The following is a 56,082-nucleotide window of genomic DNA, read 5'->3' as shown; positions in this document are numbered from 1 at the left end:
GGTGTCGATCAGTCCGGACATTCGTGCCCCTCGGTGCTGTGACAAGAAAAAGTCGTGCGCTGGCCCTGCCACCAATTCTGACGCATACCACCGACAACCGTGCCTCCCCGACCGAACACCGTGCGGCCGCGCCGCCGGGACGGTATTGACAGGCCACTGGTCCAGACCGCAACGTGATCGGCGGCACGGACGCCTCGAACGTCTCCTCCCCGCTTCCTCCCGCCGGAAAGGGCCTCCTCGATGAGCGACAGCAAGCTGGCCGGTCAGTTCTTCGACGCAGCGATCGGCCTGCTGGAACGGGTACGCGACGAGGAGTCCGGCAACATCGCGGCCGCCGGTGCCGCCATCGCCGACACCGTCGCCGCGGGCGGCCGGCTCTTCGCCTTCGGTGCCGGGCACTCCTCGCTCGCCGCCCAGGACGTCGTCTACCGGGCGGGCGGGCTCGCCCTGATGAACCTGCTGGCCGTGCCCGGGACGGTCGGGGTCGACGTGATGCCCGCGACGCTCGGCTCCGCGCTGGAGCGGGTCGGCGGACTGGCCGGTGCCGTGCTGGACTCCAGTCCCGCGCAGGCCGGCGACGTCCTCGTGATCATCTCGCTCTCCGGGCGCAACGCGCTGCCGGTGGAGATGGCACTGAACGCGCGGGCGCTCGGCCTCAAGGTCATCGGCGTGACCTCGGTGGCCTACGCCGACACCACCCGCTCCCGGCACAGCTCGGGCGGCTTCCTCCGGGACCACTGCGACATCGTCCTCGACAGCAAGATCGCCATCGGTGACGCGGAGCTGACCCTCGAAGGGATCGAGGCGCCGTTCGCCCCCGCCTCGACGGTCGTCACCAGCGCCCTGATGCAGGCCATGATGGCCGCCGCGGCCGAACAGCTCGTGGCGCGCGGCGTGGAGCCGCCGATGCTGCGCTCCGGGAACGTCGACGGCGGCCACGAGTGGAACGGCCGCGTCATGACGGAGTACCGCGACCGGATCTTCTACCGCCAGTAGGCTCCGCACCGCCCTCCGGCACGGCTCCCGCGGCCGACAGCGCCTGCCGGAGGTCGACCGCCGCCGCCACCCGCACCGCCACGCTCTCCGCGTACGCCTCGTCGGACCGTTCGAAGGCGGTGCGGTGGGCGGCTCTCAGGAACGTCACCACGCCCAGCGTGCGCCCCCTGCTCCGCAGCACCGCGCACAGCGCGTGCACGGCGTCACCCGGCCACTGCCGCTCCGCCGCCCACGCCTCCTCGCCGCTGCCCGCGCTGGCCCGCACCGACCCCGTGCGGTCCACGGCCCGGAGCGCCGGGTGCCCCGCCGCGTACCGCAACGGAACACCGCCGCCGGACACCGGCAGACACGGCCCCGGCCCACCGGACGGCGTCGCCGCCGCCCGCACCAGCCGCTCCCCCGCCGCCAGGTCGACCAGCACATGGTCCGCGAAGCCCGCGAGCGCGAAGTCCAGGTACGACGTCGCCGCCTCCATCGGGTCCTCGCACTCGCTGGCCGCCCGCGCCGCCCGGTGCAGCTGGTTCGACCGGAACCGTGTCCGGTCCGCCTCCGCCGCCGCCAGCCGCTCCGCCGTCACGTCGCGGAACAGCCAGCCCACCCCCAGCGGCACCGGCTCCTCGGCCAGCGGCGACGCCAGCCGTACGAAACCGCTGCGCCAGCACCGCCGCCGCTTCCCCTCCGCCGTCCGCAGCGTCACCCACTGCTCGGCGGGCGCCACGGGCGCGCCCTCGGCCAGCACGTGCTGCAACGCCCCCTCCAGGTCCTCGACGCCCTGCACGACCAGCTCGCCCAGCGGGCGCCCCAGCATCGTCGTACGGCCCACGCCCAGTGCCCGGGCCGCGTACGCGTTGACGACCGCCGGGCGCAGGTCCGCGTCGACGATCACCACGCCCCAGTACGCGTCCTCGAACAGTGCCTCGCTCAGCGCGACGGACCGCTCCAGACCGATCTGCGCGTGCACCTCGGTGAACGCGCAGTACACCCCGGCGGGCCCGCCGTCCGCGCCCCGGACCCCGGCCGCCTGGGTCCGCACGAGCACCCGCCCGCCGTCCTTGCGCAGCAGCGCGAACTCGTGGACCCGGCGCCCGGCCCCGTCCATGACCGCCATCAGCCGGGCCTGCACCTCCCCGGCGTCCGCCCGCCGCACCGCCCACCCGGCGAACCCGGCCCGCCCCACGGCCTCCTCGGCGGACCAGCCCAGGATCCGGACGGCCTCGCGGTTCCAGTGGGTGATCGTGCCCTTCGCGTCGAACGCGCAGAACGCGGCGTCCATCCCGTCGAGCAGCGCGGCCAGCAACTCGGCCCCGGCCCAGCCCCTCGGCCCCCCGCCCGGCCCCTCATCGGGCCCGAGCGCCTCGGTCGTTCCACTGCTCGTGGACGCACTCACCCCGTACCCCCCGCAGGACGCATCCGGTATTTCCGCACGTCAGACCATTGAACTCGAAGGTGACCCAGCACACACCGACTTCCCGGAAATCGGCTGCCGCAGCGCGCCTCATTTAATTCGCTTGTGCGGTGCGGGGGCGGTTCCTAGGCTGCTGCCAGCGAAGAAAGGAGGTGTTCCGGAAGTGATTTCTTCTCGGACTCGTGAGGTGGCTGCGGGCTGACGCCCGTTGTCGCGCTCTTTGCAGTGCAGGCCGGTCAGTCGGCCAATCCCAAGCAGTCACCGACCCGCAGGCTCGCCGGTAAGTCCGGCCGGCCCCTCCGTGAGGAGGGACCAGAGCCTGCGGGTTTCTGCGTGTGCGGGACTCTTTCCCGGGTGTTACGGGCAGAGGCGTTCCACGCGCCACTGCTCGCCCTCGCGGACGTACCGCAGCCGGTCGTGCAGGCGGTTCTCGTGGCCCTGCCAGAACTCGATCGTGTCGGGGACGACGCGGAAGCCGCCCCAGTGCGGGGGCGCGGGGACCTGTTCGCCCTCGGGGTAGCGGGCTTCCAGCTCCTCGTAGCGGGCGAGCAGTTCCTCGCGGGAGCCGATCACCGTCGACTGGGCGCTCGCCCAGGCACCGAGCTGGGAGCCGTGCGGGCGGCTGCGGAAGTAGGCGACGGTCTCGTCGCGGCCGATCCGCTCCGCCCGGCCGGTGACGATGACCTGGCGGGCCATCGGGTGCCAGGGGAAGAGCAGCGAGGCGTAGGGGTTGGCGGTCAGCTCGCGGCCCTTGCGGGACTCGTAGTTGGTGAAGAAGACGAAGCCGCGCCCGTCGTACTTCTTCAGCAGCACGGTGCGTGAGGACGGGCGGCCCTCGGGGGTGGCGGTGGAGACCACCATGGCGTTGGGCTCGTGGAGCAGGCCGCCGACGGCGACCTGCCGGAACCAGTGGGCGAACTGCTGCATGGGGTCGGCGGCCAGCGTGTCCTCGGTGAAGCCCTCGGAGCGGTACTGCTCGCGCATCGCGGCCGGATCGGTGGTGGAATCGGAGGAGGAGTCTGCGGTGGGCACGGGGTCATCCTGCCCCAGTGGCCGACGCGGCCCGACAGGGAGGGTGCGGAGGGGAATCGCCGGGACGGGTGCTGTGCCGGACGTCACGCTTCCCCGTGTCGGGGGAAACCCGACAGTATCTTGAGGCAGGCCGCCGAGGCCTCCGCAGAGCCGCCGACCGAGGGAGCCGCCATGTCCGACTTCGTACCGGGTCTAGAGGGAGTCGTCGCGTTCGAGACGGAGATCGCCGAACCGGACAAGGAAGGCGGTTCGCTCCGGTACCGGGGTGTCGACATCGAGGATCTCGTCGGTCATGTGTCCTTCGGGAACGTGTGGGGCCTGCTGGTGGACGGGGCGTTCAATCCGGGGCTGCCGCCCGCCGAGCCGTTCCCGATCCCGGTGCACTCCGGGGACGTCCGGGTCGACGTGCAGTCCGCGCTGGCGATGCTCGCCCCGGTGTGGGGGCTGCGTCCGCTGCTCGACATCGATGCGGAGACCGCCCGTGACAACCTGGCGCGGGCCGCCGTGATGGCGCTGTCGTACGTCGCCCAGTCGGCGCGCGGGCAGGGGGTGCCGATGGTGCCGCAGAGCGAGATCGACAAGGCCGGTTCGGTGGTCGAACGGTTCATGATCCGCTGGCGCGGGGAGCCGGACCCGAAGCATGTGAAGGCCGTGGACGCGTACTGGACGTCGGCCGCCGAGCACGGCATGAACGCCTCGACGTTCACCGCCCGGGTCATCGCCTCGACCGGCGCCGACGTGGCCGCCGCGCTGTCGGGGGCGGTGGGCGCGATGTCGGGGCCGCTGCACGGCGGTGCGCCGTCCCGGGTGCTGGGCATGATCGAGGAGATCGAGCGGACCGGCGACGCGACCGCGTACGTGAAGCAGGCCCTGGACCGGGGCGAGCGGCTGATGGGCTTCGGTCACCGGGTGTACCGGGCGGAGGACCCGCGGGCACGGGTGCTGCGGCGTACGGCCGAGGAGCTGGGGGCGCCGCGCTTCGAGGTGGCGCGGGCGCTGGAGAAGGCCGCGCTGGAGGAGCTGCACGCGCGGCGCCCGGACCGGGTGCTGGCGACGAACGTGGAGTTCTGGGCGGCGATCGTGCTGGACTTCGCCGAGGTCCCGGCACACATGTTCACGTCGATGTTCACCTGCGCCCGTACGGCGGGCTGGTCGGCGCACATCCTGGAGCAGAAGCGGACCGGGCGGCTGGTGCGTCCCTCGGCGCGGTACGTGGGTCCGGGTTCGCGCGACCCGCGCGAGATCGCGGGGTACGAGCAGCTGGCGGACCTGGGGAACTGAGGAGCGGGAGGTGCCCGGTGCCGGTCCGTCCGGGCCGGGCACCTCCGTGTTTCCTGGCTACTTGGTGCAGGTCAGGTCCTCGGCGGGCAGCTTTCCGGTGGCCAGGTAACGGTTGACCCGGTCGTCGACGCAGGCGTTGCCGTACTCGCCGTAGAGGCCGTGGCGCCTGGCTCCCTCCACGGTGACCAGCCGGGAAGCGGGGAGCTCGGCATGGAGTTTCAGGGTGCCGCGGTAACTGGTGCGCGGGTCGCCGGTGGCGGCCACGAGCAGCGCCGGGACGTCCTTGTCCACCCGGGTCGGCTGCTCGGCGGGCCGGTCCCAGAAGGCGCACGGCAGGATGTTGTCGGTCATGGGGGCGAAGAGCGGGTGGGCGGCGCGGTCGCGTTCGATGTCCTGCCAGTAGCTCTCGGGGTCGCGGGGTGCGGCCCGGTCGCCGCAGATGATCGCGGTCTGCACGCTGCCCGCCTGCGAGCCCTCGCCGGTCAGGATGAACCGGAGGGCCTCGGCGAACCCCGGTGACAGGCCGGCGGGGTGTCCCTTCGCCGCCTCGGAGAGCGCGGAGACGGTCTCGCCGAGTTCGGCCCGGGTCTCGTCGTGGTCGTCGGCGAGCGACATGAAGAGCAGCAGCGGTACGTGGGTGTGGTCGATCCGGAACGTGTCGGCCCCGGTGCCGAGGGTCAGCGGCTTCCGGGCGGCGGCCCGCGCGACGCGGTCGACGGTGGCGAGCACCTGCGTACGGGTGCGGCCCAGGCGGTAGGTGTCGTGGCGGGCGGCGGCCCAGTCGGCCCAGGCGACGAGCGCCTGTTCGTTCTCGCCCACCGTGTCGCGCAGCAGGAGGGGGCCGTAGTCGTCGGGGTTGATCACTCCGTCGAGGACCATCCGGTCGTAACGGCCGGGGAACATCTGGCTGTAGACGGTGCCCAGGTAACTGCCGTACGAGTAGCCGAGGTAGGAAATCTTCCGTTCGCCCAGCGCGCCCCGGATGACGTCCATGTCGCGGGCGGTGTTGCGGGTGGTGACGTACGGGAGGACATCGGCGTTGGTGGCCCGGCACTTGTCGGCCAGGCTCTTCTGGAAGGCGATCTGGCGGTCGAAGCCGGCCCGGTCGGGTCCGGCCGAGCGGAAGAACATGCCGGTGGGCCAGTCGCAGTCCAGTGGGGTGCTGCGGCCGACGAAGCGGGGGTCGAAGCCGATGATGTCGTAGCGCGCCCCGACTCCCTTCATCGCCTCGCGGATGTGCGGCGGGGACTCGACGGCGGTGCCGCCGGGGCCGCCGTTGTTGAGCAGGATCGCGCCGATGCGGTGGCGGGTGTCGGTGGCGCGGAGGCGGGAGAGGGCGACGGTGATGGTGCGGCCGGTGGGGTCGGCGTAGTCGAGCGGGACGGTGGCGTCCGCGCACTGGACCCCGGCCTTGTCGAGGTCGTGGCCCGTCGTGTCGTCGGGTCCGATGGCGCAGCTGCCCCAGGCGAGGTGCTGACGGTGGTAGCGGTCGAGGCCGGGGGCGGTGGCCTCGGGGGTGGTCCTCGGGGTGGTGCGGGGCGCGGTCACGGCGGTGGCGGGGGTCGCGGTGAGGCAGGCGGCGAGGGCGAGTGCGGCGGCCGAGGCGCGGCGCACGGTCCGGGCCGGGTTCGGGGTCGGGTTCGGAGGGGTCACGGGGTCTCCTGGTGCGGGTGGTCGTCGGGGCGGCCGGCCCCGCGCGGGTGGCAGAGGGCGGTGTCGACGGCGGCGAGGAATTCCTCCTCGGCGCGGTCGGTGTCGGGCACCTTGGTGAGGGCGAGGGCGACGCCGCTGCCGTCGGGGCCGATCGCGCCGAGCGCGCGGTGCCCGCCGGGTACGGTCCCGCCGTGGCCCCACCACCGGCCGCCGCAGCTCAGCGGGGAGGAGATCAGGCCGAGTCCGTAGCGGGCGCCGGGCCAGAGGCGTTGCGGGTCCGCCGGTACGGTGCGTTTCATCTCGGCGAGCCAGCGGGCGGGGAGCAGCCGTCCGCCGAACAGGCCGCGGTAGAAGCGGCCGAGGTCGGCGGGGGTGGAGACCAGGGCGCCGCCCGCGCCGCCGAAGGTCATGTTCCACTCGGTGCCGTCGCGCAGGGGTGCCCCGTCGGGCGCCGCCGCGACCGGGTCCGGGGCGGGGAAGTAGCTGTGGGAGTGCGGGCCCCGGATGCCGGTGCGGTCGCCGGGCCAGTAGGTGTCGCGCAGGCCGAGCGGGCGGACGATGCGGCGGTCCACCTCGGCCTCGACGCGGTGTCCGGTGACCTGTTCGACGATCAGCCCGGCGAGGACGTAGTTGGTGGTCGAGTAGGACCAGGTGGACTCGGGGTGCGGCAGGGTGAGCGCGAGGGCGACGAGCTCGCGGGGCTCGTAGTGGCGCAGCCGCCAATCGTCCCGTGGCTGCCCGGCGATGGCGTCGACGTGGTCGGGCAGTCCGCTGGTGTGCTGGAGCAGCTGCCGTACGGTGATCCGCCGGCCGTCGTGGCCGTTGCCCCGGATCAGTCCGGGGAGGTAGCGCTCGACGGGGGCGTCCAGTGCGATCCGGCCCTCGGCGGCGAGCTGGACGACGACGGTGGCGGTGAACGTCTTGGTGACGCTGCCGATCCGCAGCCGGTCCTCGGTGCGCATCGGCCGGCCGGTGTCCCGGTCGGCGACGCCGCGCGCCACGGACCACCGGCCGCAGTCCGGACCGGTGACCTCGGCGGCCACGCCCGGGACGCCGTCGCGGGCGACCAGGGTGCCGAGCCGGTCGGCCAGTGCTCCGCGGGCCGTGGCGCACGGGCCGGGTGGGGCGGCGCGGGACGGGGCGTTCGCGGCGGATGCCGGCAGGGAGGCGGCGGCCAGCAGGACCGTGGCCGCCGCCAGGAGGGCGGCGTGCCGGACCGTACGGGCGCAGGGTGCTCTGTTCGCTCTGCTCTGTCCGTGTCTCACGCGGAACGACGCTAACCGCGCCGCACCCGGCGATCACTGCGGCTACCACCCCAACTGGCCTGGTGCCAGCCCTACTTGCACGGCGTCAGTCCAGTTGGCCTTCCAGCAGGGCCGCCCACTGCGCCACGACCCTGCGGCGGCGGGCCGTGTCGTCGGTGAGGACGTTGGCCAGGCCCAGGCCGCGGGCCATGTCCAGGAGGCCCTGGACGGTTTCGCGTACGCCGGGTCTCGTCTCGTCGGCGGCGAGGAGTTCGACGGCGATGCGGTGGGTCTCGCGGCCGACGCGGGCTTCGAGTTCGGTGACGCGGGGGCGCAGCTGCGGTTCGTTGGAGGCGGCCACCCAGAGCTGGAGCGCGGCGCGGAAGAGCGGCCCGGTGTAGAGGTCGACGAGTGCGGCGACGACCTCCGTACGTCCCTGGACGGGCAGGGCGCGCAGGGCGGCGGAGCGTTCCTCGGCGACGTACTCGACGGCCGCGGTGAACAGGTCCTCGCGGGTCGGGAAGTGGTGCTGGGCCGCGCCGCGCGAGACGCCCGCGCGCTCGGCGACGACGGAGACCGTGGAGCCCGCCCAGCCGTGTTCGGCGAGGCAGGCGACGGCGGCTTCGAGGAGGCGCCGCCGGGTGGCCCGGCTGCGGTCCTGCTTGGGGCTGCGGTCCTGCTTGGGGCTGCGGTCCTGCTTGGCGGGACCGTCCTGCTTGGCGGTGCCGCGGGGCGGGGCGGGGCGGCTGCTGTCCGGCCCGGGGTTGATGTCCGGCCTGGGGTTGCCGTCGGCGGGCCTTTGGCCGTTGGGGCCGTGGCCGGTGGGGGGCTGGGGCGTCACAGCACCCATGCGGGCTCCCGTCGTTCGAGGAAGGCCGTCATCCCCTCCCGGGCCTCGGCGGAGGCGAAGAGGGCCGCCGAGCGGGCGATGAGGTCTTCGGCGTACTGGTCGAAACTCTCCAGCACAGTAGCCGTGACCAGCTCCTTCGATGCCGCCAGCCCCTGCGGGGAGGCCCGGCGCAGGCCGTCCAGTACGGGGGCGAGTGCCTGGTCCACGTCGTCGGCGGCGAGGGTGACCAGGCCGATCCTGGCCGCCTCGGCCGCGTCGAAACGCTCGCCGGTGAGGTAGTAGCGGGCGGCGGCGCGCGGATCGGTGCGGGGCAGCAGCGGCAGGGAGATCACGGCGGGGGCGAGCCCGAGCCTGGATTCGGTGAGGGCGAAGGACGAGCCGGGCCCGGCCGCGGAGATGTCGCAGGCGGCGAGCAGGCCGAGCCCGCCCGCGCGGACGTGGCCGGTGACCCGGGCGACGACGGGCTTGGGCAGGGCGACGATCCGCCGCATCAGTGCGACGAAGGCCGCCGGGTCGGGTGGCGCGGTCAGGTCGGCGCCCGCGCAGAAGGTGGTGCCGGTGTGGGTGAGGACGACGGCCCGTACGGTGTCGTCGGCCGCGCAGGCGCCGAGGGCGGCGGTGAGCTCGTCGACGAGCTCGGCGGAGAGTGCGTTGTGGTTGGCGGGCGAATCGAGGGCGAGGGTGGTGACGCCCCGGTCGTGGGCGGGTGCGGCGATCCGGCTCATCGGTCACTCTCCTCCTGCGGACCCGGCCCGCCGTCCGCGGGCCGCCTGCGGGCCATCGCGTCGAGGGTGGCAGCGGAACCAGGAACAATCAAGCGCGCTTGCATGATTCCTGCCGCCCCCTCTGCCCGGAGGCACCTTGGCGAGGAACGGAGCGCGGGCCGCCGCCCACGGCGTTCCGGCCACCCCGCGCCGTACGTCCTTCGGCAACGGGCTTCCGCGGAGTGCCGGCCCTGACAGGATGAGCGCCATGACTGAGACCCACGCGGCCCCGCCCCTCTGATGCTGACGGTCTCCGGCGAGGACGATCAGGTCCATCTGCGCTCCCTGCGCGACTGGTTGACCCGGGAGGACCTGTTCCGCGGCCGGCTGTCCCTGCAGGGCGAGGCTCCGCGGCCGGGCCAGATGGGCGCCGCCGTGGAGGTGTTGATGGTGGCGGTCGGCTCGGGCGGTGCCGCCACCGTGCTGGCGCGCTCCGTGACCACCTGGCTGACCCAGCGGCGCGCCGACGTCAAGGTCACGGTGCAGACCCCGGGCGGAAGCCGGATCGTGGTCGACGTCAAGCGGGCCGCCGACCCCGAGCGGGTGATCGCCAAGACGCGCGCGCTGCTGGACCGGACCGGGAGTTGACGCCGTGCCGAACTCCCGGGAAAGCCCGCCGGGTTCCTCCCGCGCACTGGTGATCGGCGTGTCGGATTACGCGGCACCCGGCCTGCCGGGCATCCCCGCCGCACGGCACAATCTCGACACCCTGGCGGAGGTCCTCTCCGGCGAGCGCGGCCGGTTCCGTCCCGAGGACTGCCGCGTACTGGGAAGGAACGGCGAGGCCGTCGACCGGCACACGGTCGGCAGGGCGCTCGTCACGGCCGGGCGCGAGGCCGAGGAACTGCTGCTGGTCTACTTCGCGGGGCACGGCCGGATCGACGACGAGAACAATCTCCACCTGCTGCTCACGGATACGCTTCGAGCAGCCCTTCCGGGAGAACTTCCTCACCTCTTCCCTGTACGGAGACGGAATTCAGCGCTCTCTCAAAAGAATCCGCTACGCCGGAATCCAGCTCCAGGACGTCGACGCCGCCCCGGAAGAGGTCAAAAACGCCATCGACCGCTTCGGCCCCGTGTCCTGCCGGTCCGGCCAGTGGCTCCGCGAGCGCGACCGGAGATTCCGCACGGCCGTCGAACTGATCTAGGCACTGTTTCTCGGATCACCGGACACCGGTGGCGCGTTGGCGTCAGGCTGGCTGTATGGGCCGTGGGCCGTCACCCTCGCAGCCCTCGTCATCTGGCTCCGAACGTGATCCGAGAAACAGTGCCTAGTCGTGGTCGCAGTTGCGACGCTCTCCTGTTGAGGACGGCCTGGCACACGGTGCAGTACGTGTCGGCGTGGTCGCCCGTCGGCATTCGCGTACGTCGGCTTGCGTGCCCCGACAGTTCCTCTCGCGTCTTCCGCCAGCAGAAGGCCCGGACCGCATCCCTTGGGTTCTAACGGTCCGGGCCTTCGTCGTTCTCTGGTCTCAGTCGGTGTTCACCGTCGGCCGTCCGGCTGCGCGGGAGCGGGTCAGTGGCCTGGGTGTTTGCTGTGGGCGGCGTGCTGCTGCCGGGGGCACTGGCCATGGGAGTGAGGGGGGTGCCCGGCGCGGCACGGTTTGTGCCCCTTGGGCGGGTGACCTGTCTGGCCGGAGCAGGGGCCGTCGGCGGCGCGACAGACGCGGACGGAGAAGTCGGCGTCGTCGTTGGTGCGGATGCCGTCGCCCGGTTCGTCGACATGGTCGTGTCCGGTGAGGACGCGGCCCGCACGGGCGTGCGGCGAGACCCGGACGGAGAACTCGTGGATCACGTCGCGACCGGCGTGGGGGTCCAGCCCGGGCGGGATGCCGCAGACCGTCTTGGTCGGGCTGCTCCGTCGGCAGCCCGGTGGGATCTTGCCGACGAACGTCAGTCCGGCGGGAAGCGAGAGGGTGTGTGTGCCCCGGCCGCTGCTCGCCGACGGGCCGTTGTTGCGCACGCGGGTCTTCAGCCGAACCGTCTTGCCCGGGGTGACGGACTTTTTGGCGAACCAGGCGTGCACCGCCATGTCCCGCCGGGGCTTGGCGGGACGGCCGTGGTACGGAAGCGGTGCGGTACTGGTGTTGTTGGCGGTGTCCGGATCGACGTCCTGGCTGGTGACGGACGCGGTGTTCACCGCGTCCGATCCGTTGCCCCGGTAGGCGGCGTCAAGCCGCATGACGAGGGTGTAGGAGAGCGTGTCCCCGGCTTTCAGAAGGTCCTTGGCGGGGCAGGTCACGGTGCGGGTGGTGCCGTCGTACCGGCAGCCGGCCGGCCGTGACGACAGGTAGGTCAACGGCGCGGGCACGCGGTCGGTGACGACGACCTGATGGGCGTCACCGGGGCCCTTGTTGATGACGGTGATCGTGTACGGGATCGTCTCGCCCGGAGCGACCTGCGGCCCCGTGGCAGTCTTCTCCACCATGAGGTCCGCGAGTCCCCGGGTCGGCGGCCGCCCCGGCAGACCGGCCTCGGCGGTGTTGTCGGAGGTGTCGGGGTCGGCGGTGTCCGAGGTGACCTTCGCGACGTTGCGGATGCTGGAGCCGTCGCCTCGGTAGTCGGCGCTCACCCGTACCTTGATGGTGTAGGTGCGGGACGCTCCGACGGCGAGGGTGGCGAGTTCGGGGCAGGTCACGTTCTGCCCGGTGGAGGTGCAGCCGTCCGCGGAGGACACGAAGGCCAGCGCTGCGGGCAGGGTGTCGGTCACCACGACCCCGGCAGCCTGGGACGGTCCGCTGTTGGAGACGGTGAGTACGTAGTCGAAGGTCGATCCCGGCGAAACCGGCGTGCCGCTCGCCGCCCTCTTCGTGATCGCCAGGTCCGCCGTCGGAACGACCTGACCGGGCGGGACGACCAGCGGACTGCTGTTGTTGCCGCTGTTGTCGTCGTTCGTGTCCGACCTGATGATGGCGACGTTGCCCAGATCGGAGCCGTCGCCCAGATAGGCGGGGTCCAGGCGGGTGGTGAACGTCCATGTCCGGGTGCTGCCCGCGGCGAGCAGGGCCTCGGGCCCGCACGTCACCGTCTGCCCGTCGGCGGTGCAGCCGTCGTCCGACCCCAGGAACGTGATACTCCGGGGCAGTTCGTCGACCGCGGTCACATTCCGCGCCACGGAGGGCCCGTTGTTCCTCGCGGTCAGTGTGTAGACGAGCAGGTCACCGGGGTGGACCTCACGGGGGGCCGAACCTGGCGCCACAGCACGGAGTTCGACCGCCCCGCTGAGACCGGCCCGCGGCCCGGGAGCGGGCGCGGGGGCCGTCGGACGATGTACGGCGTCCGGAACGGCCCCGCTCGCACCCGTGACGGAGGCGCACGACAGCACAGCTGCCGCGACAAGGATCCGGACAGCGAACCGCCATGCGCCTGCGGTCATTTCACCGTCTCCTCGGCCTGGACCCGCGGCGCACCGGGAAGACGACGCCCGCTGGGCCGCGTGCTCGGCGAGCCGGTCCGCTGTTCGGCTGCCGCTGCCGCGGGCTGCGTGCTCTCGACCTCCTTGGAGATCTCCAGGTCCGCGTTACCGGAGTTCACCGCTCCTCCGGGCAGCCCGGCCGCTGGCGTCGGGCCGGTGCTGTTGGCCGGGTTCGGGTCGCTGGTGTCGGACGAGACGGCCGCCTGGTTGGCGATGTCCGAACCGTTGCCGGTGTACGCCGGGTCGAGGCGGACCGTGAACGTCCACGCCTTGCTGCCGCCGGGGGCGAGGGCCGGCTCGGGTCCGCAGCTGACAACCTGCCCGCTGGCGGTGCACCCGTCGGACGAGGACACGAAGGACAGCTGGCTGGGCAGGGTGTCGGTCACCTTGACGTTGACGGCCTGCGACGGGCCTGCGTTGGCGGCGGTCACGGTGTACTGGAACGTCTCGCCGGGGCCGATCGTGCTGCCGAGGGGCACCTTGCCGACGGACAGATCGGCCAGCGGGGTGAACGGGCCCGGGGGCAGCACGGGAGGGTTGGTGTTGTTGGCGGGGTTGTTGTCGTTGGTGTCCGACTTCGCCGCGGCGATATTGCCGAGGTCGGAGCCGTCGCCGATGTACGCCGGGTCGAGCTTGGCGAGAACCTTCCAGGTCTTGGACTGCCCGACGGCCAGCGTCGGCTCTGGCCCGCAGCTGACGTCCTGCCCGACCGCGGTGCAGCCGTCGGGCGACGACACGAAGGTCACATGGGCGGGCAGGGTGTCGGTGGCGGTCACGTTGTGTGCCACCGCGGGGCCGTTGTTCTTCACGCTGAGTGTGTAGGTGAAGGTCTCGCCCGGCGTCACCGCCTGCGCTGCGGGGAGCGTGGCGGGCATGCTCCCCAGGGCCAGTGCTGTGCAGGCGACGAATGCGCTCACCTGTACTTTTCGAACAATTCCTGGCATGACCGGCGACGCCTTTCAGAAGGGGGATGGCGCGGTGGTGCGCCCTTGTGAGTCCTGTGGGGGTGTGAGCGGGTCAGGGCCCGGCGCCCTTGCCCAGCTCAAGGTCGGCCTGAGCCGGCGCGGGTGTCCCGCCGGGCAGGCCGGCGCCGGGCTGGGGGCCGGTGTTGTTGGCCGGGTCCGGGTCGCTGGTGTCGGACGAGACGGCCGCCTGGTTGGCGATGTCCGAACCGTTGCCGGTGTACGCCGGGTCGAGGCGGACCGTGAAGGTCCACGAGGCGGATTCGCCGGCGTGCAGGACGGCCTGGGGACCGCAGCTGACGGTCCTGCCGCTTCCCGTGCAGCCGCTGGACGAGGAGACGAACGACAGCGCTGCCGGGAGGGTGTCGGTCGCCCTGACGTTGACGGCCTGCGAGGGGCCGGCGTTGGCGGCGGTCACGGTGTACTGGAAGGTGGTCCCCGGACCGACGGCGGTGTTGCCCACCGGCGCCTTCCCGGCGGACAGGTCAGCCGCCGCCGCGGCGACGACGACGGCCGCCCGGCACGGACTCGGAGTGGCGGAGCCGCACAGGTCCGGTGTCGAACTGGCCGTGTTGGTCAGGGTAGTGCCGGCTGCGACCGGGTCGTTCACCTTCACCGTGTAGGTGAGCGTGACCGTACCGGCGACACCGCTGACGGCCGCCGGGACGCTGCCCGACCAGGTGACGCGCTGGTTCGCTGCGTCGAACTGCGGGGCTGCGACCGTGGCGGGCGGGGAGGCCACGGCGGTCAGCGCCGTCGGCGTACCCGTGTGGGCGACGACCTGGGAGACGTCGTCCAGCAGACTGAGTCCGGCGATCGGCGCGGTGCCGGGGTTCGACAGCACAAGACGGTAGTTGACCAACTCGCCGGGTGCCGCGGAAGCCCGGTCGGCGCTCTTGACGAGGGTCGCCCCGCCGGTCATCGAGACGCAGGCGCCGAACGGGGACGCCAGCACCAGGTTGCTCGGCGCCAGACCGCTCATCCGGTCCGCACTGTTGGTCAGCGCGGGTGCGGGGCACGGTGTCGCGGTGATCATCGCCGGTGACGACGTCACGTTCACCGACACGGTGCACGTCTTCGGCCCGGGGCCGATCGACCCCCCGCTGAAGGACACCGTGCCGCCGGATGCCGTGACCGTGCCGCCGCAGGTCGTCTCCGTCGCGGAGGTGGGGGCGACGACCAGCCCCGCGGGAAGCGTGTCGGTGAACGCGAGGCCGTTCTGGCCGGTCGCGCCCGCCGCAGTGGACACGGTATAGGTCAGCCTGGTGGTTCCGCCCACGGCCACGGTGGCCGGGCTGAACGACTTGGCCAGCTGCGCCTGGGTGGTGCTGACGAAGAAGACCGAACCCACCTGGAACGAGTTGGCCACGTCCCCCGGCGTCCACGTCCGTGCGGCGCAGTTCACCGAACCGTCCCGGCTCTTCGCCTCCGGCCAGGCCAGCAACTTGTAGTAGCCGGGACCGTCCGGCCCGAAGTCCTTTGCGGGCAGGGCGACCTGCTTGGAGACATCGGCGTGGTGCGAGGTCACCGAAACGCTCACCGGGCTGGGCGTCAGCAGCGTGGGGCTGCCGTCCTCGCGGACGAACTGGTACCAGAAGGTGCCGGTGACGCCGCAGTCGTTCTGCCCGGCCGTACTGACGGTCAACGGGTTGTCGGCGTCCAGGACGAACTTGTCACCGGGGACCTTGCCGTCCGATGTGACCGCGCCCCAGCCGTCCTGGCTGTTCCCGTCCGGACTGTTCCACACGTTGTCCCAGGGCAGACGCATCAGCGGCCTGCCGTTGCCGGGACAGGCGTTGAAGCTGCGCTGGTCCATCGGCATCGGGACGGTGATCACGGTGCCGGACACGGTGACCTCTGCCTTGAGATTCACCGGAGTGTCCGGGCACGTCGCGTTGTCGTACGCGCCATCGCCGCGCAGCGTGAGGGTGAGCCAGTCCTCACCGCCGCCCATCGGCTCGCGCCGCACGATCTGATACTCCTGGTCGATCCCCGGCCCGGTCTTCAGCGTGGCCGTGGTATCCACCGTCCCGTCGCCGTTCCAGTCGTAGCGGACCAGTGAGGGCGACGTGCCGGTCGGCACCGCGATCACGAAGTCGGCCCGCACCTCGCTGTCCAAGCTGTTCGGGCGCGGAAGCCCCAGCACCTTCACCAGACGGGGCGTCACCGCCCTGGTCGCCGGACCGTCCTGAGGGGCCGCCGCTTCCGCCGACACCATCCCGAAGAGCATGGACGCGACGACCCCTGCCACGACCACGGACCTCATCCGTCTGACTGCCCCGAATGCTGGCATCGTCCTCCGCTCCTGCCGCGATTTCCGCGGGATTCCCGCTGTCCCGGCCCAAGACGACGCATCCCTGCCGCGACCTTCCATAACTAAAACGACCTTTTACCCGATTTCCCCCTTTAAGTCGTGAATGCGCGACTGGAGGGAGCAAGGTGTGTTTCTTATTCAAAACATCGAATGATGAAAATCACGCTGTCTTTTCTGCGGTGGCGGCGGACTCCGCGACCTGCGGCGCGTCCCGGCCACACCACCGCTGCCCGGCTCGCAGCCACGGGGTATTCCCTGTCAAGAACTCGTAACGCAATCTTGCTGGCGTGTAGCCCCAGCTCGAGCGGGTGCTGGAGCAATCTCCGTACCCCGGGCCGGAGCCGGCCGGCCTCGTACCCGGCCCGACCAGGTCCTGGCAGACAAGGCCCACACGTCCCGGAAGAACCGCCGCTACCTGCGACGCCGCTGAATCCGGCACACCATCCCCGAACGTCTCGACCAGCCAAGGAATCGCAAGAACCGGGCATCCCGAGGCGGTCGGCCTACAGGGTTCGGCGGCGAGCGCTACAAGAAGCGCAGCACTGCCGAACGCACCATCAAGCGCCTCAAAGGCTTCCGTGCCGTCGCCGCCCGCTACGAGAAACGCGCCTCCATCTACCTCGGCACCGTCACACGCGCAGCCCTCGCCATCTGGCTGCGAACATGATCTGGGAAACAGTGCTTGGCGCGCGTCACGGAGGCGGATCGTCCGCCAGTCCTGCCTGCGATGCTCCGGGCATGGAGATGACGGTGCAGCCGACGGTCGACTGCTCCGATCCGCAGAGGACGGCGGCTTTCCGGGCCGAAGCCCTGGGCCGCGTGCCTGAGCCCCCGCCCCGAGGGCAATGAATTCGACGTCGCACGAGGGCCGTTGCGACGGTGCCGGTCGCCGCCGCTCGTCCACGGCCACGACCACGGCCACGGCCACGACCGGCACCGTCGCCTCCTGGCGGACGGTCAGCCCACTCTCCTGGCCAGCACCTGCCCCGGCCAGGTCCCGGACAGGAAGCGGTCGGTGGGGGTGAAGCCGGTGCGCTCGTAGTAGGCGACCAGTTCGCCGCCGCCTCCCGCCCAGCAGTCCACCCGGAGCAGGTCCACACCGGCCCGCCGGGTCTCCTCCACGGCACGGGCCAGCAGCGCCGCCCCGATGCCCAGGCCGGCGTACTCCCGGTGCGAGACCAGCAGCCGGACGTACCTCTCCGGTTCGTCGGCCGGCGGTATCGGCGTCTGCGGGCCGGGGCCGGAGCCCAGTACCAGGGCTCCGACGGGCTTTCCGTCCAGCTCCGCGACGAACGGCGACTCCTCGGTCGTGTACTGATCGATCCGTGCCACCGCACCTGGTATCCGGGAGTACGGCGTCGTGCCCCACTGCTCGGTGTTTCCACGGGCGTTCATCCAGGCCACCGCGGAGTCGAGCATGGCGAGGATGGCCGGTGCGTCGGCCGGGCCGCCCTGCCGGATGTGCAGGCCGTGCGTGTTGTCGTCCATGGCGGAAGAGTAGGCACATGCGCTCCCCCGGTCAGGGGCTTCCGGGCCGTCCGAACAACTCGCCGGGTCCGGCGGCCCCGGCCGAAGGCGGTGCGGAGTGGGGCGGCGCCGCACAGGGCATGTGGTATCCGCAGGACGGCATCAGCACCACGTGGGCCGACAACGGCAATCCCTGCCCGCCCGATCGAGAGGTCCCTCATGTCCCTGTACACCTTCGGCGGCGCCCCCACCGACGTCCTCACCACGCGGACCGGCGACGTCGTCCCCGACCATCCGCTGCTCGTCCGGATGGCCGGCACGGGTGAACCCGTCACCGTGCTCTACCGGATGGACGGGGTCACTCCGCTCGGCCAGCTGCGCAGCAACCCGGCCGGCCACTCCGCGCCGGGGGTGATCCCCGCGTTCATCTGCGCCGTACCCGCGATCGAGTACGAGTACGTGGACGCCGCCGGGACTCCGGTGCGCTGGCGCCAGGAGGGCCGGGAGCTGGCGGCGGGTGTGCCGGCGGGGGCCGCCGCGGCGTATCCGGCCGTTCCCGCGCAGCCGGACCCCTCCCCCGGGCCGGCCGACTTCGTCGCGGCGCGGCTGTTCGTCGTCGAGGGGGCGGTGGGCGACGGCGTGGCGGACGACCGGCCGGCGGTCCAGGCCGCGCTCGACGCCGCCCACGCCGCCGGGGGCGGCACCGTCGTCGTCCCCGCCGGGCGCACGTACGGCATCGGCACGTTCCTGGTCGTCTTCGACGACACCACGGTCTACGCCTACGGGGCGACGCTCCGCGCGATCGGCAACTCCGGCATCCTGCGCAACTTCCTGCCGGACGAGACGTTCGCGGGCTACGGCGGGCACTCCCGCATCAACGTCCTGGGCGGCACCTGGGACGGCAACGCCGCCGACGGCACGTCCGGCACCGTCACCGCACTGACCGACGTACTGAACTTCATCCACGCCCGGGACATCACGGTGCGGGACGCGACGGTGACCAACACCAGTGCGGCGCACGCGCTGGAGTTCAACTCGATCGACGGCGGCCGGGCGGTCAACTGCCGTTTCCTCGGGTTCAAGGACACGACGGCCGAGCAGAACCGGGGCACGTCCGAGGCGGTCCAGATCGACATCGCCAAGGCCGGGTCCAGCTCCATCGGCGACTTCGACGACACCACGGCGAACAACATCGTCGTGTCCGGCTGCTACTTCGGCCCCTCCGACCGGCTCGGCCCGTTCGGGCGCGCGGTCGGCTCCCACGCCGCCGCCGCGGACCGGTACTTCGACGGCATCCAGATCATCGGCAACCGGGTCGAGGGCGCGGGCACCGAGGGCGTGCACGGGTACTGCTGGCGGCGCTCGGTCATCGCGGACAACGTGATCACCGGCACGGGCGCGGCCGGCATCCGCCTCACGCACCCGAACCCGGCCACCGCCGGATTCCCGATCACCCCGCATTCGCTGGTCGTCACCGGCAACACCGTCGACGCCCCGGCCGCCGATTCGGGGATCACGGTCCTCGGATACGCGACCGCGCAGGTCTCCGGCGTCAAGATCGCGGACAACGTGGTGCGGGCCTCGGGCGGAACCGGCATCCGCGCCGACTCCTGCACGTCCCCGAGCATCACCGGCAACAGCATCGACACGACCGGCGGCTCCGGCATCCTCGTACAGGCCGGAAGCGGGGCCACGATCGCGAACAACACGGTCCGGGCCACCGGGTCGAACGGCATCAACGTCACGAACCACGCCGGGGCCACGGTCGGCGGAAACAGCATCGACACCACGACGACGAACCACGGCATCTTCGTGGGCACCCTGGGGGACGCGCTGATCACCGGCAACCAGATCACGGCCGCGGCCTCGGCCGGCATCCGGCTCTCGGACGGCGCGGTGCGCTGCACCGTCACCGGCAACAAGGTCCGCAGGGGCGGCGGGGCGACGGTGAACGGGGTCACGGCCGCGGCGACCGCGACCGGCGCCGTCATCGCGGGCAACGACCTGAGCGGGAACAGCTGGACGGACGCCACCGCCCTGGTCGTCAACGGCTCCGGCGCCGCGCTCGACTGGTCCGGGGGCACCGTCGGCCCCGGCCAGAACCGCGTCTGACCGGGGCTCCGCCCTCCTTCCCGCCCTGTCCGGGCCGCGCGGGTCCATCGGCACGGCCCGGACGGATCCCGGGACGGGCGGTCCCGGGGAGTAGCCTCCGAACATGACCCGGCATCCCGAGCCCGAGCACAGAACCGATCCCGATCCCGAGCCCGAGCCCGGCGCCGACCCCGGCTCCAACTCCGGCGCCGGTCCAGGGACTTCTTCCGTGCCGCGCGGCGAGATCACCCGTACGAACTGCCGCCGCTGCGGCCACGAGGTGTACGGCGTCGACGGCCGCTACGCCTGCCCGCTGTGCGGCTGGGTCAACCACTGGAGCGCGGGCCACACGACACTCCCCACCGCCGACGACGACAGGCCCGCTTAGCCCCGAAGCCCCCGTGGGCGAAACCCGGCCCTTCCTACCGACTCCGGCCGGTCGGCGCGGTCCTTCGCGAAGTCCCGCGGTGATCGCACGGGTTGAGCCCATGCCGAGCCCGTGGCAGGCTCGTGCCGCATGATCGACGAATTCGCGAAGGACTACCTGCACGAGGGGCTGCGGCGGGTCCGCGAGACGCTGCTCTGGAAACTCGACGACTTGTCCGAGTACGACGCCCGCCGGCCTTTGACGGCGACCGGGACCAGCCTCCTCGGCCTGGTCAAGCACGTGGCCACCGTCGAGGCCAGGTACTTCGGCGAGGTCTTCGACCGCCCTTCCCCGGAACCACTGTGCCGGTGGCAGGACTACGAAGGTGGCGACCAGTGGGCGGCCGAGGACGAGACCCGCGATCAGATCATCGCGTTCTACCGGCGCACCTGGGAGCACTCGGACGCGACGATCAGCGAGCTGCCGGTCGACGCCCCCGGCCATGTGCCGTGGTGGCCGGGATCCCGTCCCAACACGAACCTGTTCAGCGTCATGGCCCATGTCCTCGGCGAGTCCACCCGGCATGCCGGACACGCCGACATCCTGCGCGAGGGCCTCGACGGCCGGACCGGGTTGCGCGCCGACCTCGAGAAGCAGGCCGACGCGGAAGCCCGTGCGGCCCACTGGGCGAGGGTCGAGCAGGCCGCCAGGTCGGCCGCACCGGTCGAGGCCGGCTGACCCCGGCTTCCCGGGGGCGGCCGCGCGGGGACTCCATGAGGGATCACCCCGGCGAGCCGACGTCGGTCGAGTCGAACGAGATCCAGACGTCGGGAGGCAGCTCGGACCGCCCCGGGACCGGTCTGCGCTCCTCCGTCCACGCCTCGCCCGCGATCGCCGTGGCGGCTCGGCGCCAGAACCGCACCGCGCCGGCGTTGGCGTCCTGGAACGCGATCTCCCACGGGCCCGGGTGCCTGGCCACGACCTCCTGGACAGCACGCAGCCCGATCCCCGTCCGTCGTGCACCGCGCACCACGAAGAAGCTGTTCAGCACGCACGCCGGTCCGGTCAGACCGCGCACGAACGCGAACCCGGCGGGACGGTCACCGCTCATGAAGAGGTACGGCGCCCAGCCGGCCTCGGAGAAGGCCAGATGGAGCCGGTCGCTGCGGAAGGTTCCGTCGACCTGGGGCAGCAGAGCATCGAACTCCGACATGTCATGACGGAACATCAGCCACAACCGCTCCACTACGGGGAGGTCGGCGACGCCTGCGGGGCGAATCGATACGTCCGGCACGGGGCTCCTTCGCTGGGATTGGACGACCGGCGAGCCCCGTATCCCTGGATCAGCGGCACCGGGGCTCCGGGCACGAAAAAAGCCTCCCCGGTGGATGACACATCCAGGCCGGGAAGGCTCACTACTGGCGGGGACTCTAGCAGGTACGCGCACGAGCCTGCCCCCACGTCGACCGCCACCGACGCGGCCCCGCGCACAGCCACGCCCCCGCACAACCCGAGCCGGCCGTACGAGGACGCATGCCGCGCAGCCGTCGTCCTGCCCACATCTCCACGGGCAGGCCTCAGAGCGTTTCCTCGACCACGCTTCCAATGAAGGCTTTCCACCCACCGAAGGCGCAGATCAGGACCGGCCCCACCTGCTGCTTGCTGTCTCGGACGCCGACCGCCCCGCCGAGGCGGGCCACCTCGACGCAGTTGCCGTTTCCATTGCTGTGGCTCGACTTGAGCCACTCGACGTTCTCAACCTTTTTCATAGCTCCCTGCTACTTCGGAAATCAGGCGTAGCGACGCCTGCTCATCCAGCGATGCTTTACAGATGTCGTCGAAGGCCGCGTCGTACTGTTGCACCTCCCGTTCCTTGTCCAGGTACAGGCCGCCGGTGTACCCGTCCGCGTAGACAGTCGGCGGCTCTGTGGCAACGCCATCACCGGTCAGTGGGAACCGAAGGATCAGGAACGGACCCGTGACAACTCCCGAGTGCGCACCAGCCGCAAAGGGCACCACGCGAATCGAGATGTTCGGCAGTGTCGCGACATAGACCAGGTGAGCGAGCTGCCGTGCCATCACCTCGCGGCCCCCAACGGGACGGCGTAACACCGCTTCACTCAGGACCGCACGGAACACCAGCGGATCGGTTGCGCGGGTGAGAAGTGACTGACGCTCCATGCGAAGTCGGACGCGTCCATCCAGTTCCGCGTCACCAATCCCACGGATGTGCGTGCGAATGATCTCGCGTGCGTAACCTTCAGTCTGAAGCTGCCCAGGGACGAGATCGCTCTCGTACATCGACAACGATTCCGCAGCCTCTTCGAGCCCCACGTAGATGTCGAACCCTTCCGGGATCGAGTCGCCGTAGGCATGCCACCAACCACGCGCCTTGGTCTCCTTCGCCAGTCCCATCAGAGCCTGGGTGAGATCCGGCGGAGCACCGTACACCAGGCACATCGCCTGAACGTCGAGGCTCCGCAGCGCGGTCTGCCCCGTCTCGATGCGCCACATCTTCGCTTCTGACCACTCCAGCTTCTTCGCCGCCGCACGCACTGTCAGTCGCGCCCGATTGCGAAGTTCTCGAAGATTTCGCCCCAGTTGACGGCGCGGAACCGTCGATCCGGTCTGACCTTCGGCCATGTCCACCCCTCCCGCAGAACCCAGTATGAGGGACTTTCGTCCCTCGCGATGAAAGCAGTTCGGTGCTCGATTCGCAGTACAAGGCATCAGTTCGATGCTTTATGAGCGATACAACGCAATGAAGTCTTGCACGGCACTTGGAACACCGTGCAACCTGGGAGCCACTCTCCGTGAGCGATCAATTCGTCACGTAACTGCACTTGCTCACACACATCACCTTCCATGCACGGCACTTGCCCACGAGGAACACGCATGATCGAGCTTCCGCCAGCCCCTCCGCCCGCGCTCTGCCCGCCGCCCGAGGGGCCCCCACCCACGCTGCTGTTGGCAAGCGAGCCTCAATCCGTGTGTCATGCCCGGGACTTCGTCCGCGAGGTCATCGGCCGTCGCGCCCCAAACGCCTCGGGCCAGCACATCGACGTCGTCGTCCTGGTGACCAGCGAACTCGTCACCAACGCCTACCGGTACGGCACCGAGCCCGGTGACCTGATTCGGGTCGCCATCGACGCCGGCCGCGAACAAACCCGCGTCGAGGTGCACGACCCCGTGCGCCGGATGCCTCGGCACCGGTTCATGTCCGACGACCGCAACCACGAACGCACGCGCGGGCGCGGTCTGGTCATCCTTGACGCGCTGTGCCCGAGGCGGTGGGGCTTCGGGGTCCGACCCCTCGGCAAGTTCGTCTGGGCGGAGATCCCACGGTCCAGATGACCGTCCGGCCGGGAGCGGGGCGCCCCGGAGTGGGAGAGACCCCGGGGCGCCTCGCCGCCGTCGAGCGCACAGATCCGCCGCAATCGAACAGAAGCCAAGGAGTCACCCCTGTGTCAGACATCGAGTACGAGGCGAAGGCCCTCGGTATCGACCCCGTGGACATCGCCCGGCGGATCGTCGCCGCCGGTGGGGTCGAGGCGGCCCCGGCGCGCGTCATGCGGCGGTACGTGTACGACACCGTCCCGCCCGTTCCCGGGCGCTGGGTTCGCCTGCGGGACATGGGGAGCGTGGTCACCCTGTGCGTCAAGGAGATCAGCACCGACGCGGTCGACGGGACCCGCGAGACCGAGGTCACGGTCGACGACTTCGCCGGAACCGCCGAACTGCTCCGCCTCGCCGGGCTGACCCCGCGCGGCTACCAGGAGAACCGCCGCACCTCCTACACACTCGGCCCGGTCCGCCTGGAGATCGACGAGTGGCCGCGTATCCCGCCCTACCTGGAGATCGAGGCCGACGACGAGGCGCAGGTGTGGGAAGCGGCAGCCGCGCTCGGCCTCGATCGCGACGGTCTGACGTCGGTCAACACCACGAAGATCTACCGCCTGTACGGCATCGACCTCGAAGTCATCACCGACCTGCGATTCGAATAGGCCGACACCCATACCCCACGGCCGGGGCGCCCCGGCCGGACCGAGAGGGGTCACCATGCACGACTTGTCTCACCTGCCGGTCGAAGTACGGCCGGACCGGACCTTGCGCGTGAAAATCATCGATGCGTGTGGCCTCGCCTGTTCCTTCTGCCACAACGAAGGAACGCCCGTGGCGGCCGACAATGCTCACCGCCCGGACCGGTTCACCGGTGGCCCGGGCCGCTCAGGACGCGTCTCCATCTACCTGAACACCAACGGCGCCGACTTCCTGCCGACCAGAATCGACGCCGACGCCGACTTCGCCCTCGCGCTCGCCGCTGTGCGCGGTGCGCTGCCGACCTCAGAAGTCCACTTCACCGGCGGAGAACCCACCCTTCACCCCGACCTGCCCGCTCTCATTGCCATCGCCCGCCGCCTGGGGCTCACTGTGGGCATCACCTCGAACGGCGAAGCGGGAGCCTCGGTGCTGCCTGCCGCAGCGGCCGCCGGACTCGATCGCATCAACCTGTCCGTCTTCGGGACCACGCCGGATGAACTCGCCGCCGTGCAGGGGCCTCGCCTCGCGTCCCTGAAGCTCGCCGAACGCAAGCTGGCCGCTCTCGACGCCACCATCGATGCCGCCATCGCGCACGGGGTCCGGGTGTCCGCGAACATCGTGGTCCCCGGTCACGACCACGTGGACCGCGTGCTGCGCATCATCGAACGGCACAGCCGCAGCCTGGTTGTCCGCATGCTCGTGTCGTTGCAGGACGGCAGCGCTTCACTTGCGGCGATGCAGGCCGTCGTCGACCACGTCGGCGCGGTGCCCATCCGTCGCGTCGTCACGGCCGGGACGTCCGATCAACGCGTGCGCTATCGCCTTCCGGACGGACGAACTCTGTACGTCAAGAGCATCCGTCCCGTGCGTCTTCCCGAGACGTGCACCGGCTGCCGGTTCGACAATGGCCGAGACTGTCAGGAGGGCTACTACGGGGTCCGGATGTACCGGGCCGCGGGCGGCCCGTTCATGGTCGGCGTGTGTATTCAGCGCATGGATCTGTGCATGAGCCTGGGCGAGTTCGTCATGAGTCAACGGTGCCGTGAAGTGGCTGTGTTCCGTGACGACGAGGCCGCTCGTCTCACTGGAATGCGCGCCTCGATGCCTTGAGGCGAGCTGAGATCCGCCCGATCTCCCGGTCTGTCGTGGTCTGTTGGGCCCGGATTTGTCCCGCTTCCCGGAAACCGGCTGAACGAACTCACGGTCCACGGCCGGAGCGATAGGGTCGCCCGCATGCCCGAGCTCTCCTACCTCGCCGCCGTCCGGGAGTCGTACGACACCGTCGCCTCCGCCTACTTCGAACGTGTCAAGCCTCCGGCGGAGTTGGATCCGTTGTCGCGGGGGATGCTGGACGTCTTCGCGGAGACGGTGCGGACGGACGGGATCGGGCCGGTGGCCGACCTGGGGTGCGGGCCCGGCAAGGTCACGGCGTACCTCGCCGCGCGGCAGGTGTCCGCGTTCGGCATCGATCTGTCGCCCGCCATGATCGGGCTGGCCCGCGACGTCCACCCCGGGCTGGGCTTCGGCGTCGGTTCGATGACGTCGCTCCCGATCGGTGACGGCGTACTCGGGGGCGTCCTCGCGTACTACTCCACCCACCACACACCACCGGAGCTGCTGCCCGTGGTGTTCGGCGAGTTCCTCCGGGCGCTCGCGCCCGGAGGGTGTCTGATGCTGGCCGGGCACGTGGGGGTCGGCCAGCGTCTGCGTCCCACGGAGGCGTACGGCGGTCATCCGGTGTCCTACGAGTCCTACCTGCTGCCGCCCGACCGGCTCGCCGAACTCCTGAAGCGGGCCGGGTTCGTCCTCACCGCGCGCCTGGTGGAGGAGCCCCGCGAAGGGGCCGAGCGGACCTACGCCACCTTCCTCGCCCGCAGGCCGGAACGTCCCTGAGGCCAGGCGCCCGGGTGCTGGACGGCCAGGACCTCGTCCGGGCGGCCGCTCCGGAGCCCGGCCGGTTTCGCGGCGGTGCCGTGGGGGGAGCGGTCAAGGGCGCCGCTCCCGGGTACGGAGTTCGCGGCGGAGGATCTTGCCGGAGGCGGCACGGGGAACGGCGTCGATGAACTCGGTGCGGCGGATCTTCTTGTACGGGGCGACGCGTTCGGCGACGTACGCCATGACCTCGTCGGCGGTGAGGCCGGGGGCGGCGGGCCGGCGGACCACGTACGCCTTGGGGATCTCGTTGCCCTCGTCGTCGGACACGCCGATGACGGCGGCGTCGGCGATGGACGGGTGGGTCAGCAGCACGGCTTCGAGTTCGGCGGGGGCGACCTGGTAGCCCTTGTACTTGATCAGCTCCTTCACCCGGTCGACGACGAAGAGCCAGCCGCCCTCGTCCACGTACCCGACGTCCCCGGTGTGCAGCCAGCCGTCGGTGTCGATCATGGCGTCGGTGGCCTCGGGGCGGCCCAGGTAGCCCTTCATCACCTGGGGGCCCCGGATGAGGATCTCCCCTTCCGCGGAGGGGGCGTCGGACAGGGGGACGATGCGCATCTCGGTGCTGGGCAGCAGCTTGCCGACCGTGCCGGGTGGCGGGTTCTCGGCGGAGAGCGGGACGACGTGGGTGGCGGGCGAGAGTTCCGTCATCCCGTACGCCTGGCGGACCGGCGGCAGGCCGAGGCGCTCGGCGCAGGCGGCGGCGAGCGCGGCGTCCAGCGGGGCGGCGGCGCTGACGACGTACTCCAGCGAGGAGAGGTCGTAGCGGTCGACCGCGGGGTGCTTGGCGAGGGCGAGGACGATCGGCGGGGCCACGTACAGGCCGGTGATCCGGTGCTTCTCGATGGCGGCGAGGAACTGGTCGAGGTCGAAGCGGGGCAGGACGACGACGGTGGCGCCCATCCGCAGGGGGGCGTTCATCAGGGCGGTGAGCCCGTAGATGTGGAAGAACGGGAGTACCGCGAGGATGCGGGCGCCGGGACCCATGGGGATGGAGGGGCGCAGCTGTTCCAGGTTGGTGGCGATGGAGCGGTGGGTGAGCATGACGCCCTTGGGGGCGCCGGTGGTGCCGGAGGAGTACGGGAGGGCGGCGACGTCCTCGGCGGGGTCGAGGGCGAGGTCGGGTTCGGGGGCGGTGGTGGCGAGCAGGTCGAGTACGGAGGGGTGGCCCTCGGCCCGGTCGCAGACGTGGATCCGCTCGATGCCCCCGGCGCGGGCGGCTGCCTCCAGTGCGGTGGGCAGGAGCGGGGAGACGGTGACGATCCAGCGGGCGGCGGAGTCGCGGAGCTGCTTGGCGAACTCCGCCGCCGTGGCGAGCGGGTGGACGGTGGTGACGGTGGCGCCGGCCCGGGTCGCGCCGAGGAAGACCGCCGGGTAGGCGATGGTGTTGGGGCTGTGCAGGGCGAGTACGTCGCCCTTGCGGAGCCCGGCCTCGGCCAGCCCGGCGGCGATGCGGCGGTGGAAGGTGTCGAGTTGCCGGTAGGTGAGGGCGGAGGTGTCGTCCGTTCCGTCGATCAGGGCCACGGTGTCGCCGAAGTCGGTGGTGGCCCGGCCCAGGACCGCGTCGTGCAGGGGCTGGTCGAGCGGCGGTACGTCGGGGTGGTCGCTGCGGAACACGTGCGCCATGGCGGTCCGGGCCCTTCCGGGAAGTGGCGGGGGATTCGTGGCGGGGGTCTCAGTACGACTTGGGGAGGCCCAGGGACTGGTGGGAGACGTAGTTCAGGATCATTTCCCGGCTGACCGGGGCTATGCGGGCGACGCGGGCCGCGGTGATCAGCGAGGCGAGGCCGTACTCGCGGGTGAGGCCGTTGCCGCCGAGGGTGTGGACGGCCTGGTCGACGGCCCTGACGCAGGCCTCGCCGGCCGCGTACTTCGCCATGTTCGCGGCCTCGCCCGCGCCGATGTCGTCGCCGTCGTCGTAGAGCCGGGCGGCCTTCTGCATCATCAGCCGGGCCAGTTCCAGCTCGATGTGGGCCTGGGCGAGGGGGTGGGCGATGGCCTGGTGGGAGCCGATGGGCTCCTTCCAGACCTGGCGGGTCTTCGCGTAGTCGACGGCCCGGTCCAGGGCGTAGCGGCCCATGCCGATGCCGAAGGCGGCGGTCATGATGCGTTCGGGGTTGAGTCCGGCGAAGAGTTGGAGGAGTCCGGCGTCCTCCTCGCCGACCAGCGCGTCGGCGGGCAGGCGTACGTCGTCCAGGACCAGCTCGAACTGCTTCTCCGGGGCCTGGAGTTCCATGTCGATCTGCGAGCGGCCGAAGCCGGGGGCCTCGCGCGGGACGATGAAGAGGCAGGGCTTGAGCCGGCCGGTGCGGGCGTCCTCGGTGCGGCCGACGACGAGGGTGGCGTCGGCGATGTCCACGCCGGAGACGAAGACCTTGCGGCCGGTGAGCAGCCAGTCGGCGTCCGGGCCGGAGCCGTCCCTGCGGGCGGTGGTGGTGATGCGGTGGGAGTTGGATCCGGCGTCGGGTTCGGTGATGCCGAAGGCCATGGTGAGGCTGCCGTCGGCGAGGCCGGGGAGCCACTGCCGCTTCTGGGCCCCGGTGCCGAAGCGGGCGATGACGGTGCCGCAGATCGCCGGGGAGACCACCATCATCAGCAGCGGGCTGCCCGCGGCCCCCAGCTCTTCCAGGACGATGGAGAGTTCGGCCATTCCGCCGCCTCCGCCGCCGTACTCCTCGGGCAGGTTCACCCCGAGGTAGCCGAGCTTGGCGGCCTCGGCCCAGAGTTCGCGGGGGTGGGCGCCGTCGCGGACGACGGAGGTCATGTAGTCGCGTCCGTAGCGCTTGCCGAGGGCGGCGACGGCGGCGCGCAGGGCCTGCTGCTCCTCGGTTTCGAGGACGGTGCTCGACGTGCTGGGAGTGCTCGTGCTGCTGGCGGTGCTCATGCGTTCTCCTCAGTCTGTGCGGGCGCGGGGGCCGCGGATTCGGTGTCCGAGGGTTCGGTGACGACGGCGAGCAGGGTGCCCACCTCGACCTGGTGGCCGGGGGTGGCGTGGAGTGCGGTGAGGGTGCCGGAGGCGGGGGCGAGGACGCGGTGTTCCATCTTCATCGCCTCCAGCCATATGAGTGGTTGCCCGGCCTCGACCCGGGCGCCGGGGGCGAGGCCGTCGGCGAGGCGGACGACGGTGCCGGGCATGGGGGCGAGCAGGGAGCCGGGTTCGGTGCGGTCGGTGGGGTCGGTGAAGCGGGGCAGGGGGGTGAGGGTGTACGAGCCGGTGGCGGTGTCCACGTACGCGGTGCCCCGGTGGACGGCGATGGCGTGGTGGTGGGTGAGGCCGTCGCCGGTTTCGAGGGTGACGTGGTGGGGGGTGGCGGCGATGACGCGTTCGCCGGTGTCGGGGACGGGGCCGGTGCGGGTGGTGCGGTAGGCGGCCTCGTACTCGGTGCCGTCGGGCTCGGAGCGGTAGCGCTTGGTGCGGGGCGGCGCGGGGAGGTTGCGCCAGGCGCCGAGGCGTACGGGGCCGGGCCCGGACCCCTGCCGCCGGGCGGCGGCGTCGGCGAGGGCGGCGGCCAGGGCGGCGCGGCGGGGCCCGTCCTCCGGTGCCTTGGCGGTGAGGGCGGTGAGGTGGCGGTCGTAGAAGCCGGTGTCGAGGCGGGCGGCGCGGAAGTCGGGGTGGCGCAGGGACCGTACGAGCAGGTCGCGGTTGGTGACGGGGCCGTGGACGCGGGCGCGTTCCAGGGTGCGGGCGAGCAGACGTACGGCTTCGGCGCGGGTGGCGGCGTGGGCGACGACCTTGGCGATCATCGGGTCGTAGTGCACGCCGATGGTGTCGCCGTCCGCGTACCCGGTGTCGAGCCGGACGCCGGGGCCGCCGGGTACGTCCAGGGTGTGCAGGGTGCCGGTCTGGGGCTGCCAGTCGCGGGCGGGGTCCTCGGCGTAGAGGCGGGCCTCCACGGCGTGGCCGTGCGGCGCCGGGGGTGTGGCGGCCGGAAGGGGTTCGCCCTCGGCGACGCGGAGTTGCAGGGCGACGAGGTCGATCCCGAAGACGGCTTCGGTGACGGGGTGTTCGACCTGGAGGCGGGTGTTCATCTCCAGGAAGTACGGGCGTCCGTCGGCGGCGAGGAGGAATTCGACGGTGCCCGCGCCCCGGTAGCCGACCGCGTGGGCGGCGGCGGTGGCGGCGTCGTGCAGCCGGGTGCGCAGGGCGTCGTCGAGTCCGGGGGCGGGGGCTTCCTCGACGACCTTCTGGTGGCGGCGCTGGAGGGAGCAGTCGCGGGTGCCGAGCGCCCAGACCCCGCCGTGCGCGTCGGCCATGATCTGGACCTCGACGTGCCGGCCGCGTTCCACGTACGGCTCGGCGAAGACCTCGCCGTCGCCGAACGCGGCGGTGGCCTCGGCCCGTGCCGCCGTCAATTCACCGTCCAGGCACGCGAGTTCGCGGACGATGCGCATGCCCCGGCCGCCGCCGCCCGCCGCCGCCTTGAGGAGCAGCGGCAGGTCGTCGGCGGTGGCCCGGCCGGGTTCGACGGGGGCGAGCAGCGGCACCCCGGCGGCGGCCATGAGGTCCTTGGCGCGGGTCTTGGACGCCATGAGTTCGATGGCCTTGGGGGGCGGGCCCACCCAGAGGAGCCCGGCGTCCTGGACGGCGCGGGCGAAGGAGGCGTTCTCGGAGAGGAAGCCGTAGCCGGGGTGGACGGCGTCGGCCCCGGCGGCGAGCGCGGCGCGTACGACGAGTCCGCCGCGGAGATAGGTGTCGGCGGGGGCGGCGCCGGGCAGCCGTACGGCGGTGTCGGCCTCCCGTACGTGGAGGGCGTCGGCGTCCGCGTCGGAGTACACGGCGACGGTGGCGATGCCGAGTTCCCGGCAGGTCCGGAAGATCCGGCAGGCGATCTCGCCCCGGTTGGCGACGAGCAGCGTGGAGATCATCAGGGCCTCACATCCGGAAGATGCCGAAGCCGCCGCGGGCGCCTTCGACCGGGGCGGTGTGGATCGCGGACAGGCACATCCCGAGGACGGTCCTGGTGTCGCGGGGGTCGATGACCCCGTCGTCGTACAGCCGCCCGGAGAGGAACATCGGCAGGGACTCGGACTCGATCTGCTGCTCGACCATGGCGCGCAGTGCGGCGTCGCCCTCGTCGTCGTAGGGCTGTCCCTTGGCGGCGGCGGAGGCGCGGGCGACGATGGAGAGCACCCCGGCGAGCTGCTGCGGGCCCATGACGGCGGACTTGCTGCCGGGCCAGGCGAAGAGGAAGCGCGGGTCGTAGGCCCGGCCGCACATGCCGTAGTGCCCGGCCCCGTACGAGGCGCCCATCAGCACGGAGAGGTGGGGGACCTTCGAGTTGGACACCGCGTTGATCATCATGGCGCCGTGCTTGATGATGCCGCCCTGTTCGTACTCCTTGCCGACCATGTAGCCGGTGGTGTTGTGGAGGAAGAGGAGCGGGATGTCGCGCTGGTTGGCGAGCTGGATGAACTGGGCGGCCTTCTGCGACTCCTCGCTGAACAGCACCCCTTGCGCGTTGGCGAGGATGCCGACCGGGTAGCCGTGGAGCTTCGCCCAGCCGGTGACCAGGCTGGTCCCGTAGAGCGGTTTGAACGCGTCGAAGTCGGAGCCGTCGACGAGGCGGGCGATGACCTCGCGGGGGTCGAAGGGCACCTTGAGGTCGCCGGGGACGATGCCGATCAGCTCGTCCTCGTCGTGTTTCGGGGGTGCGGCGGGGCCGGGGTCGGGGTGGGCCTTGCGCCAGTTGAGGCGGGCGACGATGCGGCGGGCCTGGCGCAGCGCGTCCTGCTCGTCGACGGCGTAGTGGTCGGCGAGGCCGGAGGTGCGGGCGTGCATCTCGGCGCCGCCGAGCGATTCGTCGTCGCTCTCCTCGCCGGTGGCCATCTTGACCAGGGGCGGTCCGCCGAGGAAGACCTTGGACCGTTCCTTGATCATGACGGTGTGGTCGGACATGCCGGGGACGTACGCGCCGCCCGCGGTGGAGTTGCCGAAGACGACGGCGACGGTGGGGATGCCGGCGGCGGAGAGCCGGGTGAGGTCGCGGAAGAGGGCCCCGCCGGGGATGAAGATCTCCTTCTGGGACGGCAGATCGGCGCCGCCGGACTCGACGAGGCTGACGCAGGGCAGCCGGTTGGCGAAGGCGATCTCGTTGGCGCGCAGGGCCTTCTTCAGGGTCCAGGGGTTGGAGGCCCCGCCGCGTACGGTCGGGTCGTTGGCGGTGATCAGGCACTCCACGCCCTCGATCACCCCGATCCCGGTGACGAGCGAGGCGCCGGTCGCGTAGTCGCTGCCCCAGGCGGCGAGCGGGGACAGTTCGAGGAACGGGGTGTCCTCGTCGATCAGCAGCTCGATGCGTTCGCGGGCCAGGAGTTTGCCGCGGGCGCGGTGCCGGGCCACGTACTTCTCGCCGCCGCCCGCCTGCGCCTTGGCGTGTTCGGCGGCCAGTTCGTCGAGTTTCGCGAGCATCGCCGTGCGGTTGGCGGCGTATTCGGGGCCCGTGGTGTCGAGCGCGGTGGGCAGGGCGGTCATGCGTGCGCCTCCGGTACGTGGGTGGCCGGGTGTGTTTCCCGCGCCCGCGCGGCCTCCAGCAGCGACACGGGGACGGGCAGGTGCCGGGAGCGCAGCCACTCCCCCACCGCCTTGGCCTGCGGGTCGAAGCGGTGCTGGGCGGCGACGCCCTCGCCGAGCAGCCCGTGCACGGTGAAGTTCAGCGCGCGGAGGTTGGGCAGGACATGGCGTACGACGGTGAGCGGGGCGGTCTCCGGGAGCAGCTCCCGGAAGCGGTCGACGGTCAGTTCGTGGGCCAGCCACCGCCAGGCGTCCTCGTCGGCGGCCCAGACGCCCACGTTGGCGTCCCCGCCCTTGTCGCCGCTGCGGGCCCCCGCGATCCGGCCGAGCGGGGCGGGGCGGGTGGGGCCGGGGTCGGTGAGGGGGGCGGGCAGCCCGGGTTCGTCGGCGGCCCGGAGCGGCCGGGTGGTGGCCGGGGGCGGCACGGCCGTGCGGCGCCCGTCGGGCAGGACGGCCAGGTGGGTCACCTCGCCCGCCGGTACGTACCGGGCCTCGAACACCCCGTACGGCGTGCCCTTCCCGGGCGGGGCGGTGACGTGGAAGCCGGGGTAGCTGCCGAGGGCCAGCTCGATCGCGGCGCCGGAGACGACCCGGCCGACGGTCTCCTGGTCGGGGTCGCGGACGACGAGCCGGAGCAGGGCGCTGGCGGTCTCCTCGGTGGCGGCGTCGGCCCGGTCGGTGCGGGCCAGCTCCCAGCGCACTTCCCGGGGCCGGGTGCCGGAGTGGTCGAGGGCGTCGGCGAACTGCTCCCGTACCAGCCGTGCCTTGTCCTCGATGTCGAGGCCGGTGAGGACGAAGACGACCTCGTTGCGCCAGCCGCCGATCCGGTTCAGCCCGACCTTGAGGGTGGGCGGCGGGGCTTCGCCGCGCACCCCGGAGATCCTGACCCGGTCGGGCCCTTCCTGCCTGAGCCGTACGGTGTCGAGCCGGGCGGTGACGTCCGGACCGGCGTAGCGGGCGCCGCCGGTCTCGTACAGCAGTTGCGCGGTGACGGTGCCGATGTCGACGACGCCGCCGGTGCCGTCGTGCTTGGTGATGACGGACGAGCCGTCGGCGTGGATCTCGGCGACGGGGAAGCCGGGGCGGCGCAGGTCGTGGCCCCGGAAGAAGGCGTAGTTCCCGCCGGTGGCCTGGGTGCCGCACTCCAGTACGTGTCCGGCGACGACGGCTCCGGCGAGCGCGTCCAGGTCGTCGGGGCCCCAGCCGAAGCGGGCGGCGGCGGGCCCGGTGACGAGCGCCGCGTCGGTGACCCGCCCGGTGACGACGATGTCGGCGCCCGCGTCGAGGCAGGCGGCGATCCCGGCGCCGCCGAGGTAGGCGTTGGCGGTGAGGAAGCCCTCCGGTACGGGGAGGCCGTCGCCCTCGACGTGGGCGACGCGCACCGGGACGCCGACCTTCGCCGCGAGCTCCCGCACCGCGTCGGCCAGTCCGGCCGGGTTGAGCCCGCCCGCGTTGGCGACGATCTTCACCCCGCGCTCGTGGGCGAGCCCGAGCCCCTCCTCCAGCTGGCGCAGGAAGGTGGTGGCGTAGCCCCGGTCCGGGTTCTTGAGCCTGCTGCGGCCGAGGATGAGCATGGTGAGCTCGGCCAGGTAGTCCCCGGTGAGGACGTCGAGCGGGCCGCCGGTGAGCATCTCGCGCAGGGCGTCGAAGCGGTCGCCGTAGAACCCTGAGGCGTTGCCGATCCGCAGGACGCCGGGGGTGCGCGGTATGCCGGTCATGCGCCGTCCCCCCGGTGTGCCCTGCCCTCCTGGTGCTCCCGGCGTTCCCGGCCCTGCCCGGGTGGCCCCGCGAAGGCCTGGGCGATGCCGAGCCACTGGTCGGCGTCGGCCCCGACCGCCCGGACGGCGAGGTCGTCGCGGTGGGCGCGCTGCGTGACGAGCAGGCAGAAGTCGAGCAGCGGCCCGGTCACGCGCTGCGCCGCGTCCTCGGGGCCGAAGGCGACGGTGGTGCCGTCGGGGGCGTCCAGCTCGACCCGGAACTCCTCGCCGGGCGCTGTCAGACCCCGTACGAGATAGGCGTAGTCGCGGGCCCGCACCCCGATCCGGGCGACGTGGCGGAGCCGGACGGTGGGGGCGCGGACGGCCCCGAGGGCGTCGGCGACGTCCTGGCCGTGCGCCCAGGTCTCCATGAGCCGGGCGGTCGCCATGGACGCGACGCTCATCGGCGGCCCGTACCAGGGGATGCGGGTGCCCGCCGGGGCGTCCCGCAACACCGCCGCCAGCCGCTTCCGCCCCTCGCGCCAGCGGGCGAGCAGGGTCTGCGGGGTGTGGGCGGCGGCGATCTCCTCGGCGCCCCGGTCGACGAAGGAGTCGGGCGCCCGCTCGGCCTCGGCCACCGCCGCGGCGAAGGCGTCCGGATCGGTGGCGGCCAGCAGCGCGACCTCGTCGGTCCAGGTGAGGTGGGCGATCTGCCGGGCGATGTCCCAGCCGGGGGCGGGTGTCGGCGCGGACCACCGGTCGGGTCTCAGCCCGCTGACCAGCTCGTCGAGTTCCTCGCTCTCGTCGCGCAGATCGCCGATCACGGCTGCGACTTGGGACACGGTGCGCTCCCCTCGGGGCCTGGCGGTGTGCCCAGGAGCATGACAGCGCACCAATAAACAAGCAAGCACGCTTGCATGATTTATGACCGCGGATTCCCGGCCGGGCAGGCACGGCCGGGGGCGCTACGTCAGAACACCAGGGCGAGCACGGTCGCCGTGACCAGGGCGAAGGCACTGCCCGTCCCGACGATCAGGGCCCTGGCGTGGCGGACGGCGAAGGACGGGGCCCGGGTGGTCGCGCCTTCCGGGTCCGCGGCGCTGTAGTGGACGGTCACGCGGTCGCCCTCGGCCGGGGAGACGCGGGCGTTCCGTTCCTCGAAGCTGACGGTGCGCCCGTCGTCGGTGCGGAACTCCAGGGTGGGGTGGTGGTGCGTGACGAAGCCGCCCTCGGCGTCCTGGGCCTCCTCGGTGCGCACGGCGGTGCAGCGGGCCTCGGCGGTGCGGTTCTCGGCCCAGAGCGCCCGGAGCCGGGGCCCGTCGAGGTTGCGGTCGGCGCCCCTCGCGAACGCCACGGACGCGCCGACGGCGAGAACGAAATAGACGGCGGCGACGACAATCATGGGACTCCCCGGCCGGATCACGCGTGATGGGCCGCCATGGTCCCGTGCGCGGGCCCGGCCCGACAAGGGCCCGCCGCAAGTCCGTCCCGGGGGCCGTCAGGCGCGCTCGCGGGCTTTCATCCGTCGCGTCTGGCCGCGCACCGCGCCCATGCTCGCCCCGATGACGAGGGCGATGGCCAGCGCGTCGGTGGCCGACAGGGCCTGGTCGAGGACGAGGAATCCGGCCGTGGCCGCGATCGCCGGTTCCAGGCTCATCAGGATCGCGAAGGTGGGTGCGGGCAGACGGCGCAGTGCCATGAGCTCAAGGGTGTACGGAAGCACCGAACTCAGCAGCGCCACCAGCGCGCCCAGCCCCAGCGTGGACGGAACCAGCAGTTTCGACCCCGCCTCCATGACGCCCAGGGGCAGCGAGACGAGCGCGGCGACAACCAGGGCCAGGGCCAGCCCGTCCGCCTGGGGGAAGCGACGGCCGGTGCGGGCACTGAAGACGATGTACGTCGCCCACATGGCTCCCGCACCGAGCGCGCAGGCGGCGCCGACCGGGTCGAGGCCGTCGAGGCCGCCGCCGCTCAGCAGCGCGACACCGCCCAGCGCGAGGCCCGCCCACACCACGTTGGCCGGACGGCGCGAGGCCACCACCGAGAGGACGAGCGGCCCCAGCACCTCCAGGGTGACGGCCGCGCCCAGCGGGATGCGGTCGACGGCCTGGTAGAAGAGCGTGTTCATGCCGCCCATGGCCAGCCCGAAGGCGAGGACCGTGCCCCAGTCCGCACGCGCGTACCCGCGCACCTTCGGCCGGCAGACGATCAGCATCACCACCGCGGCCACGGCCAGCCGCAGGGTGACGACGCCGAGTGCGCCGGCCCTCGGCATCAGCAGCACCGCGACGGCGGAACCGAACTGGACGGAGAGCCCGCCCGCGACCACCAGCGCGACCGGGCCGAGCGCCGCACGCCGCCCACCGGAGCCCGGGGCACCATCCGGCACGGCAGCCGCCTCGGGTGCGGCGACGGATATGGCACCTGCCGCACTGCGCTGGTCGTTCACCTGCGGTGTCCCTCCCACATTCGAAGTCCATTCCATTGGACTGTCCGATCGAAGGTACTGCACTTTCCGGTACCCCGAATCGCACCGCTGTTCGTTCGGTACGTCCTCTTACGGTAGGTACCTCCGCGTGCCAAGTGAAATGTCGGACGACTTCCGGTTATGCTCCGCGCGCATGAGCATCGGACGTTCCGGGGAGAGCACCGGCCGCGGCATCGAGGTACGGCATCTGCGCGCCTTCCTCGCGGTGGCGGACGAGGGCAGCGTCACCCGCGCCGCCGCCCGCCTCCGCCTCACCCAGCCCGCGGTCTCGCGGACCCTCGCCGCCCTGGAGCGCCGCCTCGGCACCCGGCTCGTCGACCGGTCCACCCACCACCTCGCCCTCACCCCCGAGGGCGTCGTCTTCCGCGACAAGGCCGCCGCGGCGGTCGCCGCCTTCGACGAGGCGCTGGACGCCGACGGGCTGCGCCGCTGGCCGCTGCGGCTCGGTCACGCCTGGTCGGCGTTCGGCCCGTACACCACACCGCTGCTGCGCCGCTGGCAGGAGCGGTATCCGCGAACCCCGCTGGAACTGCTGCGGATCGACGACCGCACCGCCGGGCTCACCCGTGGCGAGGTCGACGCGGCACTGCTGCGGGGGCCGGTCGAGGCGCCCGGTCTCGTGACCGAGGTGCTGTTCGACGAGAGCCGGGTGGCGGCGGTCGCCTCGGACGGCCCGCTCGCCGCGCGCCCCGCGCTCCGGCTCGCCGACCTGGCGGGCGAGACCGTCGTCCTCAACACCGTCTCCGGCACCACCACCGTCGAGCTGTGGCCTCCGGGCGGGCGGCCCGCCGCGACGCTCACGGTCGCCAACACCGACGACTGGCTCACCGCCATCGCGGCCGGACGCGGGGTCGGGGTCTCCGCCGCCTCCACCGCGTCCATACATCCGCACCAGGGCGTCACCTACCGCCCCCTCGTCGACGCCCCACCCGTCCCCGTACTCCTCGCCCACCGCGACGCCCCCGGCCATCCGGCCCTGCCGGCCCTGCTCGCCCTGGCCCACGAGGTCGTGGCCCACGGCGCCGCCGGCTGAGGAGCGGGCCCGGAACCCGGGCCCCGGGACTCAAGGCCCGGGGCGTCGGGGGCTCTCCGGAGGCAGCGCCTCCGCGAGGAGTTCGGCCAGGTGGCGGGCGCGTACGTGGCCGAGCTGGGCGAGCTGGGTGCGACAGGAGAAGCCGTCCGCGAGGAGGGCGGTGCCCGGCTTCGCCGCTCGTACCGAGGGGAGCAGGGTCTCCTCCGCACAGGCCACCGACACGTCCCAGTGGCCGCGTTCGAAGCCGAAGTTCCCGGCCAGGCCGCAGCAGCCGCCGCTCAGCTCGCCGGTCAGGCCCGCCCGTTCGCGCAGGCGGCGTTCGGCGGCATCGCCCAGGACGGCGTGCTGGTGGCAGTGGGTCTGTCCGGCGACCGGGCGGTCCAGGCGGGGTGGCTGCCAGTCGGGGGCGTACTCCTCCAGGTACTGGGCCAGGGTCCTTACCGAGGCGGCGAGTTCGGCCGCGCGGGGGTCATCGGGGAGGAGTTCGGGCAGGTCGGTGCGGAGGGTGGCGGCGCAGCTCGGTTCGAGGACGACGAGCGGGTCGCCCGGGGTGGCGCCCATCCGGTCCAGGGTGCGGCGCATGACCGCGCGGGCCCGGTCGAGCCGCCCCGTGGAGACGTAGGTGAGGCCGCAGCACAGTCCCCGGCCGCCGGGGAGCAGCACGGTGCGGCCCGCCGCCTCCAGGACCCGGACCGCGGCCCGGCCGACCTCGGGCGAGAGGTGGTCGGTGAAGGTGTCGGGCCAGAGGGTGACCACCTGGTCGTTGGAGAGGATCTCCGGTTCCCTGCCCCGGCGCCGTGCGAGCCAGTGGGTGAAGGTGCGGTGCGGGAGGACGGGGACGGTGCGCTCGGGGGCGATCCCGGCCAGCCGTTTGGCCAGGGCGGCGAGGGGGCGGAGGCGGGCCAGGGTGTTGAGGACCGGGGCGAGGGGGACGGCCGGGCGCAGCCACCGGGGGAGCCCGCCCATCGCGTAGTGGGCGGCGGGGCGGAGCCGTCCCCGGTAGTGGTGGTGGAGGAACTCCGCCTTGTACGTGGCCATGTCGACGCCGACCGGGCAGTCCGAGCGGCAGCCCTTGCAGGAGAGGCAGAGATCGAGCGCGTCGCGCACCTCCGTGGACCGCCAGCCGTCGGTGATCACTTCTCCGGCGAGCATTTCGTGGAGCAGCCGGGCCCGGCCCCGGGTGGAGTGGGCCTCCTCGCCGGTTGCGCGGAACGACGGGCACATCACGCCCGGGCCCGGTGCCCGCACCGGCGTACGGCAGGCGGCGACGCCCACGCAGCGGCGTACGGCGGCGGAGAAGTCGCCGCCGTCGTGCGGATAGCCGAAGGCGACGTCCACCGGGCGCCTGGGCAGCACGTCGAAGCGGAGGTGTTCGTCGAGGCGGGCGGGGCGGGCGAGGACGCCGGGGTTCAGGCCGCCGTCCGGATCCCAGATGTCCTTGAAGCGGGTGAAGAGGGCGACCAGCTCGTCCCCGTACATGCGGGGCAGCAGTTCGGCGCGGGCCAGGCCGTCGCCGTGTTCGCCGCTGAGCGATCCGCCGTGCGCGACGACCAGATCCGCCGCCTCCTCGGAGAAACGGCGGTAGCGGGCGACGCCCTCGGGGTCCAGCAGGTCGAAGTCGATCCGTACGTGGACGCAGCCCTCGCCGAAGTGCCCGTACGGGGTGCCGCGCAGGCCGTGGTCGGTGAGCAGGGCCCGGAAGTCGCGGAGGTAGGGGCCGAGGCGCGCGGGGGGTACGGCGCAGTCCTCCCAGCCGGGCCAGGCCTCGGTGCCGTCGGGCATCCGGGTCGCGGTGCCCGCCGCGCGCTCGCGGATGCGCCACAGGGCCCGCTGGGCGGCGGGGTCGGTGACGACGGCGGCGTCCAGGGCGTCGGCGGCTCGCAGGACGCGTTCGGCGTGGGCCCGCGCCTCGGCGGGGGTGGCGCCGCCGGTCTCGACGAAGAGCCAGGCCGCACCGCGCGGCAGCCCGGCCGGTTCGCGTACGAGGTCGGCGGCCATGCCCTCGACGGTGAGCGGGTGGTGCGGCAGCAGGCCGGGGGCGGCCTCGGCGGCGGCGGACTCGTCCGGGTAGCCGAGCACGGCCAGCGCGCGGGCGGCCGGGGCCTCGACCAGCCGTACGGTCGCCTCCGTCACCACGCCGAGGGTGCCCTCGCTGCCGCAGAACGCGCGGGCGAGATCGGTGCCGCGCTCGGGCAGCAGGGCGTCGAGGGCATACCCGGAGATGCGGCGCGGGAGTTCCGGGTAGCCGGTGCGCAGCAGGGCGAGGTTCTCGCGGACGAGAGCGGAGAGACCGCCCCGGCCGCCCGGGCCGTCGAGGGGGGCGGGGACCGTGCCGCGGCCCACGCGCAGGGTGTCGCCGCCGTAGCGGGCCACCGTCAGCTCGCGCACCTGGTCGGCGGTGGTGCCCCAGGCGACCGAGTGGGCGCCGCAGGAGTTGTTGCCGATCATGCCGCCCAGCGTGCAGCGGCTGTGGGTCGACGGGTCGGGGCCGAAGGTGAGGCCGTGCGGGGCGGCGGCGGAGCGCAGCGCGTCGAGGACCAGACCGGGCTGGACGACGGCGGTGCGGGTGGCGGGGTCGAGGTCGACCAGCCGGTCCAGGTGGCGGGTGAGATCGAACACCACGCCGAACCCGGTGGCCTGGCCCGCGATGGAGGTGCCGCCGCCGCGCGGCACCACCGGCACACCGTGCGCGCGGCAGACGGCGAGGGCGGCGGCGACGTCGTCGGCGTCACGCGGACGGACGACGCCGAGCGGCACCCGGCGGTGGTTGGATGCGTCCATGGTCGTCAACGCCCGTGCGGTGGAGTCGAATTCGACCTCGCCACGGAGGGCGGCGCGCAGCGCCTGCGCGAGTTCGGCGGGTCCCGTCGGGTTCTGTGCCGCTGCCATGGGGACCAGGATGCCGTTGATCGGGTCACTTGCCGCTCCGGCGCCGCTCGTTTTCCCCGAATACGTCAGTACGCCGGAATAGATCGGAGGCGTAGTCACATACGCAACAGAGAACACCACAAGGTCTTCCCAAAGGGAGCGTCAATTCTCATATAGTGACCAGGACTTAGCTTGGAATTGTCAGCTCCAGTTGTCGCTTTTGCGTCTGACGTGCCGGACTGACCTTTCGTGAGCCGTTCGACCCGCCCGTTCCGCCCGATCCGCCCGATCCATCCACCCATCGCCCGTTCCGGTTCGCCCCGTCCGTACCGGTTCACTCCGCCCGCACCCGTCCGCTCCCAAGGACCCCCATTGAGCGCCTCATCCCGGCCGACCGCAGTGGCCCTGCTGATATCGCTGGTCGTCACCGGCTCCCTGTGCCTGTGGGCGGTCCTCGCCGCCCCCGACTCGATGCGGACCGAGCTGGCCTGGGGTCTGGGCGGAGCCGCCGTGCTGCTGTCCACCGCCGTGGCCGTCGCCGTCCGTGCCCGCGCCGAGGTGAAGCGGCAGCGTGCCCGGCTCGCCTCGGAGACCCAGCGGTTCACCGGTGAGATCAGCCGACTGGTGTCCGCCTCCGCGGCCGAGGGCCAGCGGTTCACCGCGGAGACCGCCCGGATCAAGGCGGCCGCGGCCGCCGAGACCGCCCGGGTCAGGTCCGCGGCCGAGGCCGAGACCGCCCGGCTCACCGCGCAGGCCGCCGCCGAGTCCGCCCGGCTCACCGCCGACATCGCCCGCCTCACCGCCCGCGCCACCCGCAGCGAGACCGAGCGCTCCGCCGCCGTCGCCGCCTGCGCCAACGCCGCGGGCCGGATGCAGGCCCTGTCCACCAGCATGCTCGCCGACCTGCGCGAGATGGAGCACCGGCACTCCGCCGAGGACGTCCTCGGCGACCTGCTCCACCTCGACCACCGCACCGCCCAGGCGGGCCGGCTCGCCGACTCGATCGCCGTACTGACCGGCGCCCGCTCCGGGCGACGCTGGGCCAAGCCGATCGTGATGGAGTCGATCCTGCGCGGCGCGATGGGCCGGATCAGCGGTTACCAGCGCGTACGCCTCCACTCGACCAGCGATGTCGCGGTCGCCGGTCACGCCGCCGAGGGCATCATGCACGCGCTCGCCGAGCTCCTCGACAACGCCGCCAACTTCTCGCCGCCCACGGCGGAGGTCCACGTGTACGTCGAGGAGGTCCCGGCAGGCATCGTGCTGACCGTCGAGGACAGCGGCCTGGTCATGAGCGATGTGCAGCTGCGCCGCGCCGAGCGCGCGGTCTCGGCCGTCGACCAGGACCTGACCGGCCTGTCCGGCACCCGTCTCGGCCTCGCCGTCGTCGGCCGGCTCGCCCGCAAGCACGGGCTGACCGTCTCGTTCCGGCCCTCCGCCCGCGGCGGCACCGGCGCCCTGATGATGCTCCCGCAGGAGCTCCTCACCCGGGCCACGGCCCCCGTGCCCGCCCCCGCGCCGGCCCCGGAACCGCTGACCGCGCCGGTGCCCGAACCGGAGCCCGCCCACGGCACCGCACCGGCCGGCCCGGACGGCGCCGAGCGTGCGAAGGACCCGGAGACGGGCGCCGGAACGACCCCGGGAGCAGCCGGCGCGGCGGCCTCGGGAACCGACGCCACCGCGTCCGAGACCACCGGCAGCCTCCCCCGGTTCGGCGAGAGCGGGCTGCCCAAGCGACCCCGCGGACGCACCCTCGCCGCAGCCGAGGCCCGCGCCGCCCAGGCCCAGGCCGAAGGCTCCGCGGCCCCCCGGCCCCGTACCTCCGACCCCAAGGAACAGGCAGCCCGCTTCAGCAGCTTCCGCAGGGCCGTCCGCTCCAACTCCCCGCACCCGGAAGAAGGCAACACCCGATGACCGCCACCACCGACGAGAAGCTCAACTGGCTGCTGGAGGGGCTCCTGGAGCGCACCCCCGGCACTCGTCACGCCCTCGTCCTGTCCAGGGACGGCCTCAAGCTGTGCCGCACCCCCGAGCTGTCCGTGGACCAGGCCGACCAGCTGGCCGCTATCTCGGCCGGTATCCAGAGCCTGTCGCACGGCGCGTCCGTCGAGTTCGGTGACGGCACCGGCGGCGTACGGTCCGCGATGGCCGAGTTCTACGGCGGGGTGCTGTTCATCGTCGAGGCGGGCGACGGCGCCCACCTGGCGGTCGTCGCCTCCGAGGACTCCGACGTCGGCCTCATCGGCCACAACATGAGCGAGCTCGTCGAGCAGCTGGGCGAGCACCTCAGCGCCCCGCCGCGCGCCCGCGCGGACGCGGCCGACGCCGACGCGACCGTATGAACCGGCCCCGCCCCCTCCGGCCCGGCCGGGACGACACGCCGGACCGGCTGTACACCCTCACCGGTGGCCGCAGCCGGTCCGACTCGGACGCGTTCGACCTGGTGACCCTGGTGGTCTCCGAGTGCGAGCCGTCCCCCGGCATGCAGTCGGAGCACGTGACGATCCTGCGGATGTGCCAGTCCCCCACCGCGGTCGTGGAGATCGCGGCGGGCCTCGGCCTGCCCGTCAGCATCGTCCGGATCATGCTGTCCGACCTGCTGGACACCGGACGGATCAGCGCCCGTCATCCCCGTACTGCCCGTGTCGCGGACCGGCTCCCCGACCCCGACATCCTGGAACAGGTGCTCGTTGGACTCCGCAACCTCTGACCGTGCCGCCCTGCAGGCGACCGCCGACAACGGACTGAAGATCGTCGTCGTCGGCGGCTTCGGGGTCGGCAAGACCACCATGGTCCGCTCCGTCAGCGAGATCCGTCCGCTGAACACGGAGGAGACGATGACCAGCGCGGGCGAGGCCGTCGACCACCTCGACGGGGTGCACTCGAAGACGTCCACGACCGTCGCCTTCGACTTCGGCCGGATATCGCTCGACGAGCGCTCCGTGCTCTACCTCTTCGGCGCCCCCGGCCAGGAGCGCTTCTGGTTCCTGTGGGACCGGCTGTTCTCCGGCACGCTCGGCGCCGTCGTCCTCGCCGACACCCGCCGCCTCGCCGACTCCTGGTACGCGATCGACCGGCTGGAGCACCACGGCACACCGTTCATCGTGGCCTGCAACGACTTCGGCGGCCCGCTCCACACCGAACAGCAGATACGCGAGGCGCTCGCCCTCTCCGACGACGTGCCGCTGGTGGAGTGCGACGCGCGGGACCGCTCGTCCAGCAAGTACGTACTGATCACCCTGGTCGAGTACCTGCACTCCCTCTCGAAGTCCTCGAAGGGCGGGGCTCCGGCCCGGTCCGCCGCCCGCCCGGCGACCCTGCCGGAGAAGACCCCGGAGCCCACCCCGTGACCCAGCCCCCGGCGGCCCCCGCCGGCTGCCCCGTATCCCAGGGCCGCGTACCGCTCTCCGGCCCCCGCTTCCAGACCGAGCCGACCCGGCTCTACCGCGAGATGCGCCGCGACCACGGCGCCGTGGCCCCGGTCGTCCTCGACGGCGACGTACCCGCCTGGCTGGTCCTCGGCTACCGCGAACTGCACCAGGTCACCGCCGACCCGGTGCTCTTCAGCCGCGATTCCGACCTGTGGAACCAGTGGGACCGAATACCCGGCGACTGGCCCCTGCTGCCGATGATCGGCCGCAAGCAGCCGTCGATCCTCTACACGGTCGGCCCCCGCCACACCGAACGCGCCGCGATGATCAGCGACGCGCTGGAGGCCGTCGACCCGTTCACCCTGAAGCGGTACGCCGAAGGCTTCGCCGACGGCCTCATCGACCGCTTCTGCACCACCGGCAGCACCGACATCATCGCCGAGTACGCGATGCTGCTGCCCGCCCTCGTCCTCGCCCGGATCTACGGCTTCGACGACACCCTCGGCGCAGCCCTGGTCGGCTCGCTCAACGACATGATCGACGGGCGGGAACGGGCCCTGGCGGGCCAGCAGCACCTGGCCACGTCCATGTTCCAGCTGCTCGCCGACAAGCACGCCGAGCCCGGCGACGACGTGGCCTCCCGGATGCTCGCCGACCGCGGCGGCTTCACCGACGAGGAGGTCGCGCAGGACCTCATGGTCATGATGGCCGCGGGCCACCAGCCGACCGCCGACTGGATCGGCAACTCGCTGCGGCTGATGCTCACCGACGACCGGTTCGCCGCCTCCCTCTCCGGAGGCCGGCACAGCGTCGCCGAGGCCATGAACGAGGTGCTCTGGGAGGACACCCCGACCCAGAACGTCGCGGGCCGCTGGGCCTCGCGCGACACCCACCTCGGCGGACGCCACATCCGGACCGGCGACATGCTGCTCCTGGGCATCGCCGCCGCCAACTACGACCCGCAGATCCGCACCGACGGCTCCGCGATGACCGGCGGCAACAACGCCTTCCTCTCCTTCGGCCACGGCGAGCACCGCTGCCCGTTCACCGCCCAGGAGACCGCCGAGGTCATCGCCCGTACCGGCATCGAAGTGCTGCTCGACCGGCTCCCGGACATCGACCTCGCCGTCCCCGCCGCACAGCTCACCCGGCGCCCGTCCCCCTGGCTGCGCGGCCTGACCGACCTGCCTCTCACCTTCACCCCCACCCTCGCCCTGGGCCCCGCCACCGGGCCCGACGCGGCACACGACACCGCGACCGACACCAGAACCGACGCCGGAGGCCAGAGATGACCCGGATCGCCCTCGACCCCTTCGTCACCGACCTCGACGGCGAGAGCGCCCGCCTCAGGGCCGCCGGCCCGCTCGCCGAGGTGGAGCTGCCCGGCGGAGTGAACTGCTACGCGGTCACCCATCACGCCGAGGCCCGCCAGCTGCTCACCGACACCCGGATCGTGAAAGACATCAACGTCTGGAACGCCTGGCAGCGCGGCGAGATACCGCTCGACTGGCCGCTGATCGGCCTCGCCAACCCGGGCCGCTCCATGCTGACCGTCGACGGCGCCGACCACCGCCGGCTGCGCACCCTGGTCGCGCAGGCCCTCACGGTGAAGCGGGTGGAGCGGCTCCGGGAGGGCATCGAGGCCCTGACCACCGCGAGCCTGGACCGGCTGGCCGCCCTCCCGAAGGACGAGCCGGTCGACCTGAAGGCCGAGTTCGCCTACCCGCTGCCGATGAACGTGATCAGCGAACTGATGGGCGTCGACAAGGCCGACCACCCCCGGCTGAAGGAGCTGTTCGAGAAGTTCTTCTCGACGCAGACCCCGCCGGAGGAGGTCCCGCAGATGATGGCGGACCTCGGCGCGCACTTCACGAAGATCGTCGAGGGCAAGCGGAGCAACCCCGGAGACGACCTCACCAGTGCCCTGATCGCCGCCTCCGAGGACGGCGACCAGCTCACCGACGAGGAGATCGTCAACACCCTCCAGCTGATCATCGCGGCCGGTCACGAGACCACGATCAGCCTGGTCGTGAACGCCGTCGTCGCCCTCCAGACCCACCCCGAGCAGCGCGAGCGGGTGCTGAGCGGCGAGGTGCCGTGGGAGAACGTGATCGAGGAGACGCTGCGCTGGTCCTCCCCCACCTCGCACGTCCTGATCCGGTTCGCCACCGAGGACGTCCAGGTCGGGGACAGGGTCCTGCCGAAGGGCGAGGCGCTGATCGTCTCCTTCGGCGCGCTCGGCCGCGACGAGGCGCAGCACGGCCCGGGCGCCGCCGAGTTCGACATCACCCGCTCCCCCAACCGCCACATCGCGTTCGGCCACGGCCCGCACGTCTGTCCGGGCGCGGCGCTCTCCCGGCTGGAGGCCGGTGTGGCGCTGCCCGCGCTGTACGAGCGGTTCCCCGCCCTGGAGCTCGCCGTACCCGCCTCCGAGCTGCGGAACAAGCCGATCGTCACCCAGAACGACCTGTACGACCTGCCGGTCACCCTCGGCTGATCCGGCCCGCCGGACCGCCGTCCACGGGCCGGAGCGCGCATCTCATCTCACGGACACGGTGCTCGGCCGTGTCCGTGAGGCACTACGCTCCGGTTCGTGGCCGATATCCAGATTCCCGCTGACATCAAGCCCGCCGACGGACGCTTCGGCGCCGGTCCTTCCAAGGTGCGGACGGAGGCGCTCGACGCGCTGGCCGCCACCGGCACGTCTCTTCTCGGTACGTCGCACCGCCAGGCTCCGGTGAAGAACCTGGTCGGTTCGGTCCGCCAGGGTGTGCGCGACCTCTTCTCCCTCCCCGAGGGCTACGAGGTGATCCTGGGCAACGGCGGCTCCACCGCCTTCTGGGACATCGCGACGCACGGACTCATCGAGACCAGGTCCCAGCACCTCAACTTCGGCGAGTTCTCGTCGAAGTTCGCGAAGGCCGCCGAGCTCGCCCCGTGGCTCGACGCCCCGACCGTGATCGCCTCCGAGCCGGGCACCCACCCGGACCCGCGGGCCGAGGCCGGCGTCGACGTCTACGCCTTCACGCACAACGAGACCTCGACCGGTGTCGCCGCGCCCGTCCAGCGCGTCGCGGGCGCCGACGAGGGCGCCCTGGTCCTGGTGGACGCCACCTCCGGCGCGGGCGGCCTCCCGGTCGACATCACCGAGACGGACGTCTACTACTTCGCCCCGCAGAAGTCCTTCGCCTCCGACGGCGGCCTGTGGATCGGCGTCTTCTCCCCCGCCGCCCTGGAGCGCGCCGCGCGCGTCCACGCCTCGGGCCGGCACATCCCGGAGTTCTTCTCGCTGCCGACCGCGATCGACAACTCCCTGAAGAACCAGACGTACAACACCCCGGCCCTGTCCACGCTCTTCCTGCTCAACGAGCAGCTGAACTGGCTGAACGGCCAGGGCGGCCTGGACTTCGCGGTCCGCCGCACCGCCACGTCGGCACGGGGCCTGTACGGCTGGGCCGAGGACTCCAAGTACGCGACCCCGTTCGTCACCGACCCGGCGAAGCGCTCGCTGGTCATCGGCACGATCGACTTCGCGGACGAGGTCGACGCCGCCGCCGTCGCCAAGGCGCTGCGCGCCAACGGCATCGTCGACACCGAGCCGTACCGCAAGCTGGGCCGCAACCAGCTGCGCGTGGCGATGTTCCCGGCGATCGACCCGGCGGACGTGCAGGCCCTGACCGCCTGCATCGACTACGTGATCGAGAAGCTGTAACCGGACCAGGCATCCGGTGAGGGGCCCCGCGCATCGGCGCGGGGCCCCTCGTCGTTCACCCGGCCGAGTGACGCACGCACATCCGCCCCCGAACGCCCGGACCGGCCTACGATGATGTCCTCGACCACACCCCTTCAGGAGGCCCGCAGTGTCTGCAGAAGCAGTCGAGCACCCCTGTGACGGTGAGCCGGAGTCACTGCTCGCGACGGCCAACAGGCTCGCGGAGCAGAACCCGGGTTCCCGCGTCGAGATCATCGGAGGCGTCATCACCGTGGCCCCGTCCCCGGACGCTCCGCACGCCCGAGTGCTGACCAAGGTCATGCGCCCCTTCATCACGGCCGGGCTCGATGACGGCGAGACGGAGGTTCTCCAGGGAATCGGCGTATGGCTCCCCGGCGGCCCCGCGGACTTCGCCATCCCCGATCTGGCCCTCGTGGACGCCGATCTCGACGAGCACTACATCGAGAACAACTGCTACGACCCCGCCGTCTTCCGCCTCGTGCTGGAAGTGACCTCCAGCAACTACAACAACGACCTGCGCAACAAGGTCGCGGCGTACTCCGAGGCCAAGATCCCGGTGTACGTGATCGTCGACCGCAAGCACGGCCGGGTGCACGTCCTGACCGAGCCCATGGGCGGCGGCTACGACAGCCACCAGGTGTACGCCCCGGGCCAGACGGCCGAGCTGCCCGACTCCATCGGCGCCCCCGTGGCACTCGACGTCGACGCGCTGGTCAGGGCGGGCCGCCCCCGCACCTGATCATCCGGTTCGGCCACCCCCGTATCCGGCCGAACCGGCCGCCGCCGGGCTCGCCGCCCCCGTTCAGCCGGCGGGGGCCGCCGCCAGGACCTCCTTCAGCCGGGCTATGCCCGCGGCCCACGTCTTGTCCCCCGACTCGTCCCACAGCTCGTGCAGCTCCGAGTCGTTCCCCAGCACCGCGTCGAGCGCCCGCACCGCGAGGGGGCGCAGCTCCGGGGCGAAGTCCGGCAGCGGTTCCTTGGGGCCGTACGCGGTGGTCACCGCCTCGCCGCCCGGGCACTGGGCGGCGACCAGTGCGGCCGCCGCCACCGCGACCGCCCCCTCGTCGCTGTCCAGGTACTCCGAGGCCTCGGCCGCGAAGGCCAGCGCCTCACGGACGACCGCTTCCCGTCCGGCCCGCGGCGTGTCGTCCACGGTCCCGGAGAAGTCCGCGGCGCTGTCATTGTCGAAATGGCCGATGTCCCACGTACCCATTTGAGGTGCCCTTCGCGAATGCCGTAGTGCGGACACGCGTGCTCCAGACACACGCGTGCCGTGCGTACGCCCGTGCGGTGCGTACGTTCCCCACTCTGGCAGCCGCCACTGACAGCGCCGCCGTCCCGGCGCTCAGCCCTTCTTCCGCCGCACCCCCAGGAACACCAGGACGGCCACCGCCACGAGCACCAGAGTGCCGGTCGTACCGAGGCCCTTGCCGTCGCCGGAGGAACCGCCCGCCCCGGCGGACGAGGCCGCGGAGTCGCCGCGCCCGGACGGGGACTTCCCGTCGTCGCCGGCCCGGTCCACGTCCACCCGCACCACCTCGCTCCGCTCCCCCTCCGTGCCGAACATCAGCGCCGAGCCGTCCGCGGTGAACGTCACGGACTCGGACTGCGGCTGGAGCGGGCCGGAGACCGCGTGGTCGGCGCCGAGCCTGCCGTTCTCGAAGGCGTAGGCGCGGGTGCTGAAGTAGGACCGCAGCACCAGTTCCCTGCCGTCCGGGGAGAACGCCCCGTCGGTCACCCACGGCACCTCGCCGACCTTCCGGAAGACGTTGGTGGTCCCGGTGGCCAGCTTCGCGGGGCCTTCGTACAGCCCGCCGCCGTTCTCGTTCTTCGATGCGATGTAGACCCGCCCGGTCTTCGGGTGGACCATCAGCGCCTCGGCGTTGCGCGGGCCGTCGGCGTACTTGACGTCGAACTGGGTGGCGGTGACCGTGGCGTCCTTCAGCTGCTTCGGCTCCGGGAAGCGGTAGATCCAGACGTGGTCCCAGCTGCCGTTCAGGTTGTCGCCGATGTCACCGACGTACAGATTGCCGTCCGGGCCCAGGGAGATGGCCTCCACGTCGCGGGGGCTGCCGACGCCCTTCATGGTGATCGTCGCCACCGTCCGTCCGGTCCGGGAGTCGACGGCGTAGACGTACGGGCCGTCGTCGCTGTCGTTGTGCGTCCAGTAGATGCCGGGGTGGGCGCGGCTGGCGGCGAGGCCGCTGGACTCGGTGATCCGGGGGTCCTCGATGGTGAAGGTCCGGTCGGCCCCGCCCTCCGCCGCGGCCGGGGCCGCCCCGGCGAGGAGGAGCAGCGCGGCGGCTGGCAGTGCGGTCAGGTACGAAGGCATGGGACAAGTGTCCATCGTCACGTCGCAGCCGGTGGGAACGATCCACGATGATGACGCCATGAGATTCACGCCAGTCGGTGATTCGATGACGATAGGCCGGGCCGGCGACTTCACCTGGCGCTACCGCATGTGGCAGCACCTCGATGCCACGTTCGGCGCCCCGTTCTCGATCGTCGGACCGCGCACCGAGCTGTACGACACCGACGCGGGCGCCCCCGTCTCGTACGCGTACGGCGCGCCGGACTTCCCCGCCGGGGCCCGCGCCCACCTGGCCGGCTGGGGCGAGGGCTGGCTGCACATGGCGCCGGTGATCGCCGACGTGGTGGCCGCGCACCGCACCGATGTGCTGCTCGTCTCGCTCGGCCTGATAGACCTCGGGTTCTACACGGACAGCGGCCAGACCGCGGAGAACGTGCGGGCGTTCATCTCGGCGGCACGCACCGCGAATCCGCACGTCAGGATGGTCCTGCTGCCGGTGATCCCGAACATCCGGGCCGAGTCGGACGCCCCGTTCGCCGCCGAGTGCGACCGGTTCAACGAGCTGCTGGCGAAGGCCGTCGCCGATCTCGACGAGCCCGCGTCCCCGGTGCTGCTGGCCTCCCGCCCCGCGGGCTACGACATCCACGAGGACACGTACGACGGCACGCATCCCGGTCCCAGCGGCGAGCACGCGCTGGCGGGTGCCTTCGCCGACGCGATGCACCAGGCGTGGGGCCTGGGCGGCCCGTACGTCCCGCGCCCCTGACCGGGCGGAGTGCTCACCGCTCCGTGGCGGGCCGGGCCCGCACATGCATCCGTTCGCCCTGCTGTCCGAACAGGCTGAGGAACTCGACCGGTTCCGGCCCCGCGCTGGCCCAGGCGTGCGGCGTACGCGTGTCGAACTCGACGACCTCGCCCGCCGTCAGCACCAGATCGTGCTCCCCCAGCAGCAGCCGCAGCCGCCCCGCCAGCACGTACAGCCACTCGTACCCCTCGTGCACCCGCTGTTCCAGCGGCCCGGTGGAGCCCCGGCCGCCGGGCAGGATCTGCTTGTACGCGTGGAGCCCGCCGAGGTGCCGGGTGAGCGGGACGAAGGTCATGCCGTCGCGGGTGAAGGGGCGGAAGTGGATGCGCGGGTCCCCGGTGGCGGGGGCGCCGACCAGCTCGTCGAGCTGGACCCCGTACGCCTTGGCCAGCGGCAGCAGCAGTTCGAGGGTGGGTTTGCGGCCGCCCGACTCCAGGCGCGAGAGGGTGCTGAGGGAGATCCCGGTGGTCTCGCTGAGCTGGGCGAGGGTCGTGTCGCGTCGGCGCCGCAGGGCGCGCAGGCGCGGGCCGACGCCGGTCAGGACCGACGTGATCTCGTCGTCCGGCCGTTCCGCCCGGCCCGGGTGGTCGTCCGGTCGTTCCAGGTGGTCCGGGTGGTCCGTGCCGTCTTCCATGCACCCATTATTCGGCTCGTCCGACGAACCGGCGCGGCCCGGGCCCCCGTAGGCACACGCGCACGGCACACGCGCAAGGCACTCGCGTCGGGCACAGATCCCGGGAGCCCGCGTCAGGTCGAAAGGATCATGGAGAGCGAGAGCCTGGTCAGCTCGTCGGTCAGCCACTCCGCGTCGACCTGGCGGGGGCGGCGGCCGTGGTGGGCCATCAGTTCGTCCACCGCGTGGGTCAGCACCGAGACGGTCACCTGGTGGTCGCTCGGCACCGCCTCGCCCCGGCGCACCGCGCGGTCGGCCTCCGAGCTCAGGAACTCGAGCCACATCGCCCGCCAGGTCGCCAGGTGGTTGTCCACCTCGTAACTCACCCCGAGCACCTCGACGAAGGCCACCCGGGCCGCGCACGGGTCCTCGGTCACCGCCTTCACGTACGCCTCGAAGAGCAGCCGGCACCGCACCGCCGTGGAACAGTCCTCCATGCCCTCCGCCATCAGGGCGTTCTCCGCCGCGCGCAGCCCGAGGGTCGCCACCTCGTCGTACAACGCCATCAGCAGGACCTCCCGGGAGAGGAACTCCTGCTGGAAGACGTGGACGGGCACCTTCGCACGGGCGCACAGATCCTCGACACTCGTATGCGCGTATCCGTACGCGCCGAACAACTCCCGCCCCGCACGCAGCAGTCGGTCCCTGGCGCCCAGGAGCTCCATGGACTGCCCGACCGCCCCGTTCCGCCGGCTCGCCACGACACCCGTCATCGGTCCTCCTTCGTCGTCCGTACCGCTGGCCCCCCACTCTCCCCGCTCCGCCCGGCCGGTGGTGGGTCCGCCACGCGTACGATCCGGTGCGCGCGGGGTGGCCTTTCGGCCAAGTCCGATTACCCATCGAACCGTTGTCGGTGTGAGGTGCTATGCGGCGCTCTGGCACTCCATCACTTCCGGGGCCTCCATGACTCCAGGACGCCCGAAGAAACACCCGCCAGGGGGGCGCGCGGCCTGCCGCTTCACGCCCCTGTGCCCATGTCCCGCGCCCGGAGGACCGCCCGCGCGACGGGGAGGCACCGGGCTCAGCCCTCCGCGCCGTCCGCGCCCGCGCCCGCGCCCGTTCCGGCGTCCGTCCCCGCGTCCAGCGCCGGGGCGATCACGGCGAAGGCCCGTTCCAGCAGGGCGAGCGGGTCCTCGGCGCCGTCCCCGTCGCTCCACCGCTCCAGCACCGCGTCGAAAGCCGTCAACGTCAGGCCCGCGGCCAGCCTCGGATACAGCCCGTCGTCCGCGCCGGGCCCCGGGCGCCGCGCCAGCTCCGCCGTCAGGTCGTCGCACCACTGCGCCTGGCGCTCCATGAAGCGTGCCCGCAGGGCGGGCGTCCGCAGGATCAGCCGGACCACGCGCAGCGCCCGCTCGGCGTGATCGGGGTGGGCGCAGGCGGCGAGGGAGACCGAGACGGCCCGCAGCAGGGCCACCGAGGGGCGCTCACCGGCCGGGCGGGCCGCCAGCTCCTCGCGCATACCGGCCCCCATGTCGCCCAGGAACTGGACGACCACGTCCTCCTTGGACGCGAAATAGCGGAAGAACGTCCGCTTGGAGACTCCGGCGACTGTCGCGATCTCGTCGATGGTGACCGCGTCGAAACCCTTCGACGCCAGCAGTTGCAGGGCCGCCTCGGTCAGCTCGCCCGAGACGAGACGGCGCTTGCGCTGGGCCATGGTCAGCTCGGGACCCTGGGACGTATCAGCCATGTTCGACCCTTCGGGCGCTTCCGGGCGGGAACTCACCCGTGCATGGTAACCCGCACAGCGGAACCCCATGCCTTTGATGACACTTACTGAACTTCTTGACACCGAGTGACACCAAGGGCAACGTGTGTCGCATGACACGGCAACAGCACTGGACCACCGAGCAGATCCCGGACCTGACCGGCCGGGTGTGTGTCGTCACCGGGGCCAACAGCGGCCTGGGCCTGGCGACCTCCCGAGCCCTCGCCCACCGGGGCGGGCGGGTCGTCCTCGCCGTCCGCGACGAGGAGAAGGGCCGCCGGGCCGCGGCACGGATCACCGCCGAACGGCCGGACGCCGAACTGGAGGTGCGCCGCCTCGACCTGGCGGATCTCGACTCCGTACGGGCCTTCGCCGAGCGGCTCCGCGCCGAGCACCCGCGGCTGGACCTGCTCGTCAACAACGCGGGGGTGATGGCCCCGCCCCGGACGCCGAGCGCCCAGGGCCATGAGCTCCAGTTCGCCTGCAATCACCTGGGCCACTTCGCGCTCACCGGGCTGTTGCTGGACGCCCTGACGGCGGGGCGCGAGGCGCGGGTGGTGACGGTGAGTTCGCCCAACCACCGGCAGGGGCGGCTCTTCCTCGACGACCTCTCCGGGGAGCGCTCGTACGCGCCGATGAAGTTCTACAACCAGTCGAAGTTCGCCAACGCGGTCTTCGGCCGGGAGCTCCATCTACGGCTGACCGCGGCCGCGAGCCCGGTGCTCAGCCTCCTCGCCCACCCCGGCTACACCTCCACCGGACTCCAGACGGGCACCCCGGTCGCCCCGGTCAGGCTGCTCTACGGGCTGCTGCTCCGCCCACTGGCCCAGACCCCGGAGCGCGGCGCGCTGCCGCAGCTCTACGCGGCGACCCACCCGGACGTGCGGGGCGGCGAGTTCATCGGGCCGGACGGCCCGGCCGAGCTGCGCGGACACCCGGCCCGGGTCCCGCTGGCCCCTGCCGCGGCGGACCCCGAAACAGGCCGCCGGCTCTGGGAGCTGTCGGAGCGGCTGACCGGCGTACGGTTCGCGCTGCCGGAACCGGAGCGGGAGGCGGAATGTTCGGCAGGCGGGGCGGACGCCCCGCCTGCCGTGGCCTGACCCCGGGCGCGACGCCCCCCGGGAGCGGGCGTTCCGGACGCCGCGCGTACCGGACTTCGTTCCATCCGGACGTCACGCGTACCGGTCATCACGCACTCCGGACGTCATGCGCTCCGGACGTCATGCGCTCCGGACGACGTGCTCCGGACGTCAGGCCTTGCCGGTGCAGATCGCGTCGTACGGGCGTCCCGGGCTCGGGAACAGCTCCAGCGGCGTGCTGCCGGACGGGCAGTCCTCGGCCTTCTTCGTCAGGTCGAGGACCTTGCTCCCGCCGCCCCCGGCGCAGGGCACCTCCTTCGCCTGGTCGGTCACGCAGTCGCCCTTCACCAACTGGCCACCGCCCGCACCGGCGTCACCGGGGTGCTCGCCGGACAGGTTGCGGGCGCAGATGGTCTTGCTGGGTATGCCGCCCTTGGCGTTGCCGGAGCCGAAGGAGACCTTCACCGAGATGATCTCGTCCGTACCGGCCGGGCACTGGATGGAGTCGGAGAAGATGGCTCCGTCCTTGACCTCCAGGGCCTTGATGGTCGCCTTGGAGTCGCCGCATTCCAGGGGCTGGTAGGCGTCCTTCGCACTGCTGTCGGGGCCGGCGCAGTCGCCGACCTTCCAGTCCTTGGCCGCATGCGTCCCGTCGCTCGGCGTCTTGTTGCAGGCACCGGCCGCGCCCACGACGAGCGCGACCGCCAGCACCGCCTTCGTACCGTTCAGCAGAGCCGTACGGGAGCGTCGGCGCGGTACGGAATCGATGCCGGTCCGGCCGCCGCCGTGGGGGCGCGTGCTGCCGTTCACTCTCATGCTGCTCCTCAAGTCCTCGGGTGTGGCACGACCCGCGCGGCACCGGGTACGGCACCGGATCAGGCACCGGTGCGCGGGCCGCGCTTGGTGGCGCGCGCGTAAGGACGGCATAAGCGGGCGGCGCGGTTCCCGGGGCACCGGAATCAGTCGGCCGAGGGGTCCGGGGCTGCGAACGAGACGTCGGCGGCGAACGGCACGACCTCCACGTCGCTGCCGAGGCCCCACTCCGCGACCCGCGAGACCGCGGCGGCCGGGACCACGTCACTGATCCCGGGCGCGGCCGGGATGTCGTGCGTGGCATGGGCGTCGTGCGGCATGACGACCCGGTACCCCAGCTCCAGCGCCGTACGGGCCGTGGCCTGCACACACATCTCGGACATCACCCCGCACACGGCGAGCGCCGACGCCCCCGCACCGGTCAACAGCTCCTGCAGGGCCGTCCCGTGGAAGCCGTCGTCCCTGGTCTTGCGGATCACGGTCTCCGTCGCCGACTCCTCGACGGGGTGGTGGAGCGCCCACCCGGGGGTCCCCGGCTCGTCCCCGGTTCCGGGCTGCCCGTCGTTCTGTACGTGGACGACGAGCGCGCCGCCCTTCCGCGCCCGTGCGATCAGGTCCGCCGTCCGGTCGAGCAGCCGGGCCGCGTCGGGCACCGCCCGCGCCCCTTCGGTCGCGTCCTTCTGGATGTCCACAACGATCAGTGCGTGCACGGGAGATGTCTGTCGGGTCGCATGGTTGGTCATGCCGCCATCATGTCCGCCTCCCGGCACATCGTGCGGGCCTCGGCCCCACGCGAGCGGGCCTCGCCCCCCGCGCAAGGCGGAACCGGCGTGTCACAGCCTCTTCACAGCCCTCGGATCCCGATTGTCTCGGCCCGGCCGGGGTTGATAGGCATGATCCGTACGATTGTCTCGCCAAGCTCGGTAGGGGGACTGGATGAAGTTCGACATGGGGTCGCAGGTTCTGACGACGTTGTCGTCGAAGTCGCGCGGGTCGAGTGATGATCTGGGGACGTTGATCCGTCAGCTGGTGCAGGCGGCTGCGCCGTTGGAGGGGAAGTTCCACGGTTCGGGGCGGGTTGCGTTCGACTCGTTCAAGAGCCGGTCGGACGAGATCGCGTCGGCGTTGAACGGTTCGCTGTCGGCTCTCCTGGGTGGTCAGTCCGGGATGGAGCA

At 72.3% G+C, this 56,082-nt stretch carries 52 protein-coding genes (1 of these 52 only partly in view); 22 read left to right on the top strand and 30 right to left on the bottom strand.

The annotated features are described in order from the left end of the window. A protein-coding gene (locus tag ACFCV8_RS06550) for a metal-dependent transcriptional regulator (RefSeq protein ID WP_376684138.1) crosses the window boundary here: on the bottom strand, positions 1–21 show its 5' end (the start). The gene continues 672 nt to the left of window position 1, outside the view; the window shows 21 of its 693 coding nt (coding positions 1–21); its start codon is at positions 19–21; the stop codon falls past the left edge of the window. A gap of 219 nt (positions 22–240) precedes the next feature. On the opposite strand from ACFCV8_RS06550, the gene ACFCV8_RS06545 reads away from it, so the two are divergent. After that, entirely contained in the window at positions 241–996 is a 756-nt protein-coding gene (locus ACFCV8_RS06545) for an SIS domain-containing protein (protein ID WP_376684137.1), read from the top strand. Here the strand turns inward: ACFCV8_RS06545 and ACFCV8_RS06540 are convergent. Both ACFCV8_RS06540 and pdxH read right to left on the bottom strand, forming a co-directional pair. After that, positions 956–2,383 carry a PAS domain-containing protein gene (locus ACFCV8_RS06540; RefSeq protein WP_376684136.1) on the bottom strand — a complete coding sequence of 476 codons (1,428 nt, stop codon included), beginning with the start codon at positions 2,381–2,383 and terminating at the stop codon, positions 956–958. The two genes, ACFCV8_RS06545 and ACFCV8_RS06540, sit on opposite strands and share 41 nt — an antisense overlap. Before the next feature lie 375 nt (positions 2,384–2,758). Continuing rightward, entirely contained in the window at positions 2,759–3,385 is a 627-nt protein-coding gene (gene pdxH, locus ACFCV8_RS06535) for a pyridoxamine 5'-phosphate oxidase (protein ID WP_376684150.1), read from the bottom strand. 219 nt (positions 3,386–3,604) lie between these two features. Here pdxH and ACFCV8_RS06530 point away from each other — a divergent pair, with 219 nt between their 5' ends. Further along, positions 3,605–4,714: a citrate synthase 2 gene (locus tag ACFCV8_RS06530; RefSeq protein WP_376684135.1), complete on the top strand. Its 1,110-nt coding sequence runs from the start codon at positions 3,605–3,607 to the stop codon at positions 4,712–4,714. Positions 4,715–4,771: 57 nt separating this feature from the next. Here ACFCV8_RS06530 and ACFCV8_RS06525 read toward each other — a convergent pair whose 3' ends face one another. The 4 genes from ACFCV8_RS06525 to ACFCV8_RS06510 all read right to left on the bottom strand — a co-directional run bounded on the left by ACFCV8_RS06525 (position 4,772) and on the right by ACFCV8_RS06510 (position 9,186). Next, entirely contained in the window at positions 4,772–6,367 is a 1,596-nt protein-coding gene (locus tag ACFCV8_RS06525) for an alpha/beta hydrolase (RefSeq protein ID WP_376684134.1), read from the bottom strand. Further along, positions 6,364–7,545, bottom strand: coding sequence for a serine hydrolase domain-containing protein (locus tag ACFCV8_RS06520; RefSeq protein WP_376684149.1), 1,182 nt, complete (start codon positions 7,543–7,545; stop codon positions 6,364–6,366). Before ACFCV8_RS06520 ends, ACFCV8_RS06525 begins: the two co-directional genes overlap by 4 nt. Before the next feature lie 172 nt (positions 7,546–7,717). Continuing rightward, positions 7,718–8,380, bottom strand: coding sequence for a TetR/AcrR family transcriptional regulator (locus tag ACFCV8_RS06515; protein WP_376684148.1), 663 nt, complete (start codon positions 8,378–8,380; stop codon positions 7,718–7,720). Between the two features lie 68 nt (positions 8,381–8,448). Continuing rightward, positions 8,449–9,186, bottom strand: coding sequence for an enoyl-CoA hydratase family protein (locus tag ACFCV8_RS06510; protein WP_376684133.1), 738 nt, complete (start codon positions 9,184–9,186; stop codon positions 8,449–8,451). A 279-nt stretch (positions 9,187–9,465) separates the two neighbouring features. Between ACFCV8_RS06510 and ACFCV8_RS06505 the strand changes: the two genes are divergently transcribed. Beyond that, complete coding sequence (locus ACFCV8_RS06505) at positions 9,466–9,813, top strand: hypothetical protein (RefSeq protein ID WP_376684132.1); 348 nt, start codon at positions 9,466–9,468, stop codon at positions 9,811–9,813. 928 nt (positions 9,814–10,741) lie between these two features. Here ACFCV8_RS06505 and ACFCV8_RS06500 read toward each other — a convergent pair. The 4 genes from ACFCV8_RS06500 to ACFCV8_RS06485 all read right to left on the bottom strand — a co-directional run bounded on the left by ACFCV8_RS06500 (position 10,742) and on the right by ACFCV8_RS06485 (position 17,404). After that, positions 10,742–12,424 (bottom strand): DUF11 domain-containing protein, encoded by a 1,683-nt coding sequence (locus ACFCV8_RS06500; RefSeq protein WP_376684131.1) that lies wholly within the window; start codon positions 12,422–12,424, stop codon positions 10,742–10,744. 173 nt (positions 12,425–12,597) lie between these two features. Beyond that, positions 12,598–13,557 (bottom strand): hypothetical protein, encoded by a 960-nt coding sequence (locus tag ACFCV8_RS06495; RefSeq protein ID WP_376684130.1) that lies wholly within the window; start codon positions 13,555–13,557, stop codon positions 12,598–12,600. A 100-nt stretch (positions 13,558–13,657) separates the two neighbouring features. Continuing rightward, on the bottom strand, positions 13,658–15,853 hold the full coding sequence (locus tag ACFCV8_RS06490) for a hypothetical protein (protein WP_376684129.1): 2,196 nt from the start codon (positions 15,851–15,853) through the stop codon (positions 13,658–13,660). A gap of 1,020 nt (positions 15,854–16,873) precedes the next feature. Next, on the bottom strand, positions 16,874–17,404 hold the full coding sequence (locus ACFCV8_RS06485) for a GNAT family N-acetyltransferase (protein WP_376684128.1): 531 nt from the start codon (positions 17,402–17,404) through the stop codon (positions 16,874–16,876). Between the two features lie 198 nt (positions 17,405–17,602). On the opposite strand from ACFCV8_RS06485, the gene ACFCV8_RS06480 reads away from it, so the two are divergent. From ACFCV8_RS06480 to ACFCV8_RS06470, 3 genes are all read left to right on the top strand, one after another. Continuing rightward, positions 17,603–19,495, top strand: a complete 1,893-nt coding sequence (locus ACFCV8_RS06480; RefSeq protein ID WP_376684127.1) for a right-handed parallel beta-helix repeat-containing protein — start codon at positions 17,603–17,605, stop codon at positions 19,493–19,495. Between the two features lie 103 nt (positions 19,496–19,598). Next, the gene (locus tag ACFCV8_RS06475) at positions 19,599–19,862 is read left to right on the top strand and encodes a hypothetical protein (RefSeq protein WP_376684126.1); all 264 of its coding nucleotides are present in this window, start codon (positions 19,599–19,601) and stop codon (positions 19,860–19,862) included. A gap of 129 nt (positions 19,863–19,991) precedes the next feature. Continuing rightward, positions 19,992–20,579: a DinB family protein gene (locus ACFCV8_RS06470; RefSeq protein WP_376684125.1), complete on the top strand. Its 588-nt coding sequence runs from the start codon at positions 19,992–19,994 to the stop codon at positions 20,577–20,579. A 43-nt stretch (positions 20,580–20,622) separates the two neighbouring features. Here the strand turns inward: ACFCV8_RS06470 and ACFCV8_RS06465 are convergent, their stop codons facing one another. The 3 genes from ACFCV8_RS06465 to ACFCV8_RS06455 form a co-directional block, all read right to left on the bottom strand. After that, entirely contained in the window at positions 20,623–21,135 is a 513-nt protein-coding gene (locus tag ACFCV8_RS06465) for a GNAT family N-acetyltransferase (RefSeq protein WP_376684124.1), read from the bottom strand. 283 nt (positions 21,136–21,418) lie between these two features. After that, entirely contained in the window at positions 21,419–21,610 is a 192-nt protein-coding gene (locus ACFCV8_RS06460; protein WP_376684123.1) for a DUF397 domain-containing protein, read from the bottom strand. Beyond that, the gene (locus tag ACFCV8_RS06455) at positions 21,597–22,484 is read right to left on the bottom strand and encodes a helix-turn-helix domain-containing protein (RefSeq protein WP_376684122.1); all 888 of its coding nucleotides are present in this window, start codon (positions 22,482–22,484) and stop codon (positions 21,597–21,599) included. Before ACFCV8_RS06455 ends, ACFCV8_RS06460 begins: the two co-directional genes overlap by 14 nt. Before the next feature lie 252 nt (positions 22,485–22,736). On the opposite strand from ACFCV8_RS06455, the gene ACFCV8_RS06450 reads away from it, so the two are divergent. The 4 genes from ACFCV8_RS06450 to ACFCV8_RS06435 all read left to right on the top strand — a co-directional run bounded on the left by ACFCV8_RS06450 (position 22,737) and on the right by ACFCV8_RS06435 (position 25,775). After that, positions 22,737–23,195 carry an ATP-binding protein gene (locus ACFCV8_RS06450; protein WP_376684121.1) on the top strand — a complete coding sequence of 153 codons (459 nt, stop codon included), beginning with the start codon at positions 22,737–22,739 and terminating at the stop codon, positions 23,193–23,195. A 110-nt stretch (positions 23,196–23,305) separates the two neighbouring features. Continuing rightward, positions 23,306–23,845: a CYTH domain-containing protein gene (locus tag ACFCV8_RS06445; protein WP_376684120.1), complete on the top strand. Its 540-nt coding sequence runs from the start codon at positions 23,306–23,308 to the stop codon at positions 23,843–23,845. A gap of 55 nt (positions 23,846–23,900) precedes the next feature. Then, entirely contained in the window at positions 23,901–24,992 is a 1,092-nt protein-coding gene (locus ACFCV8_RS06440) for a radical SAM protein (RefSeq protein ID WP_376684119.1), read from the top strand. Positions 24,993–25,115: 123 nt separating this feature from the next. Continuing rightward, entirely contained in the window at positions 25,116–25,775 is a 660-nt protein-coding gene (locus ACFCV8_RS06435) for a class I SAM-dependent methyltransferase (protein ID WP_376684118.1), read from the top strand. Between the two features lie 93 nt (positions 25,776–25,868). Here ACFCV8_RS06435 and ACFCV8_RS06430 read toward each other — a convergent pair whose 3' ends face one another. From ACFCV8_RS06430 to ACFCV8_RS06395, 8 genes are all read right to left on the bottom strand, one after another. Then, positions 25,869–27,443, bottom strand: a complete 1,575-nt coding sequence (locus tag ACFCV8_RS06430) for a 4-coumarate--CoA ligase family protein (protein ID WP_376684117.1) — start codon at positions 27,441–27,443, stop codon at positions 25,869–25,871. A 49-nt stretch (positions 27,444–27,492) separates the two neighbouring features. Next, positions 27,493–28,701 (bottom strand): acyl-CoA dehydrogenase family protein, encoded by a 1,209-nt coding sequence (locus tag ACFCV8_RS06425; RefSeq protein WP_376684116.1) that lies wholly within the window; start codon positions 28,699–28,701, stop codon positions 27,493–27,495. Continuing rightward, positions 28,698–30,683 (bottom strand): biotin carboxylase N-terminal domain-containing protein, encoded by a 1,986-nt coding sequence (locus tag ACFCV8_RS06420; protein WP_376684115.1) that lies wholly within the window; start codon positions 30,681–30,683, stop codon positions 28,698–28,700. The genes ACFCV8_RS06425 and ACFCV8_RS06420 overlap by 4 nt, the downstream gene beginning before the upstream one ends. A 7-nt stretch (positions 30,684–30,690) precedes the next feature. Further along, complete coding sequence (locus ACFCV8_RS06415) at positions 30,691–32,289, bottom strand: acyl-CoA carboxylase subunit beta (protein WP_376684114.1); 1,599 nt, start codon at positions 32,287–32,289, stop codon at positions 30,691–30,693. Continuing rightward, a complete protein-coding gene (locus tag ACFCV8_RS06410; protein WP_376684113.1) occupies positions 32,286–34,046 on the bottom strand; it encodes an acyclic terpene utilization AtuA family protein in 1,761 nt (586 codons plus the stop codon). The genes ACFCV8_RS06415 and ACFCV8_RS06410 overlap by 4 nt, the downstream gene beginning before the upstream one ends. After that, the gene (locus ACFCV8_RS06405; RefSeq protein WP_376684112.1) at positions 34,043–34,867 is read right to left on the bottom strand and encodes a TIGR03084 family metal-binding protein; all 825 of its coding nucleotides are present in this window, start codon (positions 34,865–34,867) and stop codon (positions 34,043–34,045) included. Before ACFCV8_RS06405 ends, ACFCV8_RS06410 begins: the two co-directional genes overlap by 4 nt. A gap of 128 nt (positions 34,868–34,995) precedes the next feature. Beyond that, positions 34,996–35,427: a DUF3592 domain-containing protein gene (locus tag ACFCV8_RS06400; RefSeq protein WP_376684111.1), complete on the bottom strand. Its 432-nt coding sequence runs from the start codon at positions 35,425–35,427 to the stop codon at positions 34,996–34,998. 96 nt (positions 35,428–35,523) lie between these two features. Then, positions 35,524–36,474 carry a DMT family transporter gene (locus ACFCV8_RS06395; RefSeq protein WP_376684110.1) on the bottom strand — a complete coding sequence of 317 codons (951 nt, stop codon included), beginning with the start codon at positions 36,472–36,474 and terminating at the stop codon, positions 35,524–35,526. A gap of 172 nt (positions 36,475–36,646) precedes the next feature. On the opposite strand from ACFCV8_RS06395, the gene ACFCV8_RS06390 reads away from it, so the two are divergent. Beyond that, complete coding sequence (locus ACFCV8_RS06390; protein WP_376684109.1) at positions 36,647–37,546, top strand: LysR family transcriptional regulator; 900 nt, start codon at positions 36,647–36,649, stop codon at positions 37,544–37,546. Between the two features lie 30 nt (positions 37,547–37,576). Here the strand turns inward: ACFCV8_RS06390 and ACFCV8_RS06385 are convergent, their stop codons facing one another. Further along, on the bottom strand, positions 37,577–40,435 hold the full coding sequence (locus ACFCV8_RS06385; protein ID WP_376684108.1) for an FAD-binding and (Fe-S)-binding domain-containing protein: 2,859 nt from the start codon (positions 40,433–40,435) through the stop codon (positions 37,577–37,579). Positions 40,436–40,786: 351 nt separating this feature from the next. Here ACFCV8_RS06385 and ACFCV8_RS06380 point away from each other — a divergent pair, with 351 nt between their 5' ends. From ACFCV8_RS06380 to ACFCV8_RS06345, 8 genes are all read left to right on the top strand, one after another. Continuing rightward, positions 40,787–42,328, top strand: a complete 1,542-nt coding sequence (locus tag ACFCV8_RS06380; protein WP_376684107.1) for a sensor histidine kinase — start codon at positions 40,787–40,789, stop codon at positions 42,326–42,328. Beyond that, positions 42,325–42,756, top strand: coding sequence for a roadblock/LC7 domain-containing protein (locus ACFCV8_RS06375; protein WP_376684106.1), 432 nt, complete (start codon positions 42,325–42,327; stop codon positions 42,754–42,756). Before ACFCV8_RS06380 ends, ACFCV8_RS06375 begins: the two co-directional genes overlap by 4 nt. Beyond that, positions 42,753–43,124 carry a DUF742 domain-containing protein gene (locus ACFCV8_RS06370; protein ID WP_376684105.1) on the top strand — a complete coding sequence of 124 codons (372 nt, stop codon included), beginning with the start codon at positions 42,753–42,755 and terminating at the stop codon, positions 43,122–43,124. Before ACFCV8_RS06375 ends, ACFCV8_RS06370 begins: the two co-directional genes overlap by 4 nt. Further along, on the top strand, positions 43,105–43,764 hold the full coding sequence (locus tag ACFCV8_RS06365; protein WP_376684104.1) for an ATP/GTP-binding protein: 660 nt from the start codon (positions 43,105–43,107) through the stop codon (positions 43,762–43,764). The genes ACFCV8_RS06370 and ACFCV8_RS06365 overlap by 20 nt, the downstream gene beginning before the upstream one ends. Then, on the top strand, positions 43,761–45,077 hold the full coding sequence (locus ACFCV8_RS06360) for a cytochrome P450 (RefSeq protein WP_376684103.1): 1,317 nt from the start codon (positions 43,761–43,763) through the stop codon (positions 45,075–45,077). Before ACFCV8_RS06365 ends, ACFCV8_RS06360 begins: the two co-directional genes overlap by 4 nt. After that, positions 45,074–46,282, top strand: a complete 1,209-nt coding sequence (locus tag ACFCV8_RS06355; RefSeq protein ID WP_376684102.1) for a cytochrome P450 — start codon at positions 45,074–45,076, stop codon at positions 46,280–46,282. The genes ACFCV8_RS06360 and ACFCV8_RS06355 overlap by 4 nt, the downstream gene beginning before the upstream one ends. A 96-nt stretch (positions 46,283–46,378) precedes the next feature. Further along, positions 46,379–47,497 carry a phosphoserine transaminase gene (gene serC, locus ACFCV8_RS06350; protein WP_376684101.1) on the top strand — a complete coding sequence of 373 codons (1,119 nt, stop codon included), beginning with the start codon at positions 46,379–46,381 and terminating at the stop codon, positions 47,495–47,497. A 148-nt stretch (positions 47,498–47,645) separates the two neighbouring features. Then, complete coding sequence (locus ACFCV8_RS06345; protein ID WP_376684100.1) at positions 47,646–48,257, top strand: Uma2 family endonuclease; 612 nt, start codon at positions 47,646–47,648, stop codon at positions 48,255–48,257. A 63-nt stretch (positions 48,258–48,320) separates the two neighbouring features. Here the strand turns inward: ACFCV8_RS06345 and ACFCV8_RS06340 are convergent, their stop codons facing one another. Together ACFCV8_RS06340 and ACFCV8_RS06335 are read right to left on the bottom strand one after the other, a co-directional pair. Continuing rightward, the gene (locus ACFCV8_RS06340) at positions 48,321–48,731 is read right to left on the bottom strand and encodes a DUF4259 domain-containing protein (RefSeq protein ID WP_376684099.1); all 411 of its coding nucleotides are present in this window, start codon (positions 48,729–48,731) and stop codon (positions 48,321–48,323) included. A gap of 132 nt (positions 48,732–48,863) precedes the next feature. Further along, entirely contained in the window at positions 48,864–49,850 is a 987-nt protein-coding gene (locus ACFCV8_RS06335; RefSeq protein WP_376684098.1) for a WD40 repeat domain-containing protein, read from the bottom strand. A 58-nt stretch (positions 49,851–49,908) separates the two neighbouring features. On the opposite strand from ACFCV8_RS06335, the gene ACFCV8_RS06330 reads away from it, so the two are divergent. Next, positions 49,909–50,595, top strand: coding sequence for a GDSL-type esterase/lipase family protein (locus ACFCV8_RS06330; protein ID WP_376684097.1), 687 nt, complete (start codon positions 49,909–49,911; stop codon positions 50,593–50,595). A 13-nt stretch (positions 50,596–50,608) separates the two neighbouring features. Here ACFCV8_RS06330 and ACFCV8_RS06325 read toward each other — a convergent pair whose 3' ends face one another. The 3 genes from ACFCV8_RS06325 to ACFCV8_RS06315 form a co-directional block, all read right to left on the bottom strand. Beyond that, on the bottom strand, positions 50,609–51,268 hold the full coding sequence (locus tag ACFCV8_RS06325) for a helix-turn-helix domain-containing protein (protein ID WP_376684096.1): 660 nt from the start codon (positions 51,266–51,268) through the stop codon (positions 50,609–50,611). 113 nt (positions 51,269–51,381) lie between these two features. Then, the gene (locus ACFCV8_RS06320) at positions 51,382–51,972 is read right to left on the bottom strand and encodes a TetR/AcrR family transcriptional regulator (protein WP_376684147.1); all 591 of its coding nucleotides are present in this window, start codon (positions 51,970–51,972) and stop codon (positions 51,382–51,384) included. Between the two features lie 356 nt (positions 51,973–52,328). Continuing rightward, positions 52,329–52,997: a TetR family transcriptional regulator gene (locus ACFCV8_RS06315; RefSeq protein ID WP_376684095.1), complete on the bottom strand. Its 669-nt coding sequence runs from the start codon at positions 52,995–52,997 to the stop codon at positions 52,329–52,331. 131 nt (positions 52,998–53,128) lie between these two features. Between ACFCV8_RS06315 and ACFCV8_RS06310 the strand changes: the two genes are divergently transcribed. Then, the gene (locus ACFCV8_RS06310; RefSeq protein ID WP_376684094.1) at positions 53,129–54,115 is read left to right on the top strand and encodes an oxidoreductase; all 987 of its coding nucleotides are present in this window, start codon (positions 53,129–53,131) and stop codon (positions 54,113–54,115) included. A 150-nt stretch (positions 54,116–54,265) separates the two neighbouring features. Here ACFCV8_RS06310 and ACFCV8_RS06305 read toward each other — a convergent pair whose 3' ends face one another. Both ACFCV8_RS06305 and ACFCV8_RS06300 read right to left on the bottom strand, forming a co-directional pair. Then, on the bottom strand, positions 54,266–54,910 hold the full coding sequence (locus ACFCV8_RS06305; RefSeq protein ID WP_376684093.1) for a hypothetical protein: 645 nt from the start codon (positions 54,908–54,910) through the stop codon (positions 54,266–54,268). Positions 54,911–55,053: 143 nt separating this feature from the next. Further along, positions 55,054–55,650 carry a cysteine hydrolase family protein gene (locus ACFCV8_RS06300; protein WP_376684092.1) on the bottom strand — a complete coding sequence of 199 codons (597 nt, stop codon included), beginning with the start codon at positions 55,648–55,650 and terminating at the stop codon, positions 55,054–55,056. Positions 55,651–55,843: 193 nt separating this feature from the next. Here ACFCV8_RS06300 and ACFCV8_RS06295 point away from each other — a divergent pair. Then, the coding region (locus tag ACFCV8_RS06295; RefSeq protein ID WP_376684091.1) for a hypothetical protein at positions 55,844–56,082 on the top strand (239 nt) is incomplete at its 3' end.

This window comes from Streptomyces sp. NPDC056347 (assembly GCF_042262625.1).
Taxonomy (GTDB): Bacteria; Actinomycetota; Actinomycetes; order Streptomycetales; family Streptomycetaceae; genus Streptomyces.
The sequence above is the reverse complement of the archived record's forward strand: the minus strand, read 5'-3'. Positions and strand labels throughout refer to the sequence as shown.

Coding starts and splice junctions, on each gene's coding strand:
- ACFCV8_RS06335 (WP_376684098.1), bottom strand. CDS start 49,850: ATGCCTTCGTACCTGACCGCACTGCCAGCCGCCGCGCTGCTCCTCCTC.
- ACFCV8_RS06470 (WP_376684125.1), top strand. CDS start 19,992: ATGATCGACGAATTCGCGAAGGACTACCTGCACGAGGGGCTGCGGCGG.
- ACFCV8_RS06305 (WP_376684093.1), bottom strand. CDS start 54,910: ATGAGAGTGAACGGCAGCACGCGCCCCCACGGCGGCGGCCGGACCGGC.
- ACFCV8_RS06460 (WP_376684123.1), bottom strand. CDS start 21,610: ATGAAAAAGGTTGAGAACGTCGAGTGGCTCAAGTCGAGCCACAGCAAT.
- ACFCV8_RS06480 (WP_376684127.1), top strand. CDS start 17,603: ATGTCCCTGTACACCTTCGGCGGCGCCCCCACCGACGTCCTCACCACG.
- ACFCV8_RS06355 (WP_376684102.1), top strand. CDS start 45,074: ATGACCCGGATCGCCCTCGACCCCTTCGTCACCGACCTCGACGGCGAG.
- ACFCV8_RS06320 (WP_376684147.1), bottom strand. CDS start 51,972: ATGGAGCTCCTGGGCGCCAGGGACCGACTGCTGCGTGCGGGGCGGGAG.
- ACFCV8_RS06370 (WP_376684105.1), top strand. CDS start 42,753: ATGAACCGGCCCCGCCCCCTCCGGCCCGGCCGGGACGACACGCCGGAC.
- ACFCV8_RS06375 (WP_376684106.1), top strand. CDS start 42,325: ATGACCGCCACCACCGACGAGAAGCTCAACTGGCTGCTGGAGGGGCTC.
- ACFCV8_RS06435 (WP_376684118.1), top strand. CDS start 25,116: ATGCCCGAGCTCTCCTACCTCGCCGCCGTCCGGGAGTCGTACGACACC.
- ACFCV8_RS06315 (WP_376684095.1), bottom strand. CDS start 52,997: ATGGCTGATACGTCCCAGGGTCCCGAGCTGACCATGGCCCAGCGCAAG.
- ACFCV8_RS06420 (WP_376684115.1), bottom strand. CDS start 30,683: ATGATCTCCACGCTGCTCGTCGCCAACCGGGGCGAGATCGCCTGCCGG.
- ACFCV8_RS06310 (WP_376684094.1), top strand. CDS start 53,129: ATGACACGGCAACAGCACTGGACCACCGAGCAGATCCCGGACCTGACC.
- ACFCV8_RS06510 (WP_376684133.1), bottom strand. CDS start 9,186: ATGAGCCGGATCGCCGCACCCGCCCACGACCGGGGCGTCACCACCCTC.
- ACFCV8_RS06530 (WP_376684135.1), top strand. CDS start 3,605: ATGTCCGACTTCGTACCGGGTCTAGAGGGAGTCGTCGCGTTCGAGACG.
- ACFCV8_RS06440 (WP_376684119.1), top strand. CDS start 23,901: ATGCACGACTTGTCTCACCTGCCGGTCGAAGTACGGCCGGACCGGACC.
- ACFCV8_RS06485 (WP_376684128.1), bottom strand. CDS start 17,404: ATGGACGACAACACGCACGGCCTGCACATCCGGCAGGGCGGCCCGGCC.
- ACFCV8_RS06545 (WP_376684137.1), top strand. CDS start 241: ATGAGCGACAGCAAGCTGGCCGGTCAGTTCTTCGACGCAGCGATCGGC.
- ACFCV8_RS06505 (WP_376684132.1), top strand. CDS start 9,466: ATGCTGACGGTCTCCGGCGAGGACGATCAGGTCCATCTGCGCTCCCTG.
- ACFCV8_RS06415 (WP_376684114.1), bottom strand. CDS start 32,289: ATGACCGCCCTGCCCACCGCGCTCGACACCACGGGCCCCGAATACGCC.
- ACFCV8_RS06300 (WP_376684092.1), bottom strand. CDS start 55,650: ATGACCAACCATGCGACCCGACAGACATCTCCCGTGCACGCACTGATC.
- ACFCV8_RS06390 (WP_376684109.1), top strand. CDS start 36,647: ATGAGCATCGGACGTTCCGGGGAGAGCACCGGCCGCGGCATCGAGGTA.
- ACFCV8_RS06325 (WP_376684096.1), bottom strand. CDS start 51,268: ATGGAAGACGGCACGGACCACCCGGACCACCTGGAACGACCGGACGAC.
- ACFCV8_RS06330 (WP_376684097.1), top strand. CDS start 49,909: ATGAGATTCACGCCAGTCGGTGATTCGATGACGATAGGCCGGGCCGGC.
- pdxH (WP_376684150.1), bottom strand. CDS start 3,385: ATGCGCGAGCAGTACCGCTCCGAGGGCTTCACCGAGGACACGCTGGCC.
- ACFCV8_RS06450 (WP_376684121.1), top strand. CDS start 22,737: ATGATCGAGCTTCCGCCAGCCCCTCCGCCCGCGCTCTGCCCGCCGCCC.
- ACFCV8_RS06475 (WP_376684126.1), top strand. CDS start 19,599: ATGACCCGGCATCCCGAGCCCGAGCACAGAACCGATCCCGATCCCGAG.
- ACFCV8_RS06400 (WP_376684111.1), bottom strand. CDS start 35,427: ATGATTGTCGTCGCCGCCGTCTATTTCGTTCTCGCCGTCGGCGCGTCC.
- ACFCV8_RS06385 (WP_376684108.1), bottom strand. CDS start 40,435: ATGGCAGCGGCACAGAACCCGACGGGACCCGCCGAACTCGCGCAGGCG.
- ACFCV8_RS06425 (WP_376684116.1), bottom strand. CDS start 28,701: ATGAGCACCGCCAGCAGCACGAGCACTCCCAGCACGTCGAGCACCGTC.
- ACFCV8_RS06410 (WP_376684113.1), bottom strand. CDS start 34,046: ATGACCGGCATACCGCGCACCCCCGGCGTCCTGCGGATCGGCAACGCC.
- ACFCV8_RS06340 (WP_376684099.1), bottom strand. CDS start 48,731: ATGGGTACGTGGGACATCGGCCATTTCGACAATGACAGCGCCGCGGAC.
- ACFCV8_RS06430 (WP_376684117.1), bottom strand. CDS start 27,443: ATGGCGCACGTGTTCCGCAGCGACCACCCCGACGTACCGCCGCTCGAC.
- ACFCV8_RS06455 (WP_376684122.1), bottom strand. CDS start 22,484: ATGGCCGAAGGTCAGACCGGATCGACGGTTCCGCGCCGTCAACTGGGG.